At 76.1% G+C, this 55,472-nt stretch carries 56 protein-coding genes and 1 pseudogene (2 of these 57 cut by a window edge); 28 read left to right on the forward strand and 29 right to left on the reverse strand.

The window, feature by feature from the left end; genetic code table 11:
- Positions 1–321, reverse strand: partial view of a LysR family transcriptional regulator ArgP gene (locus ACWIX3_RS18830; protein WP_448608872.1) — the beginning only. 579 nt of this gene lie to the left of the window's left edge; only the first 321 of its 900 coding nucleotides appear in the window; the start codon lies at positions 319–321; its stop codon lies beyond the left edge, outside the window.
- Between the two features lie 72 nt (positions 322–393).
- On the opposite strand from ACWIX3_RS18830, the gene ACWIX3_RS18835 reads away from it, so the two are divergent.
- The 3 genes from ACWIX3_RS18835 (at position 394) to ACWIX3_RS18845 (ending at position 2,596) form a co-directional block, all read left to right on the forward strand.
- On the forward strand, positions 394–1,026 hold the full coding sequence (locus ACWIX3_RS18835; protein WP_448608873.1) for a LysE/ArgO family amino acid transporter: 633 nt from the start codon (positions 394–396) through the stop codon (positions 1,024–1,026).
- Between the two features lie 23 nt (positions 1,027–1,049).
- Positions 1,050–1,952 carry an MOSC domain-containing protein gene (locus ACWIX3_RS18840; RefSeq protein ID WP_448608874.1) on the forward strand — a complete coding sequence of 301 codons (903 nt, stop codon included), beginning with the start codon at positions 1,050–1,052 and terminating at the stop codon, positions 1,950–1,952.
- A 203-nt stretch (positions 1,953–2,155) separates the two neighbouring features.
- On the forward strand, positions 2,156–2,596 hold the full coding sequence (locus ACWIX3_RS18845) for a YciI family protein (protein ID WP_448608875.1): 441 nt from the start codon (positions 2,156–2,158) through the stop codon (positions 2,594–2,596).
- A gap of 79 nt (positions 2,597–2,675) precedes the next feature.
- Here the strand turns inward: ACWIX3_RS18845 and ACWIX3_RS18850 are convergent, their stop codons facing one another.
- Together ACWIX3_RS18850 and ACWIX3_RS18855 are read right to left on the reverse strand one after the other, a co-directional pair.
- Positions 2,676–3,581: an ornithine cyclodeaminase family protein gene (locus ACWIX3_RS18850; RefSeq protein WP_448608876.1), complete on the reverse strand. Its 906-nt coding sequence runs from the start codon at positions 3,579–3,581 to the stop codon at positions 2,676–2,678.
- A complete protein-coding gene (locus tag ACWIX3_RS18855; protein ID WP_448608877.1) occupies positions 3,578–4,594 on the reverse strand; it encodes a proline racemase family protein in 1,017 nt (338 codons plus the stop codon). The genes ACWIX3_RS18850 and ACWIX3_RS18855 overlap by 4 nt, the downstream gene beginning before the upstream one ends.
- Positions 4,595–4,649: 55 nt before the next feature.
- Here ACWIX3_RS18855 and ACWIX3_RS18860 point away from each other — a divergent pair, with 55 nt between their 5' ends.
- Complete coding sequence (locus ACWIX3_RS18860) at positions 4,650–5,291, forward strand: TetR/AcrR family transcriptional regulator (protein WP_448608878.1); 642 nt, start codon at positions 4,650–4,652, stop codon at positions 5,289–5,291.
- Between the two features lie 29 nt (positions 5,292–5,320).
- Entirely contained in the window at positions 5,321–6,268 is a 948-nt protein-coding gene (locus ACWIX3_RS18865; protein ID WP_448608879.1) for a DMT family transporter, read from the forward strand.
- Here the strand turns inward: ACWIX3_RS18865 and ACWIX3_RS18870 are convergent.
- Complete coding sequence (locus tag ACWIX3_RS18870) at positions 6,242–7,165, reverse strand: DMT family transporter (RefSeq protein WP_448608880.1); 924 nt, start codon at positions 7,163–7,165, stop codon at positions 6,242–6,244. The two genes, ACWIX3_RS18865 and ACWIX3_RS18870, sit on opposite strands and share 27 nt — an antisense overlap.
- Before the next feature lie 171 nt (positions 7,166–7,336).
- Between ACWIX3_RS18870 and ACWIX3_RS18875 the strand changes: the two genes are divergently transcribed.
- Positions 7,337–8,524 (forward strand): alpha/beta hydrolase family protein, encoded by a 1,188-nt coding sequence (locus ACWIX3_RS18875; RefSeq protein WP_448608881.1) that lies wholly within the window; start codon positions 7,337–7,339, stop codon positions 8,522–8,524.
- Here ACWIX3_RS18875 and ACWIX3_RS18880 read toward each other — a convergent pair.
- Together ACWIX3_RS18880 and ACWIX3_RS18885 are read right to left on the reverse strand one after the other, a co-directional pair.
- Positions 8,521–10,374, reverse strand: a complete 1,854-nt coding sequence (locus ACWIX3_RS18880; RefSeq protein ID WP_448608882.1) for an SdpI family protein — start codon at positions 10,372–10,374, stop codon at positions 8,521–8,523. The two genes, ACWIX3_RS18875 and ACWIX3_RS18880, sit on opposite strands and share 4 nt — an antisense overlap.
- 102 nt (positions 10,375–10,476) lie before the next feature.
- Positions 10,477–11,163 carry a CPBP family intramembrane glutamic endopeptidase gene (locus ACWIX3_RS18885; RefSeq protein ID WP_448608883.1) on the reverse strand — a complete coding sequence of 229 codons (687 nt, stop codon included), beginning with the start codon at positions 11,161–11,163 and terminating at the stop codon, positions 10,477–10,479.
- 32 nt (positions 11,164–11,195) lie between these two features.
- Here ACWIX3_RS18885 and ACWIX3_RS18890 point away from each other — a divergent pair, with 32 nt between their 5' ends.
- The 5 genes from ACWIX3_RS18890 (at position 11,196) to ACWIX3_RS18910 (ending at position 16,034) form a co-directional block, all read left to right on the forward strand.
- Positions 11,196–11,582, forward strand: a complete 387-nt coding sequence (locus tag ACWIX3_RS18890; RefSeq protein WP_448608884.1) for a hypothetical protein — start codon at positions 11,196–11,198, stop codon at positions 11,580–11,582.
- Positions 11,579–11,764, forward strand: coding sequence for a DUF6186 family protein (locus ACWIX3_RS18895; protein ID WP_448608885.1), 186 nt, complete (start codon positions 11,579–11,581; stop codon positions 11,762–11,764). Before ACWIX3_RS18890 ends, ACWIX3_RS18895 begins: the two co-directional genes overlap by 4 nt.
- Before the next feature lie 83 nt (positions 11,765–11,847).
- Positions 11,848–13,584 (forward strand): pyruvate dehydrogenase, encoded by a 1,737-nt coding sequence (locus tag ACWIX3_RS18900; protein ID WP_448608886.1) that lies wholly within the window; start codon positions 11,848–11,850, stop codon positions 13,582–13,584.
- Positions 13,585–13,657: 73 nt separating this feature from the next.
- A complete protein-coding gene (locus tag ACWIX3_RS18905) occupies positions 13,658–15,205 on the forward strand; it encodes an alpha-amylase family glycosyl hydrolase (RefSeq protein ID WP_448608887.1) in 1,548 nt (515 codons plus the stop codon).
- Positions 15,206–15,278: 73 nt separating this feature from the next.
- The gene (locus ACWIX3_RS18910; RefSeq protein ID WP_448608888.1) at positions 15,279–16,034 is read left to right on the forward strand and encodes a hypothetical protein; all 756 of its coding nucleotides are present in this window, start codon (positions 15,279–15,281) and stop codon (positions 16,032–16,034) included.
- A 1-nt stretch (position 16,035) separates the two neighbouring features.
- On the opposite strand, the gene ACWIX3_RS18915 is transcribed toward ACWIX3_RS18910, so the two are convergent.
- Together ACWIX3_RS18915 and ACWIX3_RS18920 are read right to left on the reverse strand one after the other, a co-directional pair.
- Positions 16,036–16,476: a flavodoxin family protein gene (locus ACWIX3_RS18915; RefSeq protein ID WP_448608889.1), complete on the reverse strand. Its 441-nt coding sequence runs from the start codon at positions 16,474–16,476 to the stop codon at positions 16,036–16,038.
- Between the two features lie 22 nt (positions 16,477–16,498).
- Positions 16,499–17,389: an alpha/beta fold hydrolase gene (locus tag ACWIX3_RS18920; protein WP_448608890.1), complete on the reverse strand. Its 891-nt coding sequence runs from the start codon at positions 17,387–17,389 to the stop codon at positions 16,499–16,501.
- Positions 17,390–17,461: 72 nt separating this feature from the next.
- Between ACWIX3_RS18920 and ACWIX3_RS18925 the strand changes: the two genes are divergently transcribed.
- Entirely contained in the window at positions 17,462–18,064 is a 603-nt protein-coding gene (locus ACWIX3_RS18925) for a TMEM175 family protein (protein WP_448608891.1), read from the forward strand.
- A gap of 16 nt (positions 18,065–18,080) precedes the next feature.
- Here ACWIX3_RS18925 and ACWIX3_RS18930 read toward each other — a convergent pair whose 3' ends face one another.
- The 5 genes from ACWIX3_RS18930 to ACWIX3_RS18950 all read right to left on the reverse strand — a co-directional run bounded on the left by ACWIX3_RS18930 (position 18,081) and on the right by ACWIX3_RS18950 (position 22,869).
- Positions 18,081–19,292 carry a low temperature requirement protein A gene (locus ACWIX3_RS18930; protein ID WP_448608892.1) on the reverse strand — a complete coding sequence of 404 codons (1,212 nt, stop codon included), beginning with the start codon at positions 19,290–19,292 and terminating at the stop codon, positions 18,081–18,083.
- Between the two features lie 70 nt (positions 19,293–19,362).
- Complete coding sequence (locus tag ACWIX3_RS18935) at positions 19,363–19,554, reverse strand: hypothetical protein (RefSeq protein ID WP_448608893.1); 192 nt, start codon at positions 19,552–19,554, stop codon at positions 19,363–19,365.
- A gap of 287 nt (positions 19,555–19,841) precedes the next feature.
- Positions 19,842–20,672: an ABC transporter permease gene (locus ACWIX3_RS18940; protein WP_448608894.1), complete on the reverse strand. Its 831-nt coding sequence runs from the start codon at positions 20,670–20,672 to the stop codon at positions 19,842–19,844.
- The gene (locus tag ACWIX3_RS18945; protein WP_448608895.1) at positions 20,669–21,652 is read right to left on the reverse strand and encodes an ATP-binding cassette domain-containing protein; all 984 of its coding nucleotides are present in this window, start codon (positions 21,650–21,652) and stop codon (positions 20,669–20,671) included. The genes ACWIX3_RS18940 and ACWIX3_RS18945 overlap by 4 nt, the downstream gene beginning before the upstream one ends.
- Positions 21,653–21,885: 233 nt before the next feature.
- Entirely contained in the window at positions 21,886–22,869 is a 984-nt protein-coding gene (locus ACWIX3_RS18950; RefSeq protein WP_448608896.1) for a YihY/virulence factor BrkB family protein, read from the reverse strand.
- Between the two features lie 37 nt (positions 22,870–22,906).
- Between ACWIX3_RS18950 and ACWIX3_RS18955 the strand changes: the two genes are divergently transcribed.
- Positions 22,907–23,377 carry a heme-degrading domain-containing protein gene (locus tag ACWIX3_RS18955; protein WP_448608897.1) on the forward strand — a complete coding sequence of 157 codons (471 nt, stop codon included), beginning with the start codon at positions 22,907–22,909 and terminating at the stop codon, positions 23,375–23,377.
- Positions 23,378–23,419: 42 nt separating this feature from the next.
- Here ACWIX3_RS18955 and ACWIX3_RS18960 read toward each other — a convergent pair whose 3' ends face one another.
- The gene (locus ACWIX3_RS18960; protein ID WP_448608898.1) at positions 23,420–23,989 is read right to left on the reverse strand and encodes a TIGR03086 family metal-binding protein; all 570 of its coding nucleotides are present in this window, start codon (positions 23,987–23,989) and stop codon (positions 23,420–23,422) included.
- A gap of 37 nt (positions 23,990–24,026) precedes the next feature.
- On the opposite strand from ACWIX3_RS18960, the gene ACWIX3_RS18965 reads away from it, so the two are divergent.
- On the forward strand, positions 24,027–24,863 hold the full coding sequence (locus ACWIX3_RS18965; RefSeq protein WP_448612486.1) for a helix-turn-helix domain-containing protein: 837 nt from the start codon (positions 24,027–24,029) through the stop codon (positions 24,861–24,863).
- On the opposite strand, the gene ACWIX3_RS18970 is transcribed toward ACWIX3_RS18965, so the two are convergent.
- The 4 genes from ACWIX3_RS18970 to ACWIX3_RS18985 form a co-directional block, all read right to left on the reverse strand.
- Positions 24,851–29,392 carry an HAD-IC family P-type ATPase gene (locus ACWIX3_RS18970; protein WP_448608899.1) on the reverse strand — a complete coding sequence of 1,514 codons (4,542 nt, stop codon included), beginning with the start codon at positions 29,390–29,392 and terminating at the stop codon, positions 24,851–24,853. The genes ACWIX3_RS18965 and ACWIX3_RS18970 overlap by 13 nt on opposite strands.
- 86 nt (positions 29,393–29,478) lie before the next feature.
- Complete coding sequence (locus tag ACWIX3_RS18975; RefSeq protein WP_448608900.1) at positions 29,479–30,267, reverse strand: alpha/beta hydrolase; 789 nt, start codon at positions 30,265–30,267, stop codon at positions 29,479–29,481.
- 2 nt (positions 30,268–30,269) lie between these two features.
- Positions 30,270–30,986, reverse strand: coding sequence for an SGNH/GDSL hydrolase family protein (locus ACWIX3_RS18980; RefSeq protein ID WP_448608901.1), 717 nt, complete (start codon positions 30,984–30,986; stop codon positions 30,270–30,272).
- Positions 30,987–31,011: 25 nt separating this feature from the next.
- Entirely contained in the window at positions 31,012–32,664 is a 1,653-nt protein-coding gene (locus ACWIX3_RS18985; RefSeq protein WP_448608902.1) for a helicase-related protein, read from the reverse strand.
- Between the two features lie 274 nt (positions 32,665–32,938).
- On the opposite strand from ACWIX3_RS18985, the gene ACWIX3_RS18990 reads away from it, so the two are divergent.
- Together ACWIX3_RS18990 and ACWIX3_RS18995 are read left to right on the forward strand one after the other, a co-directional pair.
- Positions 32,939–33,910 (forward strand): anti-sigma factor RsbA family regulatory protein, encoded by a 972-nt coding sequence (locus ACWIX3_RS18990; RefSeq protein WP_448608903.1) that lies wholly within the window; start codon positions 32,939–32,941, stop codon positions 33,908–33,910.
- Positions 33,911–33,933: 23 nt separating this feature from the next.
- Positions 33,934–34,218, forward strand: coding sequence for a YciI-like protein (locus ACWIX3_RS18995; protein WP_448608904.1), 285 nt, complete (start codon positions 33,934–33,936; stop codon positions 34,216–34,218).
- A gap of 74 nt (positions 34,219–34,292) precedes the next feature.
- Here the strand turns inward: ACWIX3_RS18995 and ACWIX3_RS19000 are convergent, their stop codons facing one another.
- Both ACWIX3_RS19000 and ACWIX3_RS19005 read right to left on the reverse strand, forming a co-directional pair.
- The gene (locus tag ACWIX3_RS19000; RefSeq protein WP_448608905.1) at positions 34,293–35,351 is read right to left on the reverse strand and encodes a 2,3-butanediol dehydrogenase; all 1,059 of its coding nucleotides are present in this window, start codon (positions 35,349–35,351) and stop codon (positions 34,293–34,295) included.
- Positions 35,352–35,546: 195 nt separating this feature from the next.
- A complete protein-coding gene (locus tag ACWIX3_RS19005) occupies positions 35,547–36,134 on the reverse strand; it encodes a hypothetical protein (RefSeq protein WP_448608906.1) in 588 nt (195 codons plus the stop codon).
- Positions 36,135–36,335: 201 nt separating this feature from the next.
- Here ACWIX3_RS19005 and ACWIX3_RS19010 point away from each other — a divergent pair, with 201 nt between their 5' ends.
- Together ACWIX3_RS19010 and ACWIX3_RS19015 are read left to right on the forward strand one after the other, a co-directional pair.
- The gene (locus ACWIX3_RS19010) at positions 36,336–36,551 is read left to right on the forward strand and encodes a hypothetical protein (RefSeq protein ID WP_448608907.1); all 216 of its coding nucleotides are present in this window, start codon (positions 36,336–36,338) and stop codon (positions 36,549–36,551) included.
- Between the two features lie 145 nt (positions 36,552–36,696).
- The gene (locus ACWIX3_RS19015) at positions 36,697–37,605 is read left to right on the forward strand and encodes a cold shock domain-containing protein (protein WP_448608908.1); all 909 of its coding nucleotides are present in this window, start codon (positions 36,697–36,699) and stop codon (positions 37,603–37,605) included.
- Between the two features lie 171 nt (positions 37,606–37,776).
- On the opposite strand, the gene ACWIX3_RS19020 is transcribed toward ACWIX3_RS19015, so the two are convergent.
- Together ACWIX3_RS19020 and ACWIX3_RS19025 are read right to left on the reverse strand one after the other, a co-directional pair.
- Positions 37,777–39,153 carry an FAD-dependent oxidoreductase gene (locus tag ACWIX3_RS19020; protein ID WP_448608909.1) on the reverse strand — a complete coding sequence of 459 codons (1,377 nt, stop codon included), beginning with the start codon at positions 39,151–39,153 and terminating at the stop codon, positions 37,777–37,779.
- 459 nt (positions 39,154–39,612) lie between these two features.
- On the reverse strand, positions 39,613–40,071 hold the full coding sequence (locus ACWIX3_RS19025) for a winged helix-turn-helix transcriptional regulator (protein WP_448608910.1): 459 nt from the start codon (positions 40,069–40,071) through the stop codon (positions 39,613–39,615).
- 83 nt (positions 40,072–40,154) lie between these two features.
- On the opposite strand from ACWIX3_RS19025, the gene ACWIX3_RS19030 reads away from it, so the two are divergent.
- Positions 40,155–40,649 carry an N-acetyltransferase family protein gene (locus tag ACWIX3_RS19030; RefSeq protein ID WP_448608911.1) on the forward strand — a complete coding sequence of 165 codons (495 nt, stop codon included), beginning with the start codon at positions 40,155–40,157 and terminating at the stop codon, positions 40,647–40,649.
- A 16-nt stretch (positions 40,650–40,665) separates the two neighbouring features.
- Positions 40,666–40,809, forward strand: coding sequence for a hypothetical protein (locus ACWIX3_RS19035; RefSeq protein WP_448608912.1), 144 nt, complete (start codon positions 40,666–40,668; stop codon positions 40,807–40,809).
- A 9-nt stretch (positions 40,810–40,818) separates the two neighbouring features.
- Here the strand turns inward: ACWIX3_RS19035 and mug are convergent, their stop codons facing one another.
- The 3 genes and pseudogenes from mug to ACWIX3_RS19050 all read right to left on the reverse strand — a co-directional run bounded on the left by mug (position 40,819) and on the right by ACWIX3_RS19050 (position 43,246).
- Complete coding sequence (mug, locus tag ACWIX3_RS19040) at positions 40,819–41,340, reverse strand: G/U mismatch-specific DNA glycosylase (RefSeq protein ID WP_448608913.1); 522 nt, start codon at positions 41,338–41,340, stop codon at positions 40,819–40,821.
- Positions 41,337–41,855: pseudogene (locus tag ACWIX3_RS19045) on the reverse strand (UGSC family (seleno)protein). The gene mug and the pseudogene ACWIX3_RS19045 overlap by 4 nt, the downstream one beginning before the upstream one ends.
- Positions 41,852–43,246: a thioredoxin family protein gene (locus ACWIX3_RS19050; protein ID WP_448608914.1), complete on the reverse strand. Its 1,395-nt coding sequence runs from the start codon at positions 43,244–43,246 to the stop codon at positions 41,852–41,854. The pseudogene ACWIX3_RS19045 and the gene ACWIX3_RS19050 overlap by 4 nt, the downstream one beginning before the upstream one ends.
- Before the next feature lie 92 nt (positions 43,247–43,338).
- Here ACWIX3_RS19050 and ACWIX3_RS19055 point away from each other — a divergent pair, with 92 nt between their 5' ends.
- On the forward strand, positions 43,339–44,943 hold the full coding sequence (locus ACWIX3_RS19055; protein WP_448608915.1) for a hypothetical protein: 1,605 nt from the start codon (positions 43,339–43,341) through the stop codon (positions 44,941–44,943).
- Here the strand turns inward: ACWIX3_RS19055 and ACWIX3_RS19060 are convergent.
- On the reverse strand, positions 44,940–45,854 hold the full coding sequence (locus tag ACWIX3_RS19060) for a ribonuclease Z (protein WP_448608916.1): 915 nt from the start codon (positions 45,852–45,854) through the stop codon (positions 44,940–44,942). The genes ACWIX3_RS19055 and ACWIX3_RS19060 overlap by 4 nt on opposite strands.
- A 7-nt stretch (positions 45,855–45,861) precedes the next feature.
- Entirely contained in the window at positions 45,862–46,386 is a 525-nt protein-coding gene (locus ACWIX3_RS19065; protein ID WP_448608917.1) for a gamma carbonic anhydrase family protein, read from the reverse strand.
- Positions 46,387–46,478: 92 nt separating this feature from the next.
- On the opposite strand from ACWIX3_RS19065, the gene ACWIX3_RS19070 reads away from it, so the two are divergent.
- Positions 46,479–47,654 (forward strand): LLM class flavin-dependent oxidoreductase, encoded by a 1,176-nt coding sequence (locus ACWIX3_RS19070; RefSeq protein ID WP_448608918.1) that lies wholly within the window; start codon positions 46,479–46,481, stop codon positions 47,652–47,654.
- Positions 47,655–47,697: 43 nt separating this feature from the next.
- Here the strand turns inward: ACWIX3_RS19070 and ACWIX3_RS19075 are convergent, their stop codons facing one another.
- On the reverse strand, positions 47,698–48,105 hold the full coding sequence (locus tag ACWIX3_RS19075) for a YybH family protein (RefSeq protein ID WP_448608919.1): 408 nt from the start codon (positions 48,103–48,105) through the stop codon (positions 47,698–47,700).
- A gap of 159 nt (positions 48,106–48,264) precedes the next feature.
- Here ACWIX3_RS19075 and ACWIX3_RS19080 point away from each other — a divergent pair, with 159 nt between their 5' ends.
- From ACWIX3_RS19080 to ACWIX3_RS19095, 4 genes are all read left to right on the forward strand, one after another.
- Positions 48,265–48,864 (forward strand): TetR/AcrR family transcriptional regulator, encoded by a 600-nt coding sequence (locus ACWIX3_RS19080; protein WP_448608920.1) that lies wholly within the window; start codon positions 48,265–48,267, stop codon positions 48,862–48,864.
- A 26-nt stretch (positions 48,865–48,890) separates the two neighbouring features.
- Positions 48,891–50,555 carry an MDR family MFS transporter gene (locus ACWIX3_RS19085; RefSeq protein ID WP_448608921.1) on the forward strand — a complete coding sequence of 555 codons (1,665 nt, stop codon included), beginning with the start codon at positions 48,891–48,893 and terminating at the stop codon, positions 50,553–50,555.
- 89 nt (positions 50,556–50,644) lie between these two features.
- Entirely contained in the window at positions 50,645–51,196 is a 552-nt protein-coding gene (locus ACWIX3_RS19090) for a quercetin 2,3-dioxygenase (protein ID WP_448608922.1), read from the forward strand.
- A 16-nt stretch (positions 51,197–51,212) separates the two neighbouring features.
- On the forward strand, positions 51,213–52,106 hold the full coding sequence (locus tag ACWIX3_RS19095) for an alpha/beta hydrolase fold domain-containing protein (protein WP_448608923.1): 894 nt from the start codon (positions 51,213–51,215) through the stop codon (positions 52,104–52,106).
- Here ACWIX3_RS19095 and ACWIX3_RS19100 read toward each other — a convergent pair.
- Positions 52,095–52,913: an IclR family transcriptional regulator gene (locus ACWIX3_RS19100; protein ID WP_448608924.1), complete on the reverse strand. Its 819-nt coding sequence runs from the start codon at positions 52,911–52,913 to the stop codon at positions 52,095–52,097. The two genes, ACWIX3_RS19095 and ACWIX3_RS19100, sit on opposite strands and share 12 nt — an antisense overlap.
- Positions 52,914–53,034: 121 nt before the next feature.
- On the opposite strand from ACWIX3_RS19100, the gene ACWIX3_RS19105 reads away from it, so the two are divergent.
- Complete coding sequence (locus tag ACWIX3_RS19105; RefSeq protein ID WP_448608925.1) at positions 53,035–54,363, forward strand: MFS transporter; 1,329 nt, start codon at positions 53,035–53,037, stop codon at positions 54,361–54,363.
- Positions 54,360–55,472, forward strand: partial view of an FAD-dependent monooxygenase gene (locus ACWIX3_RS19110; protein ID WP_448608926.1) — the 5' portion only. 531 nt of this gene lie beyond the right edge of the window; only the first 1,113 of its 1,644 coding nucleotides appear in the window; its start codon is at positions 54,360–54,362; its stop codon lies beyond the right edge, outside the window. Before ACWIX3_RS19105 ends, ACWIX3_RS19110 begins: the two co-directional genes overlap by 4 nt.

A 55,472-nucleotide genomic window follows, 5' to 3' on the forward strand; every position in this document is an offset into this window, starting at 1 on the left:
CCAGGTGGCCATAGAGTCGGCGTTGACCGCGATCGGCAGCGTGGGCACGCGCTCGGGTGAGTGGTCGCCACCGAGCTCGCGGACGACGTCGGCCGTGAGCAGGTCGACCTGCCGGGCCAGGCGCAGCACCGCCTCCCCGGACTCCGTGACCTGCACCGGCCTGGTCCGCACCAGCAGGATCCGGCCGGTCGCGACCTCCAGCGCGCGCAACCGCTGGCTGATCGCCGACGGGGTCACGTGCAGCGCCCGCGCGGCGGCCTCCAGCGTGCCGCCGCGGACGGTGGCGTCCAGCGCCCGCAGCTGGGCCAGGTCCAGGTCCATGGACAGTCAGGCTAACGATGCTTCAGCATGATTAGCTGGACCGTACGGAACTGGCTTCCTAACGTCCACGGTGTGCTGACCACCCCGGCGCTGCTCGCCGTCGCGTCCGGGCTCGCCCTCGGCCTCGGGCTGATCGTCGCCATCGGCGCCCAGAACGCCTTCGTCCTGCGGCAGGGACTCCGCCTCGAGCACGTGGCCGCGGTGGTGGCGGTGTGCGCCCTCTCCGACCTCGCGCTCATCGGCGCTGGGGTGCTGGGGGCCGGCGCGGCCCTGTCGCGGGTGCCGTGGCTCGTCCCGGTGGTGTGCTTCGCCGGGGCGGCGTTCCTGATCTGCTACGGCGTGCTCGCCGCACGCCGGGCGCTGCGCCCCGGGGTCCTGCTGCCGGACGCCGACGGCGCCCGCACCGGTCTCGCGGTGACCGTCGGCACCTGCCTGGCGCTGACCTGGCTCAACCCGCACGTGTACCTGGACACGGTGGTGCTGCTCGGCTCGATGGCCTCGACGTACGGCGAGCACCGGTGGCAGTTCGCCGCCGGTGCCGGTCTCGGCAGCACGATCTGGTTCGTCGGTCTCGGCTACGGCGCCCGCCTGCTCCGGCCGGTGTTCGCCCGCCCGGCGGCCTGGCGCGTCCTCGACGCCGTCATCGCCGTCGTCATGGCCGCCCTGGCAGTCTCGTTGGCCGTGCGCGGCGTCGTCGGCACCTGACCGGCAGTGCCTCTGGAGGAACCGTGATCGACGTCGAACTGCCGCCCGGACCCGTCGCGGGCGCGCTCGCCCGGGGGTTCGCCGCCTGCCTGGCGTCGGTCACCGAGGTGCCGGTGACCGACCTGCCGCGGCCCGGCGAGGACCTGGCGCAGGCCCTCGGTGCGTGGCGGACCTGGCTCGCGGAGCACGGGTCGGGGCTGGTGCCCATCGCCGACCCCGTGCGCTTCCAGTGGGCCGGCTGGTGGATCGCCGTCGTCGAGGACCCGCCCGGGCCGGCAGCCGACCGGCAGGCCGACGGGGCGGAGGTGGCCGTGCTGGCGTTCGGCACGCCGCCGGGCGTCGTGCTCAGCCCGCAGGCGCCCGCCCTGCTGGGTCGGGCCACCGCGGACCTGCGCATCCGCGCGGCCTACGCCGTCGCCTCCCTCGACCCGGTGCTGCACCGGCAGCCGGCCGGGACGGACCTGCGCGGCACCGTCGAGGGCCTCGCCGTGGCGCCCGCGGCGGAGGCGCCGATGCAGCTGCTCGAGGTCGCGCGGGCCCGTGCCGGGCGTGGCCTCGAGGGGGACCGATACGCCGCGGGGGCCGGCACGTTCACCCCCCGGGCCGGACGGCGCCCCGGCTACGACCTGACCCTGATCGCCGCGGAGGTGCTCGACGAGCTGGCCGCGGCGGGGCCGGCACTCGACTTCGCCGGCACCCGGCGCAACGTCCTCACCCGCGGCATCGACGTCAACGCCCTGCTCGGACGGCGGTTCCGCATCGGGGACGTGCTCTGCGAGGGACGCCGGCTCTGCGAGCCCTGCGTGCACCTCGACCGGCTGAGCGGACCGGGGCTCCTGCGGCCGTTGATCCACCGCGGCGGGTTGCGCGCCGACGTCCTCACCGACGGGGAGATCCGCCTGGGGGCCCCGGTCGTCTCCGTCTGACCGGACAGGACGCCCGGGGCCCGCTGGCACCGGTGGCGTGGGGCGCGCTGACGGGTGTCCCCGAGCGGCCCGCTCAGGGACGCCGCCAGCACGGCGAACGCGTGTCGCCGATCGGGCCTCGACCGATGAGATCCGGCGGCGTAGGGGGTCATTCGCTCGTGAGCGCGGCCGGACGGGCGCCGCGACGACCTCGGAGGACCACCGTGACGCAGTACCTGCTGTCCATGCCGCACGATTCGGCCGAGGAGCCCACGATGGCGTCGATGGATCCCGCTGAGCTGGAGGCCACGCTGGCAGTGGCCGGTGCTTTCCTCGAGGAGTTGGCGGCGTCCGGCGCTCTGGTCTTCGCGGGTGGATTGCACCCGCCCTCGACGGCGGTCACCGTCGACCACACAGGCGACGACCTCGCCCTCGCCGACGGGCCGTACACGCAGGCGCCGGAGTACCTCGGGGGCTTCTGGGTGGTCGAGGCGCCGGACCGGGAGGCTGCCGTCGCCTGGGCCGCGAAGGCATCCAAGGCGCTCGGAGCCCGGATCGAGGTCCGCGCCTTCCAGGAGGTTCCGGTTCAGGACGTCGGGACCGGCGAAGAGCATCCGGCCGGCCGCGCGGTAGGGCACATCGCCCAGGCCGCGACCGCGGGATGAGGTCGGAGGTGTGCGGTCACCTCGGATGACACGTAGGCCGCCGTCAGGATGAGCCGGCCAGTGTCCCTGAGCGGCCCACCTACGGACGGTCAGCCGCCGCCGTGCGCACGACGGCTTCTGCGACGACGAGGTCCTGCCAGGACATGCCGACGCTCTTGACGACCAGCGGCCGGTCGGCGGGCAGGGGCACCGCGCCGGTCACGACGTCGCGCAGGGGTACGAGGTCGTCGGCGGTCAGTGCGCCCTCGGCGATGGCCAGGACCACGTCCCCGGCCTCGCGCAGCGCGGTGGCGACGTCCTCGACCACCACGGTGGCCCGGCCCAGCAACGCCGCGTCCAGTTCGCGGGCGTCGGGCTCGTGCGAGCCGACCGCGACCACCACGGCGTCGTCGCGCAGCAGGGTCGAGTCGAACAGCGGCGCGCGGGCCGAGGTCGCGCAGACGACGACGTCCGCGGCCCGCAGTGCCGCGTCGGCGTCCGCGGAGCCGAGCCGGACCGCCGCCAGCGGGGTCCGGGACGGGTCGCGGACCAGGTGGACGGCGCCGGCCAGCGGGCGGACGGCGGCCAGCGTGGCGACGTGCCCGACCGCCTGCGGCCCGGCGCCGACCACCGCCACCCGCAGCGGCCGGTCGGGCAGGGCGGGCAGGACGGCGGCGACCGAGACCGCCGGGGTGCGCAGCGTGGTCAGCGCCGTGCCGTCGAGCACCGCGCGCAGCGCCAGGGTCTCCGCGTCGAGGAGCAGGTAGGTGGCCTGGATGCGGGGCAGGCCGCGGGCCGGGTTGCCCGGGGCGACGGCGACCACCTTCACCCCGGCCGCGGCCGGGGTCTCCGAGGGCATGAGCAGGAACTGGCCGTGCGCGAGGCCCACCGCGGTGCGGGGTGGGTCGCCGGCGGGGTCCAGGCCGCCGCGCAGCGCATCGGTGATCGCCCGGACCGCGCCGGCCGGGCCGAGCGCGGCGACGGCGTCCGCGTCGAGGAACCTCACCGCAGCACGAACCCGGGAACCAGCGCGTCGTGCGGATCGACGACGAACCGGTGCTCGCCGGTGCGGTAGGCCATCCCGGTGACCTGCGGGAGCACCGCGCGACGCCCGGCGACGTCCACGGTCCCGAGCACCGTCCCGGCGAAGGTGCTGCCCACGATCGAGTCGTGCCGCAGCACTGTGCCGGACGGAAGCCGGCCCTCGTCGGCCAGCACCGCCAGTCGCGCGCAGGTGCCCGAGCCGCAGGGTGAGCGGTCGACCTCACCGTCGGCGAAGACGGCCACGTTGCGCTGGTGGACCTGTCCGTCGGTGACTCCGAGCTCGTCGTACCAGATGGTCCCGTAGATGCCGTTGAGCCGTGGGTCGGCCGGGTGCACGGCGTGCTCGCTGCCGTTGAGTGCCCACTTGATCTCCCGGCCCAGCGAGATCAGCTCGCCGAGACGTTCGGGGGTGACAGTCAGGCCCAGCTGATCGGCGGGCAGGGTCGCGTAGATGGCGCCGCCGTAGGCAACGGTGACGGTCACCTCGCCTCGAGAGGTCGTCACCGGGACCTGGCGGGCGACCACCCAGCTGGGCACGTTGACGAAGTCGACCGCCACCGTCCGGCCGGCCTCGCGGTGCACCCGCGCGGTCACCCGCCCCGACGGCACGTCGATGCCCACGTCCACGCTGCCGTTCTCCGGTGCGGCGACCAGCCCGGTCTCGACGGCCCAGACGCCGAGTGCGATCGTGCCGTGCCCGCAGGCGGTGGAGAAGCCGTCCTTGTGCCAGAACAGCACGCCCAGGTCAGCACCGTCGTCGTCCGGCGGCACGACGAACCCGCCGTACATGTCCGCGTGGCCGCGCGGCTCGGAGCACAGCACCGCCCGCAGCGCCTGGACGTCGGGCTCTTCGATGGCCCGTGCGCGGCGCTCGGCCACGGTGGCGCCCGGGATCGGCACCGGGGGCTCGACGACGATCCGGAAGGGCTCCCCGCCGGTGTGGTAGTCGACTGTCTCGATCCTCGAAGGCACCATGTCGGCACTTTACTAGCTATACTGGTCTACCTAGTAAGCGCATGAGGAGCTGCCCATGTCCGACCGTGGACACCAGGAGACCCCAGGGACCGAGCCGGCGGTGCGGCCGCGCCGCCATTCGGCCCGCGCCCGGCTGCTCGCCGCGGCAGCGCAGTGCTTCTACGACCACGGGGTGAACGGCACGGGGATCGACACCATCACCGCCGCGGCGGGCGTGGCGAAGATGAGCCTGTACAACAACTTCGCCTCGAAGGAAGACCTGGTCGTGGCCTACCTGGAGGCGCGGCACGAGGAGTGGCTGGACCTCTACCGCCGCCGGCTGGCCAGCGCGACCCACGCCCGACAGCGGGTCGCCGCGGTGTTCGACGCCTACGTCGACCACGCCGAGATGGCTTACCGGCACGGGTTCCGCGGCTGCGGGCTGCTCAACGCGGCGGCCGAGCTGCCCGCCGGTGCACCCGGCCGGCAGCTGGTGCGCCGGCACAAGGAGGCGGTCGAGGCACTGCTGGCCGAGCACCTCGCTGAGCTGGACGAGGTGCCGGCCGAGCGGGTCGCCGACCTGGCCGAGGAGCTGTCGTTCCTGCTGGAGGGCGCGATGGCCCGGGCCGGGCTGGAGGGCGACTCCCGCCGGTTGCACCGCGTCCGCGAGCTGGCCCTACGGTGCGTGGACTCCGCCGGCGGCCGGGCCGCGCGGTGAGGCACGGTACGACGTACGGCACCGTGTGCGTGTTGACCGCAGCCGTGCTGTGGGGCACGACCGGTACCGCGGCGGCGCTGGCCCCCGGCGTCGGGTCGCTGGCGGTCGGTGCTGCGGCAATGGGCGTCGGCGGCCTGCTGCAGGCCGCGGCCGCGCACCGTTTGATGCGCGCGCACCGCGCCGGCCTGGCCGCGCAGTGGCGGCCGCTGGCGGCGGCCGCCATCGCAGTGGCGGTGTACCCGCTGGCCTTCTACACCTCGATGCGCCTCGCCGGGGTCGCGATCGGCACCGTGGTGTCCATCGGCTCAGCGCCGATGACGGCCGCTCTCATCGAACGCGTCATCGACCGCCAGCCGCTGTCCCGCCGTTGGGCCCTCGGCGCCACCGCCGGCGTGCTCGGCGTGCTGGCGCTCACCCTTGCGCACCCAGGCGGGGAGGCTGCGACCGGCGGTTCCGGTGCGCAGCCGGTGCTCGGCATCGCCTTGGGGCTGCTGGCCGGGGTCACCTACGCGCTGTACTCGTGGAGTGCGGCGCGAGTGATGCGCCGGGGACTGCCCTCCTGCCCGGTCATGGGCGCCATCTTCGGGGCCGGCGGTGTCCTGCTGCTACCGGTCCTGCTGCTCACCGGCGCTCCGATCGTCGCCTCGTGGTCCAACTTGGCGGCCGTGGCCTACCTGGCCCTCGTGCCGATGTTCCTCGGCTACGTGTTGTTCGGCCGGGGCCTTGCTGCCGTCCCCGCGAGCACCGCAACCACGCTTTCCCTGCTCGAGCCCGCCGTTGCCGCCCTCATCGCCGTCCTCGTCCTGCACGAGCAGCTGCCACCCCTGGGCTGGGTGGGCATGGGGATCCTGCTCGCCAGGCTGGTGCCGCTGACCGCGGACTCCCGTCGGCTGGGAACGGACACGGCGAGCAGTCCGTCGACGAAACCATCACGCCCGGTCGAAGTCGTCTCACAGGCCGCCGTCAGAGCGAGATGACCCCGCGGTGGTGCCGGACCCGAGCCCTCGTCCGCCGTCCTCAGGCGGGGACGGGTTCGGCGTCCCGGCCGCGGCCCGAGCCAGCGCCGCGGTGGCGACGGCCATGACGACGACGAGGACGGCGACCAGCGCCCACTCCGCACCGTCGGCGCGCAGCCGCTCGCCCAGCACCCCAACCCCCAGCGCGACGGCGACCACCGGCTCCCCCACCGTCACCGCCGGCAGCGACGCCTCGAGGGCCCCGGCCTGGTAGGCGGACTGCTGCAGGTACGTGCCCCCGACCATCGCGACGACCAGCAGCCAGGTCTCCCAGCTGGTCAGCAGCACGGGCAGACCGTCGTCGAGCAGGCTCACCACGCCCTTGGTCAGCGCCGCACCGACCCCGTAGGCCGCGCCCGCGGCGACGGCGAGCAGGACCGCCCGCGCCGTCCCCCGGCGGATCGCCGCGGCGGCCAGGCAACCGCCGACGAGCAGGCCCAGCACGACCCACGCAGGCAGCCACGGGCGCCAGCCGGCCCGGTCGACGCCGGCCGTCGGCTCCCCCACCACGGCGAAGACGGCCAGCGCGAGCACCAGCAGCGCCGCCCAGACCCGGTCCGACCGGCGCAGCCGACGGCCGCCCCATCGGGCGCCCAGGGGCAGCGCGACCAGCAGCGTGGTGACCAGCAGCGGCTGCACCAGCAGCAGCGAGCCCAGGCCGAGGGCGGCCGCCTGGGCGGCGAACCCGGCGGTGTCGCAGAGCGTCCCGGCCCACCACCGCGGACTGCGCGCCAGCGCGAGCAGCAGCCGGCCGCCGCGGGCGTCGGGGACGTCGGCGGCCGAGCGCTGCTGCACCGCCGATGCCACGGCGAACAGGACGGCGGCGAGCAGCGCGAGCACCGCGGCCAGTCCGTCCACCGCGCCATGCTGCCGGGCAGCGCCGGGCCCGGGAACCCCGTTGCGCGGCCTCACGGAACCGGTCGGTCCCCTCGCCGCCCGGAACGACCCGCGAGGCCCCACGGACCGGGCGGCGCCGGCCGGTGCGGCCGACCGCGAAACCACGGGATCGTCGTCGCACCCACCCGGGAGGTGACCGCCGTGCGCCGGCTGTTCCACGACGAGGACTTCGACTTCGCCACCCGCAACCTGCTCGGCGGGGTCTTCGCCGGCGCCGCGGACGTCGGCGAGGTGCTCACCACCGTCGACCGGATCCACGACGGCCGGGGCCGGTCCTGGGTGGACGAGTGGACCGCCACCGCGGAGCGGCTGCTGGCCGAGGACGGGAGCGCCGCCTCGGTGGCGGCCCGGTCCCTGCGCGCCGCCAACTACCTCGCCACCGCGACGGAGGCGGCCGACCGCACGGACGAGGAGGGCCTGTTCGCCGCGGTCTGGGAGCGGCACCGCCGGGCCTGGGACGCCTTCGTCGACGCCACCGACCTCGCCGTCGAGCGCCTGGAGATCCCGTACGAGGGCACCACCCTGCCCGGCTACCTGTTCCGCTCCGGCGCGGCGGACGAGCCCCGCCCCACGCTAGTCTACAACAACGGCAGCGACGGGTCGGTCGTCGGCGCCTGGGTGCGTGGCATCTCCGGCGCCCTCGCCCGCGGGTGGAACGCGATGACCTTCGACGGCCCCGGTCAGAACGCCGCCCTCGTCCGCCAGGGGCTGCCCTTCCGGCCCGACTGGGAGCACGTCGTCACTCCCGTGGTCGACGCCCTGCTCGACCGTCTCGACGTCGACCCGCGCCGGCTGGCCCTGGTCGGCGTCAGCCAGGGCGGCTACTGGGTGCCCCGTGCCGTGGCCTTCGAGCACCGCATCGCCGCCGCCGTCGCCGACCCGGGCGTGGTCGACGTGTCCGCGGCGATGCTCGCCCACCTGCCGCACCACCTCGTGCGGCTGCTCGACACCGGGGACCGGGAGGTCTTCGACAAGGAGATGGCGTTGGGGCTGCGGCTGGCCCCGCGCGTCCAGGCGATGATGACGTGGCGGATGCGGCCCTACGGCACCGCCTCGCCGTTCGACTTCTTCACCGCCGCCCGCGCCTACACGCTGACCGAGGACGTCGTCCGGCGGATCACCTGCCCGGTCCTGGTCACCGACCCGGAGCACGAGCAGTTCTGGCCGGGGCAGTCCCGTCGGCTGCACGAGGTGCTGCCCGGCGAGAAGGAGCTCGTGCGGTTCACCGCCGAGGAGGGCGCGGACGGCCACTGCGAGCCGCTCGCGGTCGGCCTTCGCGGTGAGCGGGTCCTCGACTGGCTGGAGCGGCAGCTCGCCTAGCCCAGCTCCTCGACCGGGCTGCCGGAGGCGTCGGGCACCCAGCGACCCCCGTCGGTGCGCGCCCAGGCCTGGCCCGGACGCAGCAGCTCCACCCGCGCCCCGCCGTCCACGGTGCGGTGCGCGATCCGCCGCTCCCAGCGGTCGCCGATGCCGTCGTCCCCGGGCGACCGGGCGGCCAGGCCGACGGCGAGCACGCCGTCCTCCTCGAGCGCGACCGCCCCCGGGTCGGCCGCCGCGTCGGGTGCGGCCACGGTCCAGCTCACCTCGCCGGTGGGGTCCAGCGGCTCCTCGTACGTGCGGTCGCCGACCCGCAGGTAGGCGACGGCGCCGGGACGGGGGGTCGACCTCACCCTGAGGGTCAGGTGCGGCCCGGCGTCCACCCGGAGGGGCTCCACCACCGGCGGCCCGTCCTCGTCCTGCGACAGGCGGTACGGGGAGCGGTCCGGGAACCGCGCGGCCAGCGCGAGGTCGGCCGCGCCGCGCTGCTCGGCGTAGAGGACCGGCTGCTGCAGCGACGGGTCGTTCTGCAGGAACGGCGTGTCGCTCTCGAAGCCCAGGTCGCCGCGCTCCGGCAGGAACAGCAGCGCGTCGTCGAGGCCCGTCTCCTCGACCACCCGCTGCACCGCCCGGTACTCCGCGGTCACCTCCCGGTTGCCGGTCACCGGGCCGGGCACGGCGAGCGCGGTCAGCCCGACCATCGCCGCGACGACCACGGCGGCCGTCGATTGCCCGCGACGCGCCACCCCGGCCAGGCCGGCGGCGCCGAACACGACCAGCGGGACGACGACCGGGAGCCAGTAGAAGGGGCCGAACAGCTCCAGGCCCTCCCACTGCGCGCTGATCGCCCACGGCCCCCAGAACGGCAGGTAGCCCAGGGGCACCACCACGGCCAGCGCCAGGACCGCCCAGCGTGCTGCCCCGCGCGTCCGCACCAGGCCGAGGACGGCGAGCGCCACGAGCACGACTCCACCGGCCACCCACCCCGGCGTCGCGAGGAGGTTGGCCAGCATCCCGGTGACGCCGTCGACCGCCGTGAAGTGCACCGTGTACTGCGGGAAGACCCCTCGGTCGCCGAAGCCGAAGGTGTCCTGCGGGCCGGTGACGGTGAACGGCAGCCGGAACGGGCCGCCGACCACGACGGCGTTGTAGACCAGCGTCAGCGCCAGCACCGGCACGGCCCCGGCGGCGACCCGGAGTACGAGGCCGGGGCGGGACAGGCCGCCGCGATCCCGGGACAGCAGGACGGCGAGGGCGAACGGCGCGACGGTCAGCAGCGCGTCGAAGGGCCGGGCGAAGGCCGCGACCGCGGCCACCAAGCCCGCGGCCACCAGCCGGGGGGTCGAGCCCAGCCGCGCTCCCGAGAGCAGCAGGACGGCGGCGCCGAGGCCCAGCGCCAGCGCGGGCAGGTAGGGCAGGAAGGTGCCGCTCTGCACCACGACCACCGGCGAGAGCGCGAACAGCGCACCGGCGGTGAGGGCGACGGCCCGGTCGCGCAGCACCTCGGCGGCCAGCAGCGCGACGAGCACCGCGGCCGCCGCGGCGCTGACCGCCAGGGCCGCGCGCGGTGAGCCGGTGAGCAGGTCCCCGGCGGCGATCACGGCCGGCCAGGGCGGCGTGTACTTCAGCACGACCCGGTCGCCGACCACCGCCGAGGCCCAGGGGCGGAACGCGTCGTGGTCCGCGGGGAGGGTGACCGCGCCGGTCTCGAGCAGCCGGGCCATGGCGACGTAGACCGAGTCGTCGCGGTTGAGCGAGTAGAGCGGGAAGAGCGTCAGGTTGGTCAGCACGGCCAGCGCCCCGGCGACCACCGCGAGGACGGCGAGCGCCGCTCGCCACCTCCCCGTCGTCATCGGGCGCGAGTCTAGAAGGACCCCGTCCTCCTCACCGCTCGCAGGCTCGCGGCGAGCCTCTGGACGAGGCCGGCGGCGGGCCCGTGCGAGGGGCCGGGGACGTCAGCCGAGCCTGTGCACGGCGGCCGCGGCGAGCACGCCGAGCGAGTTCGTCGCCAGGTGCAGCAGGGCGGGCGCCAGCAGGCTGCCGCTGCGCAGCCGCAGCTCCGCGAAGAGGAGACCGGCGGCCGCGGTGCCCAGGCACGCCACCAGCACCGCACCGGTGCGCGCCAGCGGTCCCCCGGCCAGGTCGTTGGCGGCCAGCGCCCCGAGCGTGGGCCGCACGTGCCAGAGGCCGAACAGGGCGGCGGAGACCCCGGTCGCGCCGCGCCGGGAGAGGAGCCGGCCCATCGTGGCCAGCAGCACCCCCCGGAAGGCGACCTCCTCCCACAGCACGGTCCCGAGCGGGATGCGGACCAGCGCCTGCCCGGCGAGCTCCCCGCCGTCGAGGCCGGCCACCCGGGCGTCACCGAGCAGGGGCCGGAGGACGGGGACCGACAGCGCCGTCCCGTAGCCGGCCGCGACGACCGCCGCGCACGCCCCGCCCCACCGCGCTCCCGCCGCGAGGCGTCGGCGGTCGAGCCCGAGCTCGGCCCACGACAGCCCGCCGGCGCGGGCGGCGGTGAGCAGCACGGCCGCCGCCGCGACGTTGACCACGACGTAGGAGCCCGGGCGGCCCGGCAGCCGGTGCACGACCAGGTTGTTCCAGGCGCCGAGCACCGGTACCAGCGTCGCGGCGAGGACCAGCACCCTCCTGCGGTCGGCTGCGTCAGCATGCACGGATGCGGTGTTCCCGCTCCGCGCGCCGGCTCACCTGCGCGGCGGCGGCCGTCGCCTGCGCCGCCGCGGTGGCCGTCTCCGGCGAGCTGTCCCCGGGGGCCCTGCTCGCCGTGACCGCCGCCGGGGCCGTCGTCACCGCGGCGGGCCTGGCCCGGCGCGCGGGCGCGGAGGCGCAGCCGGTCGGCCGGCGTGGGCTCCCCTGGGTCGGCTGGCTGGCCGCGGCCCTCACCTGGGAGCTGGTCACCCTGGCCGACGACGACCTCCCCACGCTCAGCGACCTGGCCGACCCGGTCCTCGCCGCCCCGGTGCTCCGCGGCGTCGCGGCCCTCGGCTGGCTGGCGGCCGGCGCCTGGCTGGTCACCCGCGCGGGCCCCCGGCGGCCGCGGTGACCGGGGCCGCCGGGTTCGCCGTCCTGCTGGTCACCGCCCTCGCGCTGGAGGCGGCCGCCCGCCGCGGCGCCGGGCCGGCCACCGTCGGCGAGGCGCTCGGCGCCGCCATGCGCACGACACCGGGGCGGGTCGCGGTGCTGCTCGCCTGGGTGTGGCTCGGCGTGCACTTCCTGGCCCGCTGACCGCGTCCGCGCGACTCGACGGCCGGTCGGCCGGGTACCGCGACCCCGACCCGGCCGCCCTCGTCCCGTCCCCGGAGGTCGCCATGGCCCACCCGACCGTCGCCACCCAGCTCGTCCGGATGCTGCGGGACGCCGGCGCCCGGCGCATCTACGGGGTGGTCGGCGACAGCCTCAACCCCGTCGTCGACGCCGTCCGGCACACCGACGGCATCGAGTGGGTGCACGTCAGCAACGAGGAGGGCGGCGCGTTCGCGGCCGCCGCCGAGGCCCAGGTCACCGGCGAGCTGGCGGTCTGCGCCGGCTCCTGCGGGCCCGGGAACACCCACCTGCTGCAGGGCCTCTACGACGCCCACCGCAGCGGCGCCCCGGTGGTCGCGATCGCCTCGCACATCCAGTCGCAGGAGATCGGGATGGCGTTCTTCCAGGAGACCCACCCCGAGCGCACGTTCCAGGACTGCTCGCACTGGTGCGAGGTCGTCACCCCGAAGCAGATGCCGCACACCCTCCGCGTGGCGATCCAGACCGCACTCGGCAAGCGCGGGGTCTCGGTGGTGGTGCTGCCGGGCGACCTGGCCGCCGAGGAGTCCGGCGGGCCCGCCGTGCCCACCGCGATGGTCGCCGGGCCCTCACCGGTGCGACCGGCGCCCGAACAGGTGCACGCGCTGGCCGACGCGGTCAACGCCGCGCGGACGGTGACGCTGTTCTGCGGTGCCGGCTGCGCCGGCGCGCACGACGAGGTGATGGAGCTGGCCGGGACGGTGCTCTCCCCCGTCGGGCACGCGCTCGGCGGCAAGGAGGTCATCCAGTACGACAACCCGTACGACGTCGGGATGAACGGGCTGCTCGGCTACGGCGCGGCGCACAAGGCCACCCACGAGGCCGACCTGCTCGTGCTGCTGGGCACCGACTTCCCCTACACGAACTTCCTGCCGCAGCGGAGGACGGCGCAGGTCGACGCGGAGGCGGGACACCTGGGGCGGCGCACGCCGCTGGAGGTCGCCGTCCACGGGGACGTCGGGGAGACGATCCGCGCGCTGCTGCCGCTGCTGGAGCGCAAGTCCGACCGGCGCTTCCTGGACTCGATGCTGCGCCAGCACGCCGAGGCGCTGGAGAAGGTGGTCGACGCCTACACGCACCGGGTCGAGCAGATGCGGCCGATCCACCCCGAGTACGTGGCCGCGCAGCTCGACGAGCTGGCCGCCGACGACGCCGTCTTCACCGTCGACACCGGCATGTGCAACGTGTGGGCCGCGCGCTACCTGACGCCGAACGGACGGCGCCGGGTGATCGGGTCGTTCCGGCACGGGTCGATGGCGAACGCCCTCCCCCACGCGGTGGGCGCGTCGTTCGCCGGCCGCGGCCGGCAGGTGGTGTCGATGAGCGGGGACGGCGGGCTGGCGATGCTGCTCGGCGAGCTCATCACCGTCCGGCTGCACCGGCTGCCGGTGAAGATCGTGCTGTTCAACAACGCGTCGCTCGGCATGGTGAAGCTGGAGATGATGGTCGACGGCATCCCGGACTTCGAGACCGACCACGAGCCCACGGACTTCGCCGCGATCGCCGAGGGCGTGGGCATCCGGGCGATGCGGGTGGAGGACCCCCGCGACGTCCGGGACACGCTGGCCAAGGGCCTCGCCGACCCCGGGCCGGTGCTCATGGAGTTCGTCACCGACCCGAACGCCCTGTCCATCCCGCCGGCCATCACCGGGGAGCAGATCCGCGGGTTCGCCACGTCGGCGACCAAGATGGTGCTCGGCGGCGGCGTCGGGAAGATGATCGACCTGGCCCGCAGCAACCTGCGCAACATCCCGCGCCCGTGACCGGGCCCGCGGGGTTCCGCTCGGGCGCAGCACGGTCCGTTCCGACGCCGACGAGCGCCGGCCAGGAGGGCTCGTGACCGAGTGGTGGCGGCGCGGCGCGGTCTACCAGGTCTACCCGCGGTCGTTCGCCGACTCCGACGGCGACGGCGTCGGTGACCTGCGCGGCCTGCGGGCGCACCTGGACCACCTCGCCGGACTCTCGGTCGCCGCGGTCTGGCTCTCGCCGGTGTTCCCCTCCCCCATGGCCGACTTCGGCTACGACGTCTCCGACCCCTGCGACGTAGACCCGCTGTTCGGCACGCTGGCCGACCTCGACGACCTCGTCGCCGACTGCCACGACCGGGGCATCCGCGTGGTCCTGGACTGGGTGCCCAACCACACCTCCGACCAGCACCCGTGGTTCCTCGCCGCCCGCTCCTCCAGGGAGGACCCCAAGCGGAACTGGTACGTCTGGCGGGACGGTGCGCCCGACGGCGGGCCGCCCAACGACTGGCGCTCGGAGTTCGCCGCCGTCGGCCCGGCCTGGACCCTCGACGAGCGCACGGGGCAGTGGTACCTGCACTCCTACACCCCGCAGCAGCCCGACCTGGACTGGGAGAACCCCGAGGTCGAGGCCGCCATGCACGACGTCGTCAGGTTCTGGCTCGGCCGCGGGGTGGACGGGCTGCGCATCGACGCCCTGCAGCGGCTCGCCAAGGACCCCCTGCTGGGCAGCAACGCCGGCTCCGACCGCAGGCACGACCAGGACTGGGAGACCGCGCACGAACGACTGCGGGGCATCCGCCGGGTCGTCGACGAGTTCCCCGACCGGATGATCGTCGGCGAGGTGTACCTGCTCGACCTGCGCCGGGTGCTGGCCTACCTCGCCGGGGGCGACCAGCTGCACCTGGTCCACAACTTCGTCTTCGTCCACCTGCCGTGGGACGCCGACGCCTTCCGCACCGCGATCGAGGAGTTCGCGGCGCAGGCCGAGCCGGAGGCGTGGCCGGCCTGGTTCCTCGGCAACCACGACCACTCGCGCATCGCCACCCGCTACGACGACGGCGGACACGGCGAGGCTCGGGCCAGGGCGGTCGCGCTGCTGCTGACCGCCCTGCGCGGGACGCCGTTCCTCTGCCAGGGCGACGAGCTGGGACTGCCCGACGCCGTGGTCCCGCCGGACCGGGTGGTCGACGTCGACGGCCGCGACCCCGAGCGCGCCCCGATCCCCTGGCGGCCGCCGTCGGCCGCCGGCCCCGGAGCCGGCTTCACCGCCGGGGAGCCGTGGCTGCCCATCGTCGCGGGTGCCGAGCGGCTCTGCGTCGAGCGCCAGGCCGCCGACCCGTCGTCCACCCTGTCGCTGGTGCGCCGGCTGGGCGCGCTGCGGGCCGCCTCCCCCGCCCTGCAGACGGGCCGGCAGCAGATGGTCGACGCCGGTCCCGGCGTCCTGGCCTGGCTCCGGGAGGACGACGACCAGCGGCTGCTGGCCGCTGTCAACTTCACCGCCGGGACACGCGCGATCCCGGTCGACGGCGAGGCCGCCCTGCTGGTCTCCACCGACCCCGGCCGGCCGCCGGGGCCGGTGCGGGACCTGGAGCTGGGGCCGGACGAGGCCGTCCTGCTGCGCCTGACCGGCGGCTGACCCGCTTGTCGCCCACCACCCCGCGGCACCACCATCGGCGGCGACCGGGAGGCCGCGGGCGCGGAGGTGGCGGGTGGACGTCGGTCCCGAGCTCCTCCCCGACCTGGCCGGGCGCCGGGCCGTCGTCGGCTGGATGGTCCTGGCCTTCCTGCTGACCTTCCTGGTCACCCGGTTCGTCACCCGGGCCATCCGCACCGGCCGTGGCCCGTTCCGCGACGCCAGCGTGGGCGGCGTGCACGTGCACCACGAGGTCTACGGCATCTTCCTGCTGCTCGGCACCGGCACCCTGGAGTTCACCTACCGGCCCGGGCCGCCGTGGGTGCAGCTGCTGGCCGTCCTGTTCGGCGCCGGTGCCGCCCTCACCCTCGACGAGTTCGCGCTGTGGTTGCACCTGGAGGACGTCTACTGGAGCCGGCAGGGCCGCAGCTCGATCGACGCCGTCCTCGTCGCGCTGGTCGTCGGTGGGCTGCTCCTCCTCGGCGCCAACCCCTTCGACGCGGACGACGCCGGCGGTGAGCTGTTGTTGTGGATAACGGTGGTAGCGAACCTGCTCTTCGCCCTCGCCGCCATCCTCAAGGGCCGGGTGGTGCTGGGCGTCGTCGGCGTCTTCGTCCCGCTGGTCGCGCTGGTCGGCGCGGTGCGGCTGGCCCGGCCCGGCTCGTTCTGGGCCCACCGCTGGTACCGGCCGGGTTCCTCCCGGCGGGCCCGTGCCGAGGCCCGCTTCCCCGCCGGCCGCCGCACCCGCTGGGACGCGCTCGTCGACCTCTTCGTCGAGGTGCCCCCGCGGCACGCCCCCACGGCCGCCGCGACCCCTCCGCGGCCCGGGTGAGCTACAGCTGGACGGCGACGGTGGCGGCCAGCTCGCGGGCGGCCTCGAGGTCGGCCGGGCCGGGGGCGCCGGTGAGGCTCAGGGGCGCGGCGACCTGCGTCCACCGCAGCGCGCCGGTCACCGTGTCGATGCTGCGCAGCGCGCCCGCGGTGTCGTCGTTGCCGTGCACGTACACGCCGTAGGGCAGACCGACGGTGGCGTCCAGGCACGGGTAGTAGACGGTGTCGAAGAAGTGCTTGAGCGCCCCCGACATGTAGCCGATGTTGGCCGGCGTCCCGAGCAGGACGCCGTCGGCGGCGAGCAGGTCGGCGGCACCGGCCGACAGGGCCGGCCGCACGTCGAGCTCGACCTCCTCGACCAGCGCCGCGCCCTCGCGCACCGCCTCCAGCACGGCCTGCAGGGACGGCGAGGGCGTGTGGTGGACGACGAGCAGCCGGGGCACGCCGGCATCCTCCCCCGACCGGTCAGGGGCGCAGGGCCCCGTAGACGTCCGCGGCGTGGTCGAAGACGGCGAAGTGGCCCTCGCCGGCCAGCCAGTGCGCCGTGCACCGGGGCAGCATCGCGGCCAGCACCCGGCCGAGCCCCACGGGCACCTGCCAGTCCTGCGTGCCGTGCCAGACGTGCACGTGCTGGTGCACCGACGACAGCGGGAACCCCCACGGCCGGAACAGCAGCGCGCGGTCCTCGGCCAGCGCGGCCGGACCGTTGCGCAGCCCCTCGGCGAAGGTGTCGGCCAGGATGCGCCGGACCTCCGGACGCCCGATCACCCGGCGGTCGGCGGGGTTGAGCCGCGCCTGCAGGTAGCGCGGGATCGCCGCCGGGCGCAGCGTCAGCGGGGCGAACAGCGGCCGCAGCAGCGCCGCCGCCGGCGACGGCCGGTGCGCGGCCGCCCGCAGCCGCTGCGGCACCCACGGCGGCCACGGCCACGGGACGTCGGGCGGCGGCGCACCCCCGAGCACGCCGACGGCCCGCACCCGCGAGCCGAACGCCGCGGCGCAGGCCAGCGCGTAGGCCGCGCCACCGGAGAGGCTGAGGACGGAGAACTCGTCGATCCCGAGGGCGTCGAGCAGGTGCGCGACGTCGTCGGGCCAGTCGACCACCCGCCGTCCGGGCTGCGGGTCGGAACCGCCGAAGCCCGGCCGGTCGGGGACGACGAACCGCACACCCCAGCGCCGGTAGTCCTCGGGGTCCTCGACGTGGCGCTCCAGCCGCGAGCTCGGCGAGCCGTGGCAGCCGAGCACCGGCCGACCGGCCGGGTCACCGTGCTCGGCGTAGGCCAGCGTCCGCCCGTCGGGCAGCCGGATGCGCCCCTCCCGGGGGCCGGGTCGTCCACCATGGCCGGGTCGCTCGCGCATCCCGGGCCCCTACCCCGCCGACGGGCGCGACGACCGCCCCGCCCGCGGGCGGGCGCCCCTAGCCTGCGGCGGGTGCGCACCGACCGGGGCCTGGACCGGCTGATCACCTTCCTCGACGCGGTCGTGGCGATCGCGATCACGCTGCTGGTGCTGCCGCTGGTCGACGTCATCCCGGACGAGGGGCGCGACGTCGACCTCGGCGACCTGCTCGCCGACGAGGCCGGCCGGTTCGCCGCCTTCACGCTGAGCTTCGCGGTCATCGCCCGGCTGTGGCTCGTCCACCACCGGATCGTCGAGCGGGTCGGCTCCTACGACATGCCGTTCGTGCTGGTGAACCTGGCCTGGACGCTGACGATCGTGCTGCTGCCCTTCGCCACCGAGGTGGCGGCGGTCTACGGGGACCAGCGTCTGGCGATCGGCGTCTACATCGGCACGATGGCCGTGAGCTCGGCCTGCCTGACCCTGCTCACCCTCGCCCTCGTCCGCCGCCCGTACCTGCGCCGCTCCGGTGCCGACCCGGCGGAGGACGACCTGCCGGGCGCGCTCCTGACCACGGGCACCTTCGTGCTGGCCCTCGTCGTCGGCGTCGCCGTCCCCGCGATCGGGTACCTCGCGCTGCTGCTGCTCTTCCTCCCCGACCCGGTGCGCCGGCTGCTCGCCCGCCGGGCGCGCTGAGCCCGGCGGGCGCAGGTCAGACCTCCTCGACCCCCATCCGTCCGGTGGCCCGCTCGACCAACCCCACGATCACCACGGCGACGACGACCGCGGCCAGCGCGCCGACCACGACGGCTGCCGGCAGCTCGAGCGCGACGTCCACGGCGGCGACGGCGGCCGCCACGGCCGGCCACCACCACCCGCGTCGTGCCCCCTTCTTGGACATCCCGACCTCGGTGACGGTCACCGACAGCAGGTAGACGACCACCCCGCCGGCCAGGACCAGCCGGGTGCCGGTGGGAACCTCGCCCTCGCCGCTCTGCACGACGGCCAGCTCCAGGCCGGCGCCGACGGTCGCCAGCGCCAGGGTCAGCGGCAGCTGCCCGAAGACGTACACGTCGTGCGAGTGGTCGCTGCGCTCCCCGCCCACCTCGCTGAGCAACTGCTTGGCGCGGGCCCCCGCCAGGTCGAAGTAGCTCCACCACAGCGCCGCGGCCAGGACGAAGCCGAGCGCCGCGACCAGCAGTCCGGAGCCGGTCCAGTGGGCGGTGTGCAGCCCGTGGGCGATGCCGGCCACCGACTCGCCGAGCACCAGGATCACGAAGAGCCCGAACCGCTCGGGCAGGTGCTCGACGTGCAGCGGGACGTCGGCCGACGACCGGGTGGCCAGGAGCGGCACCAGCACCTCGACCAGGACGGCGGCGGCCCACAGGGCGAACCCGATCGGCCGCGGCACCGCGAGCGACACCGCCCACAGCAGCGCCCCGACGGCGGTGCCGATCAGGTACAGGCGGGCGATCGGCCGGGCACCGGGCAGGTGCCGGTACGCGCGGAGGTACTGCAGCAGCAGCATGGCCCGCAGCACCAGGTTGCAGCAGGCGAAGACGCCGAAGTAGGTGCCGGTCGCCTCGGTTGCGGTGGCGGCCATCCCGACGACCGCGGCCATGCTGCCGAGCTTGAGCAGCCGGTAGACGACGTCGTCGTGGTCGAACCGGTTGGCGTAGAGGGTCGAGCTGACCCACGACCACCAGACGATGGTGAACAGCCCGGCGAACACCAGCTCCCCGCGCCAGGTGACGTCGGCGCGGAAGTCGATGGCCAGCTCCGCGACGACGAGGACGAAGGCCAGGTCGAAGAAGAGCTCCAGGCGGGAGGCCGAGCGATCGTCGTCGGTGCGCAGCTCCGGCGCGCGGACCAGACCGCCGGTCAGCGCGCCGAGGACGGATCGGGGTGAGCTGCGGTCGGCCACGACGCTCCCGGGGTCGAGGGGGTGCCCGCTCCCCTACCCCGGGCGCAGCACCGCCACGCGGGGCCGGCGGTCACCGCCGGAAGTCGTGCGCCTCGTCGTAGGCGTAGTCCCCCGTGGCGTCGTCGCGGCCGTCGTCCGCCGGGGCGCGCTGCGGGGCCTCGCCCCGGGAGCGGGGCCGGCCGCCGCTCACCTCGGGGGCCATGTCGTCGTGCGCCATGTCGTAGCCGAGGTCTCCGGTCGGTTCACGCGGATCGGGCTCCATGTCGGCTCCTCCTCGCCGGGTGCGCCAGGGGGCCCATGCTCGACCTCCTGGCGGGAGGGCCACAAGGACACCGGTCCTGCCTGGTCGTGCGGTCATGCCGCTTCCTCTCCTCGGTGAGTGGGCACCCTGCTCCCCCCTACTGACGGAAACGGTGCCCGGGGCGTGACGGACGGCGCCATCGATCTCCGCCGGCCCGTCCGTGCGAGGTCGGTGCGGATCGAGTCCCCAGCGGCCGCACCGATCCCGACGGGTCCGGTCCGACGGCACCACGGCCGTTCCCGTGGCCCTCAGCGGCTGCGGTAGAGGCGGGTCGTGACCGGGAGGAACACCGCCGCCAGTGCCGCGGCCACGGCCAGGGAGACGACGATGGCGGTGCCGTCGGGTGCGCCCGCCATGAGCGACCGGGAGGCGGTGGCCAGCACCGAGATGGGGTTGACCTCGACGAAGGCCTGCAGCGGGCCGGGCAGCGTGGCCGGGTCGACGAAGACGTTGGACAGGAACGTCAGCGGGAAGAGCACCGTGAACCCCCCGTTCAGCACTGCGCTCGGCGAGCGCAGCACCAGGCCGAGGGCGGAGTACACCCACGAGAGCCCGAACGAGAAGACGACGACCAACCCCAGCGCCAGCAGGACCCCGACCACCCCACCCTGCGGCCGGTACCCGAGGGCGACGCCCAGCACGAGGATGACCGTGCCGGCGACGACGTAGCGGACGCTGTCGCCGAGCAGAGCTCCCAGCAGCGGCGCCGGCCGCCAGATCGGGAGGGACCGGAACCGGTCGACGACGCCCTTGGTGAGGTCGGTGTTGAGCGCCACGCCGGAGTAGACGGTCGTGAAGACCACCGACATGACGAGGATGCCGGGCAGCACGTACTGCAGGTATGCGCTGGTCGAGCCGGCGAGGGCACCACCGAACAGGTAGGTGAACATCAGCACGAACAGCACCGGCGTGATGGTGACGTCCATCAACTGCTCGGGGACGTGCTTGATCTTGAGCATCCCGCGCCAGCCGAAGGTCAGCGCGGTCGACAGCGGTCCCGGCCGGGGCGGCCGCGCCGTGGAGGCGATGGCCCGGCGGACGGCGGCGGTGTCGGCAGTGCCCGGGGTGGTGGCGGTCATGACGCCTGGCCCTCCAGGTTCTCCGTGGGGTGCTCCTCGGCGAGGTGGCCGGTGAGGGCCAGGAACACCTCGTCCAGGCTGGGCTGGCCGAGGGCGAACTCGGCGATGCCGAGGCCGGCGCGGCCCAGCTCACCCACGCCGAGCGCGGCGAGTCCGGGGTCGGGGCAGGCGGCCGACAGTGCGGCCGGGTCCGGCTCCAGCACCACGCTGCCGACCGCGGCCCCGAGGATGCGGGCGGCCTCGGCACGCTGGGCCGGGTCGAGCAGCCGCACGTGCAGCGCGCCGGTGCCCACCGATGCCTTGAGCTGGCCCGGCGTCCCCTCGGCGATGACCCGGCCGTGGTCGATGACCACGATCCCGTCGGCCAGCTGGTCGGCCTCCTCCAGGTACTGGGTGCAGAGGAGGACGGTCGTCCCCTCGGCCACCAGCGCCCGCACGATCTCCCACACCTGACCGCGCGAGCGGGGGTCGAGTCCGGTCGTGGGTTCGTCGAGGAAGGCCAGCTGCGGGGTGACGACGATGCTCGCGGCGATGTCCAGCCGCCGGCGCATGCCGCCCGAGTAGTGCTTGACCAGCTTCCCGGCGGCACCGGCGATGCCGAAGGCCTCGAGGAGCTCGTCGGCCCGGGCGCGGGCGGCAGCCCGGCGGTGGCCGAGCAGGCGCCCGATGAGGACGAGGTTCTCGCGACCGGTGAGCTCCTCGTCGACGGAGGCCAGCTGGCCGGTGAGGCTGACCAGGCCGCGCACGGCGTCGGCCTCGGTGACCACGTCGTGGCCGAGGACCCGGGCACTGCCGGCGTCGGGCGGGACGATGGTGGCCAGCATCCGGATCGTCGTGGTCTTGCCGGCGCCGTTGGGTCCGAGGACCCCGTAGATGGCACCGGCGGGGACGGCCAGGTCGACGCCGGCCACCGCCCGGGTGTCCCCGAAGGACTTCTCGAGGCCGGTCGCCTCGATGGCGAGTGTGCTCCCTGCGGTCATCCCGACTCCCTCGAGCGGTGTGTGCGGCGCAGCGCCCCGTCGTCCCTACGACGGAATGTGCGCGGCCGGGTCATCGGCCCGCCACCGGTTTTCCGGCTGCGCGCCGCGGCACCGATCGTCGGAGCTCGAGCGCACTCGAGGTCAAGCCCCGCCGGCCTGCGGCTCGACCGCAGGTCGGCGGGATCGGCGATCTCGCACGGGGAAGGGGGCCGGCGACGGCCGCCCGCCGCCGGTCAGCCCCCGTCGTCCCCCGACTCGAAGCGGACGTCGACCTCCTGGTGCCGCACCGCCCGCTGGGCGCGGGCGGCGTCCGAGTACACCCGCTCGTCGCCCTCGGTCAGGTCCTGGTGGTCGACGAAGGGCGTGAGCAGCGCCCGCGGGTACAGGTGGTCGACCCGGACCACGTCGATCTCCACGCACAGCATCAGGGCGACCGCCGCGACGTAGATGAACGCGAACAGGCCGAGGACGAGCGCGAAGACCGCGTCGACGGCGCTGGCGTTCGCCACCACCCGGGCGACGTAGACGCCCCCGAAGGACTGCAGCAGCTGCCACAGCACCGCGGCGGTCACGGCACCGGGCAGCACCTGCCGGGTGGTGAGCCGGCGGGCGGTGGTGACCCGGAACCCGAGCACGAAGACGGCGGCGTTCGCGATCACCGAGGCGACGGTGAGCAGCACGTGGAACCCGCCGCTGAAGCCGCCGCCGTAGGCCGCGGCACCGCTGCCCAGCGCGGAGAGGACGGTGCTGGCCAGCAGCAGCAGGCCCAGGGTGAACAGCAGGAGCAGACTCCGCCCCCGGGAGGTGATCGGGTCCGGCCGGCTGTGCCGCGGCACCGCCCACACCGTGTTCATCGCGTGCTGGAGCGCCTGGCCCATGCCCAGGGCTCCGTAGAGGGCGACCAGCCCGCCGACCACGATGCCGGTGACCCCGCCGCCGAGTCCCTCCGGCCGGGCCAGCTGCGGCCCGATCACCGGGAACTCGGCCAGCGCGGAGTCCAGCAGCCGCTGCTGCAGCGCCGGGTCACCGGCCAGCACGAGCCCCAGCACGGTGGCCAGCAGGAGCAGGGTCGGGAACAGCGACAGGAAGCCGTAGTACGTGATCAGCGCGGCGAGGAAGACGGCGTCGTCGTCCATGAACTTGTAGAGCACCGCGATCGGGAACCCGGCCGCCGGGTGCCGGCGCTGGAACCGGTCGACCCGCTCGGTCCACCTCATGGGCACAGCCTCCCGCGTCAGGCGGTAGGAAGGCGACATGGCCGACTCCTTCCCCGCCCTCGCCCAGCTCGCCGCCGAGGAGGAGGAGCTGCGCTTCGACGGCTTCACCAACGACGACGCCTGGGACCTCGGCGCGGCGCTGGTGGCGAGCGCCCGGCGGGACGGCGCCCCGGTGGCCGTCGACATCAGCCGGCACGGCCACCAGCTCTTCCACGCCTCGCTGCCCGGGACCAGCCCGGACAACGACTCCTGGATCCAGCGGAAGACCCGCGTCGTCCACCGGTTCGGGCACAGCAGCCTGTTCGTGCGGCAGGCCTCGGTCGAGCGGGGGACGACGTTCGAGGAGGAGTTCGCCCTCGACCCCGCCCTGTACGCCGCGCACGGCGGCGCGTTCCCCGTCCTCGTCCGCTCGGTCGGACCGGTCGGCGCGGTCGTCGTCTCCGGGTTGCCGCAGCTCGAGGACCACCGCATGGTCGTGGCCGCCATCCGGGCGCACCTGGGCCGGTGACCGCGTGACGCGCCGGCCGGGCGCCCGCCGGATGAGCGCGGGTCAGCCGCGGCCCAGCCGGGCGAGCACGCGCGTCGTGCGGTCGGCGTCCGCGGGGGCCTCGACCGCGGGCCGGCAGATGCCCTCCACGTAGAGCGCGTCGCCGAACGCGTTCGCCCCGGCCTCGACGCGGTCCAGCTCGGCCTCGGTGAGCGTGGTGTCGGCACCGACCGACCGGGCGACGTCCCAGCGGTGCACGACCATGTCCCACACGTAGAACTGCTCGAGGGTCGCGCCGACCGTCGTCGGGCCGAAGAAGCCGTCGTACGCCTGCTCCGCGACGTCCTCGTCGGCGACCGCCGCCGCCACCCGCGCCGCGTGCGAACGCCACGCCGTCGCCGGGTCCGCGTCGACGTCCGGCTCCGCGCCGAGGTCGACCCCGCGCCCGGTGAGGAACTCCCGCTGGGTCTGCACGAGGTGCCGGACGACCTCGCGCACGGTCCACCCCTCGCAGGTCGAGGGCCGGTCCCAGGCGTCGGCCGGGACGGCGTCGAGGACGGCGGCGAGCGGGCGGTCGGCCGCGGCGTAGGCGGCGGCGATCGAGGTGTCGGGTGAGGTCGTCGGTGAGGTCATGGCCGGACGCTAGGGAGCCGGGCAGGGTGTGGTCTTGATGGAACCCGACACCGCTCCGCGCCCCCTCGACCACGTCGAGCGCGCGCACCTGCGCTCCCCCGGCGACGCCTCGCACGTCATGTACCGCTACGACGCGGCGCCGGAGTTCGCCGGCCTGCTCGAGCGCTTCTGGATCCCGGTCTGGTCGGTGCCGCCCGGCCAGGAGGCGCCGCAGCAGGTGCTGCAGTACCCGGTCACGCTGCTCGTCGTCTCCGGCGACTACGCCCGCTTCTACGGCGTCGTGTCCGGGCTGTCGACGACCACGCTGACCGGCGACGGCTGGGCGGTCGGGGTCATGTGCGCCCCGGCCGCCGGCGCGCTCGTCGCCCGGGGGTCGGTCGCCCTTCTCACCGACCGGCACGTGCCCCTGCCCGAGGTGCTCGGCGCCGAGGGCGAGCGGCTCACGGCCCTGGTGCGGTCGGCCATGGCCGGCGACCCCGCGTCGCCGACCGCCCACCGGACGGCGATGGACGCGTTCGGCGACGTGCTGCGGCCGCTGCTGCCCGTCGATGCCGAGGGGGAGCTGGTCAACCGGGTGGTGGCCTTCGTGGAGCGCGACCGCGAGGTCGTCCGGGTGGCCCAGGTCTGCGCGGAGTTCGGCTTGTCCGAGCGGGCGCTGCAGCGGCTGGTGCGGCGCCGGCTCGGACTCACGCCGAAGTGGCTCATCCAGCGCCGCCGGCTGCAGGAGGCCGCCGAGCGCCTCCGTAGTCGCGGCACGACCCTCGCCGAGGTCTCGGCACTGCTCGGGTACGCCGACCAGCCGCACTTCAGCCGCGACTTCTCCCGGGTCACCGGCATGACGCCGGGCACGTTCGCGACCCGCTACGCAGGCTGAGGCGCCGGCAGCTGAGCCGGCCGAGGCGCCGGTTCCCGGCGCACCCGCGCCACCAGCGCCGGCACGACCTCGGCACCGGCCGTGCCGGCCGCCGCGCAGCCCAGCACGACCAACCAGGCCAGCGGGTCCAGCGGCGTGCAGCCGAAGAAGCGGCTCAGCCCCGGGGTCTGGACGACGGCGGCGAGGACCGCGAGCGAGACCGCGGCGGTGACCAGCACCAGCGGGCTGCGCCGGCCGGCCCACGCGGTCTGCCCGAGCTGGGTGGTGATGAGCGCGGCCAGGCCCATCGTCCCGGCCCGCCCGCGGAACCCGGTGAGCCGCCCGGCGGTCCAGGCCGCGGTCGCCCCGGCGGTGGTGGCCGCCCCACGGACCAGCACCATCCGCCGCACCTCCCGGGCGAAGCCGCGCCGCGGTCCGGCCTCGAGGACCGCGGCCAGCGGGTGCCCGGCCAGCGGGCCGTCGTCCCCCTCGGGTGCGGTGCCGCGGGGCGCGGCCACGGCGACGGCGAGCGCCGGGAACATGTCGGTGAGCAGGTTGACCAGCAGCAGCTGCCGGGTGTTCAGCGGCGCCCGCCCGCCGAAGGCGGTGCCGAGCACGGTGAACGCCACCTCGCCGGCGTTGCCGCCGACCAGGACCGAGACGGCGTCCTGCACGCGCGACCACATCGCCCGGCCCTCGGCGATGGCGTCGACCAGCCGGGTCAGGTCCAGGTCGGTGAGCACCAGGTCGGCGGCGGCGCGGGCGGCCGGGGACTCGGCGCCGGACACGCCCACCCCCACGTCGGCCAGCCGGATCGCCGCGGCGTCGTTCACCCCGTCGCCGGTCATCGCCAGGGTCGCGCCGGCCCGGCGCAGCGCGGCGACCAGTGACACCTTCTGCTCCGGCGACAGCCGCGCGAACACCGCGGTCTCGCGCACCATGCGGGCCCGCTCGGCCTCCGGAGCGCGGGCCAACTCCGCGCCGGTCACCACCCGGTCGGCACCCGGGACGCCGGCCTGCGCGGCGATCGCCCGGGCGGTCCCCGGGTGGTCGCCGGTGGCCACGACCACCCGGACGCCGGCGGCCCGCAGCTGCTCGACGGCCGCGACCGAGGACCCCCGCACCGTGTCGGCCAGCCCGACCAGCCCGCGCAGCGTGAGGTCGGAGGCCGCCTCCTCGAGGTCGTCGGCGCCGTCGTGCGCGCGGTCGGCGACGGCCAGCACCCGCAGCCCCTCGGCGGCGAGCTCCTGCACCCGCCCGGTGAGGTCCCCGGCGTCCCGGCACCGGGCGGCGACCACCTCGGGCGCGCCCTTGACGACCAGCCGGCCGTCGCGCACCGCGGCGGAGAACCCCCGCCCGGCGGCGAACGGCAGGCTCTCCCCCGCGTCACCGTCGGGGCACACGCCGCGCTCCTCGGCCGCCTCCACGACCGCCCGGTCGGTCTCGTGCGCCCGGTCGTCGCCGTTGCCGACACCGGCCGCGACCAGCTCCAGCAACCCCTCCTCGTCGAGCTCCCCGTCCAGCGGGAGGAGGCGGGCGACCCGCAACCGGTTCTCCGTCAGCGTCCCCGTCTTGTCGAAGCAGACGGTGTCCACCCGGCCGAGCGCCTCGAGCACCCGCGCGCTGCGGACGACGGCGCCGCGGCGCGACAGCCGTCGCGCCGCGGCCTGCTGCGCCACGGTCGCGACCAGCGGCAGCCCCTCGGGCACCGCGGCGACGGCGACCGCCACGCCGTCCCGCACCGCGTCGCGCAGCGGGCGGCGCCACAGCACGCCGAGGCCGGCGACCGTCGCGCCGCCGGCCAGGGTCAGCGGCAGCACCGTGCGGGTCAGCTCGCCCAGCCGCGCCTGCACGCCGGCCGGGGGCGCCGCGCCACCGGCCGCCCGCGCCGCGCGCCCGGCCTGGGTCGCCTCCCCCACCGCGACGACCACGGCGCGCCCGCGCCCCGCGACCACCGTGGTGCCGTCGAAGAGCACGCAGGTGCGGTCGGCGACCTCGGCCCCCGGCGTCGCCGGCACCGACTTGCCCACCGACAGCGACTCCCCGGTCAGGTTCGACTCGTCGACCTCCAGGTCGACCGCCTCCAGCAGCCGGGCGTCGCAGGCCAGCACGTCACCGGGCTCGACCTGCACGACGTCACCGACGCGCAGCGCGCTGCCGGGCACGTCCTCCCGGCCGCCCTCGGTCTCCCGGTGGACGACGACGTCCTGCTCCAGCAGCAGCGACTCCAGTGCCGTCTCCGCCCGCAGCCGTTGCAGGCCGCTGACCAGCGAGTTCGCGACGGTCACGCTACCGACGAGGACGGCGTCGGTGGCCTCGCCGAGCATCGCCGTCGCCGCGGCGCCGGTGCCGAGGACCGGGGTGAGCGGGTCGGCCAGCTCGGCGGCGACGGTGCGGGCGAACCGGGACGGCCCGCGCACCAGCGGGTGCGCCCGGACCCGGCGGAAGCGGACCGGCCGCACGTCCTCCGCGGCCGGCAGTTCGGCCACGCGGCGCAGCACCTCGTCGGGGTCCAGCGCGTGCCAGGGGGTGTGCACCGCCGGAGGCGGGACGGGGCGGCCGGCGGCCCGGACGGCGGCCCAGGTGCCGCCCAGCATGGCGACGGTCGTGGCGGTCTTGCCGGGAGAGGTCGCCTTCTGCTGCCCGTACCGCTCGCTGCCGACGGCGGCCAGCAGCGCGCCGAGGACGTTGCCGGTCAGGGCCGCCTGCACCGAGCGCCGGCTGACCGTGCGGGCCGCGGCCGTCGCCGCGACCACCCGGCAGGCGTCGGCCAGGCCCGGCCGGGTCACCAGGTCGGCGCCCCACGCCGGCGCGCGGCCGGGCCGGACGGGGGCGACGGCGACGTCGGCGGCCAGCAGGGCGGGGCCGTCGGTGTGGCTGACCAGGAGGACGCCGCGTCCGTCGTCCTGCAGCCGGCGGACCGTCTCGACCAGCTGCTCGTCCGCCGGGGCCACCTCGTCGGCGGCCGCGGCCACCTCGCGCGTGCCGGCGTGCGCGGTGAGCACCAGCCGGTTGCCGGCCGCGGCCGCGACGGTGAGCAGCGCCTCGGCGTGCGGGTCGAGCTCGCGGGCGACGGTCACCGTGCCGACCCGGCGGCGCCCCTGGTGCACCGCGCGGACCTCGGCCCCGGGCGCGTCCTCGGCGGTCCGGGACGGCCCGAGCCGCACGCCGTCGTCCGGCTCGTCGCCGTCCAGGGCGCCGACCAGCCGTGCGGCGACCGACCAGACGCGGGCGTCGTCCCAGCCGTCGGCCTCCGCGGTGGCCTCGAGCACCACCGGCTGGCCGGTGCACAGCGCGTCCCCGTCGACCACGACGGCGTCCACCCGGTCCAGCCGCCGGTAGGCCGAGCCGTCCATCGGCAGCACGTCCCGGCGGCACAGCAGCAGGTCCAGCGTCGTGGCGAACGCCGCCCGCCCGTGGAAGGCGGCCTTCGGGTTCAGCGCCTTGAGCAGGTCGGCCGAGCGGCCGGGACGGCCGGTGAGCGCCAGCAGGCCGAGCGCGGCGGCCAGCTCGGTGGGGCCCAGCCGCTGGGTGTAGGTCTCGACCGGGCCGGGCGGCAGGGGGCGCGGCCGGGGCCCCGGTGGCGTCAGCGGCTCGCGCTCGTCGTCGTCCGGCTCCGGGCGGCACAGCTCCCACTCCCGCCGCCGCCACACCTGCCGGTGGGCGCGCATCTCCAGGACCTCCTGGAGCGCGGCGGCGGCGTTGAGTGCGGGGACCGTCGGGCTCTGGGTGAGCGCGTGCAGCAGGGCACTGACGCCGGAGAAGACCAGTTCGGTGCCGTGCGGGCCCACGGTCCGGTACAGCTCCCGCCGGAGCCAGGTCTGGGACTCCAGCAGCGCGACGGCGAGGGTGGCGTGCCGGGTGAGCGGCGGGACGGGCAGCAGCCGCGCCGCGTACGCCACGCCGACGGCGGCGAGGTCGACGGCCGCGGCCGCCGCGGCCGCCAGCAGCGGTTCGAGGTCGGCGGGGTGGTCGGGCTGCTCCGGCGACAGCGCCGTCCCGCCGCGGGCCCGCTCGATCGCGGTCACCGTGCCGACGACGTCCTCCGCGGTGACCCGCCGCTCGTCGAAGGCGACCAGCACCCGGCCGACGACGTCGTTGACCGTGGCCCACTCCACGCCCTCGAGTCGCTCGAGGGAGCGGCGCAGCGCGCGGCGGACCTCCGGCGTCTCCTCCGCGGCCGGCACGCACAGCTCTACCTGGACCCGGCCCCGGTCGGCCCAGACCCGTCGGGTGTGCCGCCCGGGCGGTGGCTCGACCATGCCGCGGGCGGCGTCGATCAGGTCGTGCAGCCGCCCGTCGGGCAGCGGGTCGGCGCCGGTGACCACGGTGCCGACGGCCCGGGTGCCCGTGACCGCGGCCGCGTGCGCCAGGGACAGCGAGGCCCGGGCGCCCCGGCGGGCGACGGACGCGGTCTCCCCCAGCAGCCCGGCGGTGCCGCCCACCAGCCCGGCGGTGACGCCGGCACCGGCCACCAGACCGGCACCGGCCAGCCCGGCGGCCGCGTCGAGCACGCCGCGGGCCGCACCGATCCGGCGCAGCAGGGACATCGGCTCCCCCGGAACTCGTTCCTCCGGAACAGGTGGGTGCGGACGCTACGCCGGTTCGGGCGTGCGCGCGCCCGGGAGCGGCGCCGTCACTGCGCGAGCCACTCCACGGCCTCCCGCGCCACCTCCGGTGGGACGGCGTGCCCGCCGGAGAACTCGCGGTAGGTGACGTCGTAGCCGTCGTCGCGCAGCGCGGGCACGATGCGCCGGCTGGTCTGCTCCACCGGCAGGACCTCGTCGGCGTCGCCGTGCGACACGAACACCGCCGGCCGCCCCTCCCGCGACCCCCCGGGGACGAACCCCGGGGAGAAGGCGACCACCCGCCCGAACAGGTCCCCGTTGGCCAGGCCCAGGCCCAGCCCGTAGGAGGCGCCGTCGGAGAACCCGGCCACCGTGACGTGCCCCGGGTCGACCGGGACGCCCGCGAACACCTGCGACAGGGCCTGGTCGAGCAGGGCGGCGTCCTCGCCGTGGCGGCCGGTGATCGCGTCCCACGTCGACCCGCGGGAGGCCGGCGCCAGGACGAGCAGGCCCCGCTCGTCGGCCAAGCCGCCGACGACCCCGAGCCCCGCCTCGGCGTCCCCTCCAGCGCCGTGCAGGGCGACCACGAGCGGCGCCGCGCTGCCCGCCGCGAGGCCGGGTGGCACGTGCAGCAGCGCCGGCCGCTCGACCCCCAGGTCCAGCGGCCGGGTCCCCGGCGCGAGCGGCGCGGCGCCGGGCTGCGGCTGCGGGCGGGCGGTCAGCCGGGCGGCCGCCTCCGTGCTCCGGGGGGACCCCGGCAGCTGCGCACCGCACCCGGCCAGGACGCCCGCGCCGGCGAGCGCCCCAGCGGCGGCCAGCAGTCGCCGGCGCGTCCACGTCCGGCCCGGAGCGTCCACGGTCAGCCGCCGTGCAGAGCCGCCCAGAAGGCCGACCGGACGCCGTCGGCCCCCCAGGCGTTGGGCTCGATGAGGGAGCAGAACCACAGGTCCCGCTGCGCCGGCCGGGCCTCGGGCCGCCGGGGGTCCCCGACCGCCAGCCCGTGACCGCGGAAGCGGTCGGCGATCTCGGCCACCGCGGCCCCGTGCCGGGCCGCGCCCCGGCGCAGGGCGTCGTTGAGCTCCCCGATCAGCGCGACGGCGTCCGGCCAGGGCGGCAGGCCGAGCCGCTCCGCGTCGCCGGTGCCGTCGCTGGGGTCGTACACCGTGCCCACGACGACCCGGCCATCCGGGGCCAGGACCTCGCCGATGGCGGCCAGTGCCCGGTCGAGCGCGGCCGCGACCCCGGCGACGACCGCACGCGCCGCCGCGGTGTCCCCGTAGGCGCCGAGCAGGTCGTTCCCGCCGATGGTGAGCGTGACCAGCGCGGGCCGCGCCGGGAGTGCCGCCAGCCGGGGCAACTGCCGGTCCAGCAGCGTGCCGGTGGTCGCGCCGTCGGTCGCCAGCAGCGCGAACGTCGACCCCGGCGCGGTGGTCCGCAGGTCCCGCCCGCGCCACTCCGGGAAGTCGTCGTCGCGGTTGGCGTACAGCAGGCTGGCCCCGCCGCGGCCCGGGCCGCCGGAGTAGTCGTCGATCGAGATCGAGTCGCCGAGCGCGACGTACCCTCCTGCGCCGCCCATCCCGTCATGGTGCGCCCGGAGGTGGTCAGCCGCGCCCCGGCCGGCGGGCGGTCGCGCGACGCGGCCCACCCGTGCGCCCGGACCGGCGGCTCCCGGCGTCCTCGCGGCGGCGGGCCGGGGCCGTACCCCGCACGGCCATCCCGCGCCGGAAGCCGCGCGCCGCACAGGCCCGGCAGGTGGGGAACCGCGGGGCGACCGGCACGCCGCAGTCGGCGCACCGGCCGGGCCCCGCCGCGGCGATCGCGCCGGGGAGCAGCTCGGTGATGCGGGCAGCACACCGCTGCTCCAGCCGGGCCGCGTCCTCGGCGCCGAGCCCGGCGACGCCCGGGAAGGACCGCAGCAGCGTCGAGGCGTCGCGCGCAGCGGCGGCCGCCTGCTCGAAGTCCTCCACCGGTCCCCGCCGCGGCAGCGCCGGCAGCACCGTCTGCGGCGGGACGCGGTACCCGGCCCCGTGCAGCAGCGCGGCGCGGGCCAGCGTGAGCCAGCGGGTGCGGCGCGGCGGCTCGAAGTCGATGGGCAGGGTGATCAACCGCCAGACGGTCCCCAGGTCGGTGCTCGCCCCGACCGGCCCCTCCAGCAGCGGCAGCAGCGCTTCGGCGCGCTCGACCAACCCGCTGACGTCGTCCCCCGTCACCGCCTCGTCCCGCGTCGCCGTCCGGGCCCAGCGCGCCCACCGGGCCAGGGCACCGGGCAGGTCGGCCGCCGTGAGCGCGCCCAGGTCGTCGAGCTCCGGGCGCAGCCGGGGCGTGCGCCGGGGCAGGTCGCTGGTCACCGTCCCGCGTGCCACCGCGGCGCCGGCCGCGACCAGGGCTGCGTCCGGCCGCAGGCCCGGCACGCCGGTGAGCACGCCGACCGTGCCGTGGCCGGTGAGCAGGTAGCGGCCGGCGCGGCCGGCGATCTGCGCGGCCTCCCAGGTGCGCAGCGGACGGCGTTCGACCCCGTCGAACTTGGTCGTCTCGGCGAACAGCACGGTCGCCGCCGGCACGTTGATGCCGTGCCCGATGACGTCGGTGGTGACCAGGACGTCGAGCTCGCCGCGGGTGAATCGGTCGATCACCTGGCGCCGGGTGGCCGGTGGCAGGGCGCCGTAGAGGACGCCCGTGCGCCCCGGCCGGACTGCCGCGAGCACCGCCGCGGTGGCGTAGACGGCCTTGCGGGAGAAGGCGACGACCAGCGTCCGCGGCCGCACGCCCGAGGGCCGCACCGGCGCCCTCAGGACGTCGAGCCGCGACAGCCGCTCGTGGTGGACGACCTCGACGTCGGCGACGTCGGCCACCAACGGCTCGAGCACCGGCAACGCCTCGGCGGCCGAGATGACGCGCACCTCGCGGTACTCCCCGGTGAGCAGCAGTCGAGCCCAGGTGTGCCCACGGTCGGGGTCGGTGACCCAGTGCGCCTCGTCGAGGACGAGCAGCCCGCCGCGCGGCGGGGCCTTCTCGACGGTGCAGCAGAGGACCGGCGCGGTCGGGTCGACCTCCTCCTCACCGGTGCACAGACCGACGGTGCCGGGGGGCAGCTGCGCCGACAGCCGGGCGTGGGCCTCGTGCGCCAGCTGCCGCAGCGGAGCCGCGTAGGTCCCGGAGCCGGCGTCGGCGAGGGCGGCCAGGGCGTCGTGGGTCTTGCCGGAGTTCGTGGGACCGAGGTGGAACACGACCCGCTGCGGCGGGGTGCCGCGCACCGGCAGCGCCGGGCCCGTGCCGGCGGGGAGCTCGTCCCCGGAGACGGGTCGGGGGTACGGGGAGGCAGGCAGGACGTCGTCCTTCGTCGGGTACGGGAGGGGCCGCGGGCATATCGCCCGCCAGGGGCCCGTCCGGGCCCGGTGGGGACAACAGCCGGGACGCCGCGGGCATGCCGCGGGGTGGGCTACATCGCCCCGTGTCCTCAGGCGGCCACCCCGCCCACCTGGCTACCGTGGTGAGGCAACGGCGGGCCGGACGCGAAGGGACGCACAGGTGGACACAGCGCTACCGCACGGGGTCGCCGCCGCGCCCGGACCGCGCTACGTCCACGACGCGCTGTTCTTCTCCTCCACCGACGAACTGGCCGCCGCCACGGTTCCCTTCGTGCAGGAGGGCCTGGCCACCGGGGACGCCGTCGTCGTCACCGCCTCCCCTGCCACCGTCGACGTCGTCCGCGCGGCCGTGGACGACGACCGGGTCCGCGTGCTCGAGTGGGAGTCGGCCTACGCGCGGCGCCCGCCCGCGGCGGTCACCGCGTTCCGCCGGCTGGCCGACGAGCTCACCGCCACCGGGGCGCGTCGCGTCCGGGTGGTCGGCGAGACCGACTTCGGGCGCACCGAGCGCCAGCAGCTGGAGTGGCAGCGCTACGAGGCCGTGGTCAACGACGCCCTCGCCGACTGGCCGCTGTGGGGGCTGTGCGTCTTCGACACCACGCGGCTGCCCGGGCCGGTGCTCGAGTCGGTCGCCCGGACCCACCCGACCGTCGTGACCGGTTCCGCACGCACGCCGAACCCCCGCTTCGTCGACCCCGCCGGGTACCTGCGCGAGCTCCCCGTGCCGGTGGAACCGCTGCAGGCGACGGCCCCCCGGCTGGCCGTGGACGACGTCGCCGACCCCATCGCGCTGCGGCACGCCGTCGCCGCCGAGCTCTCCGCCCTCCGCGGTCCGCGCGAGGTGGTCGAGGACTTCCTGCTCGCCGTCGACGAGACGACCTCCAACGCCGTCCGGCACGGTGGGCCGCCGGTGGGCCTGCGGCTGTGGACGTCGGCCGAGCGGATCGTGTGCACGGTGACCGACCACGGTCCGGGCCTGGACGACCCGTTCGCCGGCTACGGGCCGGCGCACGGCGACGACCTGTCCCGCGGCGGCATGGGCGTGTGGCTGGCCCGCCAGATGTGCGACCACGTCGACATCAGCTCCGGGCCGGACGGCGTCACGGTCCGGCTGACGACCACCCTGCGCTGAGCGCCCTCTGCCACAGTGGCGGCGTGCACCCTGCATCCCGGTACAGCGTCCTGGAGTACACGCTGGCCGACGACTACCTGGAGCGCCGGGCGGCCCTGCGAGCCGAGCACCTCGCACTGGCCCGGGCCGCCCACGAGCGCGGCGAGCTGCTGATGGCCGGCGCGCTCCCCGACCCCTACGACCGCGCGCTGCTGGTGTGGACCGCACCCCGCGAGGTCGTGGAGCGCTTCGCCGAGACCGACCCCTACGTCGTCAACGGCCTGGTGACCGCCTGGACGGTCCGGACGTGGGACGTCGTCGTCGGCTGACGTGTCCGGGAGCACCGCAGCGAGCTCCGGCGGGCGGGAGCGGACCGGTCGCGGAGGACGACCCGGTCAGGTCGTCATCGGGGCTGCACCAGGATCTTGACGTTCTCCTCCTTGTTGTCGATCAGCTCGCGGAAACCCTCCTCGACGATGCCGTCGAGGCCGATCCGTCCGGTGATGAACTGGAACGGGTCGACCCGCCCGGAGGCGACCATCTCGATCGTCGCCGGGTGGTCGTCCGCGTAGGCGAGGCTGCCGAGCACGCTGACCTCGCGGAACACCAGGTCGTTCATGGCGACCCGGGCCTCGTGTCCCCAGATCGCGACGTTGACGCACGTGCCGCCGACCCGGGTGGAGCGGATGGCCGTCGCGAGCACCTGGTCGACGCCGGCGCACTCGAAGGTGACGTCGGCGCCGCGACCCTCCGTCAGCTCGTCCACGGCCTCGACGACGTCGACCGACCGCGGGTCGAGCACGGTGGCCGCACCGGCACCCCCCGCCTTCTGCTTGCGGGCCTCGGCCGGCTCGACCACGACGACCTGCTCCACGCCGGCCGCGGTCAGCGCGGCGGTGGTCACCAGCCCGATGGGGCCGGCCCCGAAGACCACCGCCGACTGACCCGGCCGGGCGCCGGAGAGCCGGACGGCGTGGTGGGCGACGGCGAGCGGCTCGATGAGCGCGCCGACGTCCGTGCCGAGGTCCCCGAGCGGGTGGATCCAGCGCCGTTCGGCCACGACGTACCGGGAGAAGCCCCCGCCGCCGCCGGAGAGCCCCACGAAGCCGAGGGTGCGGCAGACGTTGTAGCGGCCCTGTCGGCAGGCGTCGCAACGACCGCAGACCACGTAGGGCTCCACGACCACCCGGTCGCCCACCCGCACGTCGTCCACCCCCGGGCCGACCTCTGCCACCACGCCGGCGAACTCGTGGCCGAGCGTCACCGGCAGGCCCTCGCCGGTCAGCGGGTGCGGCGCCTCCGGGGTCGGCACGAAGATCGGGCCCTCGAGGAACTCGTGCAGGTCGGTGCCGCAGATGCCGCACCACTCGACCTCGACGGCCACGGTGCCGGGGCGCACCTGGGGGTCGGGCACCTCCTCGACCCGGATGTCGCCGCGACCGTGGAACCGGGCTGCCTTCATGGCGTCGTCTCCGTCCGTCGGTGGACCCCCGCGCGGGAGGCTGCCGACAGGACACCGTGAGGCGCCCGGTCCACGCGAGCGTTGCAGCCGGTTGCAGCCGGGGCCCCGTCCCGAGCCCCGCCGGTGGGGAGGACGAGGCCACCCTCCAGGGTCCCGCGCCGAGCTCGCGAGGCGTGGGGGGAGGGTGGTCCTTCCTCAGTCGGGCAGCAGCCGGCGCAGGACGCCCTTGGCCGTCGCCCCGGCGCGGTAGGACTGCACGAGCCACGAGTTGCACACGATGTTCGCGCCGGCCAGCGCGGGCACGAGGAACTGCGTCACCCGCTGCCGGCTCTGCCACTTCGCGACCTCCGGCGGCGTGCCGGCGGTCGGCAGGGTCGCGTCCTTGACCTCGACCTGCTCGCCGCGGCGCGCGGCCTCCTCGGCGGCCTTGCCGATGCGGCTGCCGGTGTAGGCGGCGTAGGCGGTGGCGCCCGCGCCGGCCACGGCCAGGCCGGCCTTGAGCGCGCCCACGCTGCCGAAGCCCTGCTGCAGGGCGATGCGCCGGCCGCCGACCTGGGTGAGCCGCAGGCCCGCGAGCAGCGTGGCCGCGATGCCGCCGAACTGCGCGGGCTGGAAGCGGCTCCACGCCGAGCTGGCCACCCGGATGCGGTCGAGGCCCTGGGACAGGTCCTGGCCGGACTTGTTCACGCCGGCGATGCCCATCACCGCTCCGCCGAACCACAGGGCCGAGCCCAGGTCGTGTACCGCCTGCGCCACGACGTGGTTGTCGCTGCTGGACGTCATCGTTCCTCCTCCGGTCGGTCCCCGTGCGAGTGGCCGCCCCTACCCGGACCCGCGTCCGGGTAACGGGACACGCCCGGCGACCTCGGGGACACGCCGAGGAAGTGCCCGGGCGCGGGGGTGGGAGTGACGGCCGGTGGGTATGCGTGCCGTGCGACCGGAGTTCGGACAGTCGGACCGGTCGGAGTCCCCGGGGAGCGTCCCATGCCATCCGCCGTCGTCCCCGTGTCCGAGATCGACAGGCTCATCGTGGAGGCCCACGACGCCCTCGGCGCGGCCCGGTCGGTGTTCGCGCGGTCCCCGAGCGGTGCGGCGATCAGCGCCTGCCAGGCCGCCGAGGCGCGGCTCGACGAGCTGCTCGACGTGCGCTTCGACCGCATGACGGCCTCCCACCGGACGCAGGCCGCGGACGGGACGTGACCGGTCTCCCGCCGGGTGCCCGTCCGGGCGCTCGACGGGTGAGGGAGGCTGGAGGTCGCGGCCGCGCCTCCCGCCCGGGACGGTGCGGCCGGTGGACGGCCGGCGGGACGGGCTCGCCGGCCACGAGCAGTGCAGGAGCACGTGGATGCCGCAGGGCACGGTGAAGTGGTTCAACGCCGAGAAGGGTTTCGGGTTCATCGCACCCGACGACGGAGGGCGTGACGTGTTCGTCCACTTCTCCGCGATCTCGGACGAGGGCGGGTTCCGCACCCTCGACGAGGGCCAGCAGGTGGAGTTCGAGGCCAGCGAGGGCCAGCGCGGTCCGCAGGCCGACTCGGTGCGGCCGGTCGGCGGCGCCCCGCGACGCCCGGAGCGAGGGCGCGACGACCGGGGTCGCGGACGGGACGACGACCGGGACCGGGGCCGCGGTGGCGACCGCGGCCGGCCGTCGCGGGGCGGGCGGGCCACGGGCACGGTCTCGTGGTTCGACGCCGACAAGGGCTTCGGGTTCATCCAGCCCGACGACGGCGGGCCGGACGTGTTCGTGCACTTCTCGGCGATCGCCGACCGCGGCGGGTTCCGCAGCCTCGACGAGGGCCAGCGGGTCGAGTTCGACGTCACCCAGGGCCAGCGCGGTCCCCAGGCCGAGGACGTGCGGTCGGCCGAGCGCGACGGCGGCGGGTACTCCGATCGGGACCGTGGTGGCTACCAGGACCGCGACCGCGGCGGGTACCGCGACCGCGACTCCGGCGGGTACCGCGACCGCGACTCCGGCGGCTACCGCGACGGCGGCCGGGACGCCGGGCGGAGCGGCTCCGGAGCGGCCCGCCGTCCCTCGGGCGGCGGCCGGGCCAACGGCACGGTGAAGTGGTTCAACGCGGAGAAGGGCTTCGGGTTCATCGAGCCCGACGACGGCGGGCCGGACGTGTTCGTGCACTTCTCGGCGATCGCCGACCGCGGCGGCTACCGCAGCCTCGACGAGGGCCAGCGGGTCGAGTTCGAGGCCAGCGAGGGCCAGCGCGGCCTGCAGGCCGACCGGGTCGACCCGGCCTGAGGGAGGACGGGGTCCTCCTACGCCTCGGAGGAGGACCCCGTCCTCCCCCCCTTGGCGGGCTCAGGGTGGGACCCCGGGCAGGGCCGCGGCGAGCCCCTGGACGGGCCGGCGTTCGGCGGGCCCTCGCCGCCGGCGCCGCACCCCGCGGGGTGCGGCGCCGGCGGGGTCCCGTCACAGCAGCCGGACGTCGGCCTCCACGGCCTCGAAGGCCTTGCGCGCGGCGATCAACACCGGGTCCCAGACGGGCGAGAACGGCGGGGCGTAGGACAGGTCGAGCGAGAGGATCTCGTCCACGCCCATCTCGTTCCAGATGCAGATCGCCAGCGCGTCGACGCGCTTGGCCGCCGCCTCGCGGCCGGCGACCTGGGCGCCGAGCAGCCGACCGCTGCGCCGCTCGGCGATCATCTTGAGCCGGATGGGCTGCGCGCCCGGGAAGTAGCCGGCCTTGGTGGTCGAGTCGACGACGGCCGTGACGAACTCGTACCCGGCCGCCTCGGCCTCGGCGGTGGACAGCCCGGTGCGGGCCGCCTCCAGCTCGCAGATGCGGGTGATCGCGGTGCCGATGACGCCCGGGAAGGTCGCGTAACCGCCGCCGATGTTGATGCCCGCCACCCGGCCCTGCTTGTTGGCGTGCGTGCCCAGGGCGACCACCATCCGCTGGCCGGAGAGCCGGTGCACCGACTCGACGCAGTCGCCGGCGGCCCAGACGCCCTCGGCCTGGGTGCGCATCCGCGCGTCGACCGCGATGCCGCCCGAGGTCCCCAGCGGGATGCCGGCTTCCTCGGCCAGCCGGACGGCCGGGCGCACGCCGAGGCCGAGCACCACCACGTCGGCGGGCAGCTCCCGGCCGCTGGCGGTCACCACCGCGCGGGCCCGGCCGCCGGCGTCGGTCTCGATGGCCGCGACGGCGTCGGAGAGGACCAGCTCGATGTCCTCCTTGCGCACGGCCTCGGCGATGAACGCGCCGACGTCGGGGTCGAAGGTGCCGACCGGCGTCGCCGACATGTCGACGACGGTCACGTGGAGCCCGCGGATCCGGCAGGCCTCGGCGATCTCCAGACCGATGTAGCCGCCACCGACGACGACCACGTGCCGCACGTCCTCGTTGTCGAGCGCGGCCCGCAGCGCCGCGCCGTCGTCCAGCGTCTGGACGCCGTGGACCCCGCTCGCGTCGATGCCCGGCACCGGCGGCCGCATGGGGACGCTGCCCGTGGCGTACACCAGGTCGTCGAACGGCTCGGCGCCGCTGCCGCCGTCCTCCAGACCGCGCCAGTGGACGACGCGCCGGTCGAGGTCGATGCCGGTGACCTCGGTCCGCATCCGGACGTCGATGCCCATCGCGCGGTGCTGCTCCGGCGTCCGGGCGACCAGGTCGGCCTCGGAGTCGACGGCGCCGCTGATCCAGTAGGGGATGCCGCACGCCGAGTACGACGTCGCCCGGCCCCGCTCGAACATCACCACCTCGAGGTCGGGACGTCGCTTCTTCGCCTGCGACGCCGCACTGCCACCCGCGGCGTCCCCACCGATCACGACCACACGTCTGCCCACGTCTCCGGACGCTAGGGGACCCGGTGCGCGTCCGCCGGTCCACGACGGGGTCTCCCGAAGCGGCCGTCGCCTCGTCCTCGGGCTGCCGGCGGACCGCTGTCGGGGGACTAGCGTCGGTCCATGACCGTCCCGCCACCTCCCGGTCCCCAGCCACCGTCGCCCACGCCGTCACCCGTGGACCCCGTGCCGCCGCCCGAGCCCGCGCCCTTCCCCGTGCCCGGTCCCACCGACCCGTCGGCTCCGCCGCCGTCCGGACCGCAGCCCGTCTGACACCCGGCTGCCGCCGCCCGCTCGTCGCCGGCCCTCCCGTTGATCATGGGCTCGTGGCCGGCCGGCGCGGCGTGTCCGCGCGTGTCGCCGGTGACAGCCCCATGATCAACTCGCGGATGGGGTCGTGCGGGCCCCGTCAGGCGGGCTGCGGACCCCACCCGGGGAGGCACGCGCCCGCCGCCGGATCGGTCACCCCGCGGAGACCCGGGGCACCGGCCGGACGTCTCGGGCCCCGGAGAGCTCGTGGCCGGCGTCGCAGACCAGGGCCAGGTGCACCGGCTCCCCGCAGTCCCGGTGCCGCAACTCGAGGGGGGCCTCGCCGCCCCCGGCCAGGTACTTGTCCCCCCAGGCCATGAGGGCGACCAGCGCCGGGTGCAGGTCGATGCCCTTCTGCGTCAGCCGGTACTCGTGCCGCTGCCGCTCCCCCTCGGCCTGGTACGGGACCCGCCGCAGGATGCCCTCGTCGACGAGCGTGGCGAGCCGGTCGGCGAGGACAGCCCTCGGCGCCCCGAGCACCCGCTGGAAGTCGGCGAACCGGCGCACCCCGAGGAACGCCTCGCGCAGGACCAGCAGGCTCCACTTCTCGCCGACGACGGCCAGCGTGCCCGCGACCGAGCACCTCGACCGGTCCCACGCGGCTTCGCCCACGGGACCAGCATAGCGGGCTGAGTTCACTTGACGAACTTACCCGCGAGGGGCAGGGTTCGTATCACGAACTCAGGGAGGCCGAGATGGATCTGCCCGTGACGACCAGGCCGGTGCGGCCGGACGACGCCCCGCTGTTCTGCCGGCTGTGGGACCGGCTCTCCCCCGAGACGGTCTACCGGCGCTTCCACGCGCCGCTGCGCCATCCGCCGGCCGACGCGCGCCGGCTCGTCGAGGTCGACCACGACCTGCGCGAGGCGGTGGTCGCGGTCGTCGGCGGGGAGGTGGTCGGGGTGGCCCGCTACGACCGCTCCCCCGCCGACCCTGCGACCGCCGAGGTCGCCGTGGTCGTCGAGGACGCCTGGCAGGGCGTCGGCGTCGGTCGGCAGCTGCTCGCCGAGCTCACCGCGCTGGCCGGACGCCGCGGTGTCCGGACCCTGCACGCGGACGTGCAGTCCGACAACGACCGCGTCGTCGCACTGGTCAGGCGGCTGCTCCCCGGCGCCGTCCTCACCCCCGAGCACGGCGTCTACGCCGTGCAGAGCCCCCTGCCCGGCGCGGCGACGCCCGCCGCCGCCTGACCCGAGAGGAACCGCCATGTCCCGCCTGCGCACCATCGTCGCCGAACGCCGCCGCACCCGCGCCCGCCTCCGCGAGGACCGCGCCTTCGAGCGGCTGCTCGCCCGGGCCCCGACCGTCGAGTCCGCGCACGAGCTGCGCGCCATCTCGACCCGTCGCTGACGGCCGCGGTCAGCCGGCCGGCGGCGTCCCGCCGGCCGGTGGCCGCAGCCGGCCGTAGATGCGCGCGAGGTCGGGCAGCTGGTGGTGGGCGTTCAGGCCGCTCGGGTTGGGGACGACCCAGGTCACCGCGCCGCCGACCCGCTCGGGCTGGAGCCCGATCGCCGCGCGCCTCCGGTCGAAACCGAGCCGGTAGGCCGTGATGCCGAGGACGGCGAGCACCCGCGGCCGGTACCGCGCCACCAACCGCTCCAGCGCCGCGGCGCCCGCTCGCAGCTCCTCGCGGGAGAGCTCCGCGGCGGTGCGGGTCGGGCGGTCCACCACGTTGGTCACCCCGAGGCCGTAGCCCGGCAGCTCGGCGTCCTCCTCGGGCCGCAGCTGCCGCGGCGTGAGGCCGGCGAGGTGGATCGCCGGCCAGAACCGGTTGCCCGGCCGCGCGAAGTGGTGCCCGCGCTCGGCCGAGAGCAGCGACGGGTTGATCCCGCAGAACAGGACGTCGAGGCCGGGGGCGACGACGTCGCGCAGCGGCTTCACCCGCCGGCGGTGACCGCGGCGACGACCGCGGGGTAGGCCGCGTCCGCGGCGGCACGCAGTTCGTCGTCGGTGCGGTCCTGCACCGGGTGTGGCACGAGGACCGCCGGAGCCGGGAACCCGAGGGCCCGGCCCTGGGCGAGCGCGGCCTCGGCGAAGGCCTCGCTGGCGAGGAACACCCCCACCACACCGCGGCGCTCGAGGTCGGCGATGTCGTGCACACTGCACGACGTGCAGGAGCCCTAGTCGGCGAGCGCCTCGATGACCACCTCGCAGTGCTCGGCGATCTCGTGCCGCAGGTCCACGGGGGCGGGCCGGGCGAAGGTCGGCTTGCGGTACCGGAGCACCCGCACCCCGTCGGCACGCAGCAGCTCCTCCAGCCGGTCCAGGACGACGTCCCCGCGGGCCTTGCTGATGTCCAGCAGGCCGACGGTCCGGCCGCGCAGCGTGCCGGGCCGGGGCAGCAGCTCCCGTGTCGCCGGCCTGCGCTCGCCGGTCGGGTCCAGGACGGTCCTCACCCGCGCACCTCCCTCGTCACGGGGACGCTCCCCGTCTCGCCGGACACCCACCCGCCGATGATCGCGCTGAACAGACCGGCGTCGCCGCCGGCGTGCGCCACGAGCAGACCGCCCGGACGGAACTTCGGCAGCTGCTCGGCCTCGACCCCGGGTGGCAGCCCCTCGGCCATGCCCCCCGCCCCCCGCACCAGCTCGCCGGCCGGCAGCCGCAGCAGCCCGTCGAGCTCGGCGAGCAGCCGCGCCCGGTTCCAGCCCGCCTCCCGGAACACCCGGCCGTGCTCCGGGGAGACGACCAGCAGAGCGTCGAAGGCCATCGGCAGCTTGGGGTGGGCGTTCACCCGCAGGCAGGCGGCGAGGCTGCGGGCCAGCGACTCCGGGTCGCGGCTGAGCTGGTCGACCACCGGCTGCACCCCGGCGCCGGCGAACACGGTGACCGCGTCCCCGGGCACACCGCGGTCGGCGGCCAGCGGCGCGAAGGGGCTGCCCTCCTCCCGCTCGGCGAAGCAGGAGGTGTACTTGCCGGGGTTGCCGAGCGTGGCCCGGTCCACCTCTCCGGGCCGCCCACCGCCGACGTTGCGGACGACGAGCTGCAGCGCCCGGCCGATCGTGGCGTTGGCCCGGTTGCCCTGGCCGAGCGCGTTGACCCCGCTGTTCATGCCCACCCGCCGGGCGACCGGGCCGTTGACCACCACGAGCGGCCCGGAGAAGTACGTCGTGGCCAGCAGGCCGTGCAGCGCGAACTCCTCGGCGCACGCCGCTTCCACGGCGGCCAGCACCACCGGCAGGTGCTCGGGGAGGCACCCGGCCAGCACCGCGTTGACCGCGACCTTCTCCACGGTGCACCCGACGAGGTCCGGCGGGACGACGGCGACCACCTCGCGCGGATCCCGCGACGTCCCCCGCAGCATCCGCAGGACCCGCTCCGGCGTCGGCGGGACCACGGGCAGCCCGTCGGTCCAGCCGCGGTCGAACAGCGCCTCGTGCTCGTCCTCGAGGTCGGCCAGCTCCACCCGCCGGCTGGCCAGCCCGTCGCCGTAACGGGCCTCCAGCTCGTCCACCCGGGAGGGGTCCACCGACAGGGACCCGCAGCCGGGACGGTGCTCGGGCAGACCGGGGCCGAGCCCGGCGACGCCGGCCAGCGCCTCCCACTGCTCCCGGCTCCAGCCCACGACCCGGCCGGTCTCCCGACCGTCCTCGACGCGCAGCATCGTCGGCACGGTCTCGATCCCCAGCCGGTAGGACAGCTCCAGGCCGGTGTCGTCACCGTCGAACCAGTCCGGGTCGTCCTGGCACCACACCGCGGCGCGCAGCCCGCGCAGCACCGGCTCCACGAGCGTGCACGTCGGGCAGTCCCGCTTGACGACGGCGACCAGTCCGTCGGGCAGCTGCACGCCTGCCGACGCTAGCCCCACCGGCGCCCCCGAACGACCCCGGAGCGGGAGACTGAGTGTCCCGGCAGCAGCGCACCCCAGAGAGGACCCGCATGAGAGAGGACGGCGACGCGGCGTTCCGCCGCTTCGTCGCCGCCGAGCGCGACGGGCTCCTCGCCGAGGCGCTCCGGCTGACCGGCGACCCCGACCGCGCGGAGGACGCCGTCCAGCGCGCGCTGGCCCGCACCCGCCGGACCTGGGGACGGCGCGGCACCGACCCCGCCGCCACCGCCGCCGACGCGCTGCACGCCGCCGCGGCGGGGCGCGGGAACGGGCAGGTCCTCGAGTCGCTCGACGATCGAGCCGCACCCCCGCCGGCCCCGCCCGCGCGCTGGCGGCTCGACGCCGACGCGGCCGCCACCGACGCCCTCGCGCGCGCCCGCCGGCAGCGCCGGGTCCGCACCGCCGTGATCGCCGCCGCGTCCGCCGCCACCGTGGCCGCGACCGCCGTCCTGGTCCCGCAGCCGGGGAGCGGACCGCCCGGCCGGCCGAGCGCCCCCCAGCCGACGGCCGACGTCCCCGTGCTCACCGAGCCCACCCGTGGCTCGCTCGCCGGCGACGCCGCCTTCGTCGAGGCCGCCCGCAGCACCGACTGGGGTCCGCTCACCGCGCCGCCGGCCGAGGAGCGCCGCGTCGTCCTCGCCACCGACACCCCCGACGGCCGGGTGGTGCTGGTCGCCGGCACGGTGGACGAGGACGTCCGCGGCGTCTGGCTGACCGGCCCGGTGGGCGCTCCACCCGACCGGCTCACCCCGTACGTCCCGCAGGACCTCGGCCCGTACCGGCCGGCGTCCCTGCTGGTCGGCGGCCCCGGCCCGGCGACCCTCGTCGTCGTGACCGCCCCCGGCGACGAGGTCGAGGTCTCCCCGCGGCTGCAGGTCGGCCCCCGCGGCACCGTCGGGCGCACCTACGAGCCGGTCCCGGTGGACGCCGGCCTCGCGGTCACCTCCGTGCCGACGACGACCGGCGGCGCCGGCACCAGCGTCCGGGTGCTGCGCGACGGGCAGCCGGTGCACCGCGCCGGCGTGGCCGCACCCGACCTGCCCGCGGGCCCCGCCGACGTCCCGCCGCTGGACCCGCTGCGCCCGGCGTCCGCCCCGCCCGCGAGCCGCCTGGTCACGGAGGCACTCACCGGGATCGCCGTCCCGCTGGGCGCCGAGCCGGCCGAGCTGCAGCCGCAGCTGCTCTGGTCGGGCACCCTCCCGATGCCCGAGGTGCCGGGCAGCGCCGCCGTCGTCGTGGGCCGCAGCCCCGGCGGCGGGCTCGTCGTCACCACGCGGGCCGGCCAGCTCGGCAGCACCGGCACCGGGCGCACCGTGCCGTGCGGCGTGCACACCCCGCCGGGCACGACCGACGTCGCCGGGCTGGTCGTGGCGCGGGTGTGCGACCTCTCCTCCCCCGAGACCGAGCCGTCGGACGCCGGCCGCTGGCTGGTCGTCACCGCGCCGGCCCCGTCCACCAGCGCCGCCGTCCTCGACGAGCGCGGCGGCGTGCTCGCCACCGTGCCGCTGGCCGACGGCGGCGGTGTCGCCCTCCTCCCGGCCGGGGCCCGCGACGTGCGCACGCTCGACGCGGCCGGCCGGGCGCTGGCCGAGGTGGCGATCAGCGCCGTCGCCACCGAGCCGTTCGGCGACTACGGCACCGGGGAGGTGCGCTAGGCCCGGCGCGGCACCGGCACCGTCTGCAGGTCCGCCGCCACCACCAGGTCGCCGGCGAAGACCGTGCCAGCCTCCTCCGCGAACCGCGCGGGGTCCGGGTAGCGCTGCGAGAAGTGGGTGAGCACCAGCCGGCGCACCCCGCACTCGGCGGCCACCGTCGCCGCCTGCCGCGCGGTGAGGTGCCCGTACTCCGTGGCCAGCGCGGCGTCCTCCTCGAGGAACGTCGACTCGACGACCAGCAGGTCCGCACCGTCGGCCAGCGCGTACACCGCGTCGCACAGCCGGGTGTCCATGACGAACGCGACCCGCTGCCCCGGCCGCGGCGCGCTCACCTCCGACAGCCGCACCGTGCGGCCGCCGACGGCGAGCGAGCCGGCCCGCTGCAGCCGGCCGACGTCGGGACCGGACACCCCGGCGCGGGCCAGCTCCTCCGGCAGCATCCGGCGCCCGTCGGGCTCGACCAGCCGGTAGCCGAACGCCTCGACGAGGTGGTCGAGCCGGCGGGCCTCCAGCGTCCACGACGGTCCGGACGCCACCGGCCCGTCGGCGGTCAGCGGCTCCTCGCGCAGGTCGAGGACGTCGTGGAACACCGATGCGGCGCGCAGCCGGCCGAAGTACTCCCGCCCGGACGCCGGGAAGTGCGCGGTGACCGGGTGCGCGACCCGGTCCAGCGACATCCGCTGCACCACCCCGGGCACGCCCAGGCAGTGGTCGCCGTGGAAGTGGGTCAGGCAGATCCGGGTGACGGCACTGCTGGGCACGCCGGCCAGCAGCAGCTGCCGCTGCGTCCCCTCGCCGGGGTCGAACAGCAGCCCCTCGCCGTCCCAGCGCAGCAGGTAGCCGTTGTGGTTGCGGGTCCGGGTGGGCGCCTGGCTGGCGGTGCCGAGGACGACGAGCTCGCGGACCGACACCGCCTGCTCAACCGACCTGCTCGACGCCGGCCGCGTGCCGCCGGGCCAGCTCCCGGTAGACCGACGGATTGCCGTCGACCCAGACCGCGGCCCCCTCGCTGAGCGGCCCCCGCACCCTCACCGGGGCGCCGAGCGCCAGCACCCCGTCGGGGATCACCACCCGCGGCGGCACCAGGCTGTGCGCGCCGACGAGCACCCGGGCACCGATGCGGGCACCGTCCTGCACGGTGCTGCCGTTGCCGATCAGCGCCTCGGCGCCCACCACCGCGCCGTGGACGACGCACTGGTGGCCGATGGTCGCGCCCGGCCCGATCTCGGTCTCCGGGTCCGCACCACCGTGCAGCACCGAGTTGTCCTGCACGTTGGCGCCGGCCCGGACCAGGATGCGGCCGAAGTCCGCGCGCAGGACCGCGCCGTACCAGACCGACGCCCCGGCCTCGACGACGACGTCCCCCACGAGCGTGGCGGTCGGTGCGATCCAGGCCTCCGGGGAGACGGAGGGGGCACGGCCTTCGAAGGAGAACAGCGGCACGGGCGGAGCGTAGGGGCCGGTGCTACCCCTCCCTCACCGGGTGTGATCCGCGTTACGTTCGGCGTCCGTCGCCCGACCCCCCTGGAGGACCCATGGACCGGCTCCGCTTCGGCACGTTCCTCGCCCCGTTCCACCCCGCCGGGGAGAACCCCACGCTGGCCCTGCAGCGGGACCTGGAGCTGGTCGAGCACCTGGACCGGCTCGGGTACGAGGAGGCCTGGATCGGCGAGCACCACTCCGCGGGCACCGAGATCATCGCCTCCCCGGAGATCTTCATCGCCGCCGCGGCGGAGCGCACCAAGCACATCAAGCTCGGTACCGGCGTCACGTCGATCGCCTACCACAACCCCCTGTGGGTGGCCGAGCGCATGGTGCTGCTCGACCACCTCACGCGGGGCCGGGCGATGCTCGGCTGCGGCCCCGGCTCGCTGCCCACCGACTCGATGATGCTGGGGCTCAACCCCACCGACACCCGCGAGCTGCTCGAGGTCGACCTCGACATCATCATGCGGCTGCTGCGCGGCGAGACGGTGACGCAGAAGACCCGCACCCACGAGCTGGTGAACGCGCGCCTGCACCTGCGGCCCTACACGCAGCCGCGCTTCGAGGTCGCCGTCGCGGCGGTCGCCTCGCCCACCGGACCGCGGATGGCCGGGCGGCACGGCATCGGGCTGCTCTCCATCGGCGCCACGCTCTCCAAGGAGGGCTTCGACGCCCTCGCCCACCACTGGAACGTCGTCCAGGAGCGCGCCGAGCACTTCGGCCAGACGGTGTCCCGCCGCGACTGGCGGCTGGTCGGGCTCATGCACGTCGCCGAGACCCGCGAGCAGGCCTACGCCGACGTGCAGTACGGCATCGAGACCTGGTTCCGCTACTTCCAGAAGACGGCCGCCTTCCCGCAGATGGCCGTCGAGGGCGGCGACGCCAAGGAGATGATCGACTTCATCAACGAGGCCGGGGTCGGGGCCATCGGCACGGTGGCGGACGCCCGCGCCCAGGTGCAGCGGCTGTGGGACCAGTCCGGCGGCTTCGGCTGCATGCTGCTGCTCGGCCACGAGTGGGCCAACCCCCAGGCCACCAAGCGCTCATGGGAGCTCATCGCCCAGCACGTCGCGCCGCACTTCCAGGGCGGCGAGGTCTCCCACGCCCAGCAGACGCTGGACGCCAAGGAGTACGCGATGGGCAAGCGCGAGGACTACGCCGCCCAGCAGATGCAGGCCGTCGCCACGATGACCGAGCGGTACGAGCAGGAGAAGGCCGGCGGCTGACCTCCGCGCCCGGCTGCCGCCCCGGGGCGGCAGCCGGGCGCCGTCACCGGAGCGGGAACGAGTGGTGCTCGTGCGCGACCCGCCACCGGCCGCCTTCCCGGCGCAGGCCGAGGGTGAGCCGCAGCCGGTACCCGGGGTGCTCGGCCAGCTCGGCCTCGGTGCCGCAGCGCAGCAGGGCGTACGCCCAGGCGACGTCCGCGCCGGCGGTCACGGACAGCTCGACGATCCCGAACGCCGCACCGGAACGCTGCCACTCGAAGAAGGCCGGCCAGGTCTCCCGGTAGGCGTCCAGGCCGCGGACGCCGTCCTCCGGCGGCGGCACGTCGAACATGACGACGTCCTCGGTGCGGTCGGCCAGCACGCCGTCCAGGTCGCCGGCGTGCACCGCCCGCGCCCAGCGGTGGACCAGGTCCCGGATGGCGGAGTCGTCCCTCGGATCTGTCTCGCTCATGACCGATGAGACCGGCGCGGGCACGCCGACTCACCGCCGCCCGCGACGGGTCGTGGCGGCTGCCGCCGTGCGCGCCGACGCCGGCTGCCCGGTCCACCGTGACGGACGCGACAGTATCTGCAGAGTCCGCAAGTTTGCAGAGAGTGCAACCATGGTCGGGTGACTGCCGGACTCCGTGAGCGCAAGAAGGCCGCCACCCGGTCCGCGCTGCACGAGGCCGCGCTGCGGCTGGTCGCCGAGCGCGGCCTGGACGGCGTCTCGGTCGACGACATCGCCGCCCGGGCCGACGTCTCGCCGCGCACCTTCTTCAACTACTTCGCCACCAAGGACGACGCGGTCCTCGGCGTGGACCCGGCCGCGCTGCGGCGCTCGGCGCAGGCCCTCGCCGAGCGGCCCGCGGACGAGTCCGCGGTCGCGGCGCTCCGCGCCGTGCAGCGCGAGCAGGCCGCCGAGATGGCCGCCGAGACCGAGCTGTGGCCGCTGCGCCTGCAGGTCATCGAGGCAAACCCCGGTCTCGTCGGCCGGCTGGTCACCCACTTCGGCGAGGCCGACCGCGCGCTGGCGGTCGCCGTCGCCGTGCGCACCGGGACCGACGCCGACACCGACACGCTGCCCACGCTGCTGGCGCTGACCAGCGGTGCGGTGCTGCGCACCGCGATGCACCGCTGGCTGACCGGCGGTTTCACCGACTCCCTCCCCCGCCTCGTCGACGAGGCGTGGGACCTGGTCGGCGCGGGCCTGCCCGACCCCGCCCGCTGACCGGCACCGACCCCCGAGGAGCACCCGTGCACGCCCCCACCCCGACCGCGACGGACGACGCCCCGCTGTTCGTCCTCACCCGGCGCCGGATCAACCTGATCTTCTCGGCGCTGATCGCCGGGATGCTGGTCTCCAGCCTCGACCAGACGATCGTCTCGACGGCGATGCCGACCATCGTCGGCGACCTCGGCGGCGTCTCGCACATGGCCTGGGTGACCACGGCCTACCTGCTGGCCAGCACGCTGGTCATGCCGATCTACGGCAAGTTCGGCGACCTGTGGGGACGCCGGAACCTCTTCCTCGTCGCGATCGCGCTGTTCACCGTCGCCAGCGTCGGCGCGGCCCTGTCGACGGACTTCACCTGGTTCGTCATCTGGCGCGGGGTGCAGGGCCTCGGCGGCGGCGGGCTGATGATCCTGTCGCAGGCCATCATCGCCGACGTCGTCCCCGCGCGGGAGCGCGGCAAGTACCTCGGCCCGCTGGGGGCGATCTTCGGCCTGGCCGCCGTGGGCGGCCCGCTCGTCGGCGGCTTCTTCACCGACCACGCCGGCCTGGGCTGGCGCTGGTGCTTCTGGATCAACGTCCCGGTCGGCGTCGCCGCCCTGGTCATCGGCTGGTTCGCGCTGACCCTGCCGCGGAAGCGGAACACCGAGCCGGTCGACTACGCCGGCATCGCCACCCTCTCGGCCGCGACCACGTCCCTGGTGTTCTTCACCGACTTCGGCGGCGATCGCGGGTGGACCGACGCCTGGACGGTCGCCCTCATGGCCGCCTTCGCCGTCTCGGTCCTCGCCTTCGTCCTGGTCGAGCAGCGCGCCGTCCAGCCGATCATCCCGCTGGCACTGTTCCGCAACCCGACCTTCGTCGTGGCCACGGGGCTCGGCGCCGCCATCGGCCTGGGCATGTTCTCGGCGATCGCCTTCATGCCCACGTTCCTGCAGATGGCCTCGGGCACGTCGGCGGCCAACTCCGGCCTGCTGATGCTGCCCATGATGGCCGGCCTGTTCGTCACCGCCATCGGCTCGGGCATCGCGATGACGAGGACCGGCCGGTACAAGGCCTTCCCCGTGGTCGGCGTCCTCGTGATCGCCGCGGCGATGCTCTGGATGACCACGCTGTCCGGCGACACCTCGCTGGTCACCGTCTGCGCGATGCTGTTCGGGATGGGCCTGGGTCTGGGCCTGGTCATGCAGGTCGTCGTCCTCGTGGCGCAGAACGCCGTCTCCGCGCGGGACCTGGGCACCGCCACCTCGACGAACAACTACTTCCGCGAGGTCGGGGCCACCCTGGGTGTCGCCGTCTTCGGCACGATCTTCACCAACCGGCTGGCCGAGAACCTCACCGGCGCGCTGACCGGCAACGCCGAGCAGGCCGTCGCGGCCGGCATCACCTCGCCGGACAGCCTGGTGCCGCAGGCGGTCGAGGCCGCCGGCGAGCCGCTCCGGACGGCCATCGTCGACGCCTACGCCGACGCGCTGGCCCCGGTGTTCGGCTACCTGCTGCCCGCCTTCGCCGTCGCGCTGCTGCTGGCGCTGTTCCTCAAGGAGATCCCGCTGTCCGACGTCGCCGGCCTGGTCGCCCGGGGCGAGGCGGTGGCCGGGGACGACACCGACCGCAGGGGCGACACCGACCGCAGGGACGAGGTCGACCGCAGGGGCGACGACGCGCGCGAGGCCACCCCGGCGGGCTGACCCTGCCGCTCAACGGCAAGCCCCTGGCCGGGCGTGACCGGCGTCACCGACGCTGCCGGGGACGTCGTCCGCCCGGCCCGGGAGCAGCCATGAGCTTCGAGTACCTCACCGACCCGGAGGAGGGCCCGCGGTGGCGGGGCCTGCTCCCCGGCGCGCCCGAGCCCTTCTTCCTGCAGCGGGGCGAGGGCGAGCACGCGCGGCTCTTCGGCGACCTGTTCACCGTCCTGCTCAGCGGCGACGAGACCGAGGGCCAGTTCGGGGTCATCACCGCCGACTGCCCGGCCGGCGACGTCATCCCGACCCACGCGCACGACGCCACCCACGAGGTCTTCTACGTCCTCGACGGCGCGGTCCGCGTGTTCGTGCAGGACCGGCAGGGCGAGAAGACGTCGCGGCTGCTGGAGCGGGGTGACTTCGGGTTCGTGCCGGCCGGCCTCGCGCACGCCTACCGCGTTGAGCGGCCCAGCCGCATGCTCGGCGTCGTCTCCGGCGGGTTCGAGCGCTTCTTCCAGGAGATGGGCGCGCCCACCGACGTCCCCGGCGAGCAGCCCCCGTTCGTCCCCGACCCGCCCCGCATGCAGGCCGCCGCGCAGTCGCACCGGATGCAGTTCCTGCGCGACGTCGACTGGCCCGACTCCTGACCCGAGGGGACGACGCGTGCCCGACCTGCCCCTGCCCCCGCCCGCGCACGCCGCGCCCCTGCCGCTGCCGCGGGGGGCCGGCGAGGGCGTCTCCGTGCTCGCCGGCGTCCCGTACGCGGCGCTGCCCGGCGCCCGCCCGCTCGAGCTGGACCTGTACCTGCCCGCCACGCGACCGGCGCCGGTCGTCGTCTTCGTGCACGGCGGCGGCTGGCGGCTGGGCAGCCGGCACTCCGCGGGACCCGCCTACGCCGGGCGGCGGCCGTCGGCGTTCGAGGCGGTCGCCCGGGCGGGGATCGCCGTCGCCTCGGTCGACCACCGGCTCTCCGGCGAGGCGGTCTGGCCGGCGCAGCTGCACGACGTCAAGGCGGCGGTCCGCTGGCTGCGCGCCCGGGCCGGCGAGCTGGGCGTCGACCCCGGGCGGGTGTTCGCGTGGGGCGAGTCGGCCGGCGGCCACCTCGCCGCGCTGCTGGGCCTGACCGCGGGCGACCCGGAGCTGGAGGGGGACGTCGGCGTGACCGGCCCGTCGAGCGGGGTGGCCGCGGTCGCCGCCTGGTACCCGCCCACCGACCTGACCGCGCTGCCCGGGGACCTCGGCGCCGACCCGACCGCCGCCGACTCCCGGGAGGCGCAGCTGCTCGGCGCACCCGTCGCCGCCGTGCCCGTCCGCGCGGCGCAGGCCAGCCCGGTCGCCTCCGTCTCCCCCGGCGCGCCGCCGTTCCTGCTGCTGCACGGGCGGGCCGACCGCTTCGTCCCCTGCGTGCAGAGCGAGCGGCTGCGCGACGCGCTGCAGGACGCCGGTGTGCCGGTCGAGCTCAATACCTACGACGGCGCCGACCACATGTGGCTGGGCAGTCCGGCCGCGGCGGACGACGCGCTGGCCCGGACCATCGCCTTCCTCTCAACCCGCTGACGGCCCCGGCCGCCCCGCGGCCGGAGCACCCAGCCCGCGCGACACCGCCCGGGCGGCGGCCCGCACCGCCGGCTCGATCGTGCGGGGGCTCGCGCCACCAGCCGGCACCACGATCGACAGCGCCGCCGCCACGCGTCCCGCGGCGTCCCACACCGGGGCGGCCACCGACACCACCGGCGCCGGGCGGCGCCGGTTGACGACCCCGACCCCGCTGCGGCGGATCTCGGCCAGCTCCCGGCGCAGCGCGGCCGGCTGCGGCGGCGGGTCGTCGGACCGGCCGCCGACCTCTCCGCGCAGTACCCGCTCCTGCAGGTCGGCCGGCGCGTGCGCCAGCAGCAGCCGGCCGACCCCGGTCATGTGGAGCGGCAGCCGGTCGCCGACGCGGTACTGCACCGGGACGGCGGCCCGGGACGACCGCCGCTCGACGAGCAGCGCGGCGTCCCCGTCCAGGACGGCGAGCAGCACGTGCTGGCGGGTGGCCTCGTAGAGGTCGTCCATGTAGGGCATCGCGACCTCCCGCAGGCCCAGCGCGCGCGGCGCGAGCGACCCGACCTCCCACAGCCGCACCCCGACGACGTAGCCGCCCTCGGCGGCCCGCTCCAGCGCACCCCACGCCACGAGTCGCTCGGCCAGCCGGCGGGCGGTGCTCAGCGGCATGCCGGCCCGCCGGGCGAGGTCCGACAGCGTCAACCGCCGGTGCCCGTCGTCGAACGCGGCCAGCAGGGCCAGGCCCCGGTCGAGCACGGGGTCCCCGTGCGGCGGCCGCTTCCCCCGACCGGCAGGCGCGGGCGCCGGGTCCTCCTCCACGGCGTCGATCCTGACACCTCTGTCTGCCATTGAGCGGCAACGCCGTCGGGGCGGGTGACCGGCGTCACCCACTCTGGGCGCAACGGCCGCCCGTCCCCTCCCCCGACCCCCGGAGACCCGCGTGGACACCCCTTCCGCCTCGCGCACCCCGTCCCGATCCGCAGCCCTCGTACCCGTGCTCTGCTGGCTGGCCCTCGTCGCCGACGGGTACGACCTGTTCGCCTACGGCGCCACCATCCCCGGTCTGCTGGCCGAGCCGAGCTGGGGGGTGACCCCGGCGTCGGCCGGCGCGGTCGGCAGCCTCGGCCTGGTCGGCATGCTCTGCGGCTCGCTGGTCGCCGGGACGCTGACGGACCTGCTGGGTCGCCGTCGGCTGTTCACCGCCTCGGTCGCCCTCTTCTCCGTGGCGATGCTCGGCTGCGGGCTGGCGTCCTCGTTCGGCGTCTTCGCCGTGTTCCGCTTCGTCGCCGGCTTCGGCATCGGCGGCCTGCTCCCCACCGCGATCGCGCTGACCAGCGAGTTCGCCGCGCCCCGGCACCGGTCGCGCATCCTCGGCGCGGTGCTGACCGGCCCGCCGGTCGGCGGCCTGCTCGCCTCGCTCGCGTCGGTCGCCCTGCTGGCCGAGCACGGCTTCCAGCTCGTCTACGGCCTGGGGGTCGTCCCGCTGCTGCTGGTCCCGGTCGCGCTGCGCCTGCTGCCCGAGTCGCCGGCGTACCTGCGCGCCCGGGGCCGCACCGCGGAGGCCGACGGCATCGCCGCCGCCTTCGGTCTCCCGGCCCCTGCCGCCGCGGCGCCGCAGCCGGCCGGCCGGCGGTCGCCGGTGCGGACCCTGTTCGCCGACGGCATGGGCCGGGCGACCATCGGCATCTGGATCGTCACCATCTGCAGCCTGCTGACCCTGTTCGGGCTGAGCACCTGGCTGCCGCAGATCATGCGCACGGCCGGCTACGGGCTCAGCTCCTCCGTGGCCTTCCTGCTCGTCTACAGCGCCGGCGGGATCGTGGGCACGCTCGTCGCCGCCAACCTGGCCCAGCGCCTCGGCGCCAAGACGATGGTGCTCACCGGCTTCGGCGCGGCCACCATCGCCCTCGCCGTCCTGGCCGTCCAGCCGCCCACCGGCGTGGTGCTCGTCCTGGTGGCCGTCGCCGGGTTCGGCGGCCTGGGCACGCAGAACCTGCTCAACGACCACATCGCCGGCTTCTACCCTGCGAACGCCCGCGCCACCGGGCTCGGCTGGGCGCTGGGCGTCGGCCGGGTCGGCGCCATCGTCGGGCCGACCTACGGCGCCCTGTTCGTCGGCGGCGGCAGCGCGGTGGTCGCCAGCGCCGTCGCCTTCGCCGTCCCCGCGCTGCTCGGCGCGCTGGTCATGAGCCGGCTGCCCCGGGGGCGGGCCGAGCTCCCCGTCGCCGCCGCGCCCCGTCCCGCCGCCACCACCGGGGGTGCCGCGTGAGCCGGCACGTGCCCGTCCTGGTCGTGGGCGGTGGCCCCGCCGGCCTGGCCGCCGCGCTGGAACTGGACGCCCACGGCGTTCCCAGCCTGGTCGTCGAGCCCCGCGTCACCGTGGACCCGCTGCGCCCCCGGGCCAAGACGACCAACGCCCGCACGATGACCCACCTGCGCCGCTGGGGGCTCGCCGACCGGCTGCGCGCCGCGGCGCCCCTGCCGGTCGACCTGGCGCAGGACGTCGTCTTCTGCTCCAGCCTGCTGGGGCACGAGGTGCGCCGCTTCGAGCACGCCTTCCAGCTCCACAGCGACCGCCGCGAGGAGTTCCCCGAGGCCGGCCAGCAGGTCCCGCAGCCGGTCATCGAGGAGGTCCTGCGCGCGGCCGTCGAGAGCTCGACGCACGCCCGGCTGGAGACCGGCGCCCGCGTCACCCGCCTCCACCAGGACCACCACGGCGTGGACGTCACCGTCACCGACGCCGACGGCGGCACGTCGCTGGTCCGCGCCGACCTGGTGCTCGGCGCCGACGGCGGCGGCAGTGTCGTGCGGGAGGCGGTCGGCGCCCGCTACGAGGGGGGCTCCGGCGAGAAGCCCAACCTGAGCATCCTGTTCCGCGCTCCCGGCCTGGCCGAGCGCGCGCCCCACCGCAACGCCGTCCACTCCTGGGTGATGGCCCCGGGAGCGGCCGGCATCGTCGGCCGCCTGGACCTGGCCGACACCTGGTGGGCGATCGTCCAGGGGGTCGACGTGCGCGCCGGCGACGTCGACCCGGCCGCACTCGTGCACGCGCTGGTCGGGGAGCCGGTCGACGTGGAGGTGGTCGCCACCGACCCGTGGGTGGCCCGGATGCTGCTCGCGGACTCCTACGGCACCGGCCGGGTGCTGCTCGTCGGCGACGCCGCGCACCTCAACCCGCCGTGGGGCGGTCACGGTTTCAACACCTGCGTCGGCGACGCGGTCAACGCCGGCTGGAAGGCCGCGGCCGTGCTGCAGGGCTGGGGCGGGCCGGCGCTGCTGGCCAGCTACGAGGACGAGCGCCGCCCGGTGGCCGCCCGGACGATCGCCGACGCCGGCGCGAACGACCGGGCCCTCGCCCACCACTTCGCCGACCCGCGC

The organism is Geodermatophilus sp. URMC 60 (assembly GCF_053502585.1).

Bases quoted from the DNA above. Each gene is read 5' to 3' on its own strand.
- ACWIX3_RS18860 (WP_448608878.1), top strand. From the start codon at position 4,650: ATGTCCGACCGTGGACACCAGGAGACCCCAGGGACCGAGCCGGCGGTG.
- ACWIX3_RS18855 (WP_448608877.1), bottom strand. From the start codon at position 4,594: ATGGTGCCTTCGAGGATCGAGACAGTCGACTACCACACCGGCGGGGAG.
- ACWIX3_RS18940 (WP_448608894.1), bottom strand. From the start codon at position 20,672: ATGACCGCCACCACCCCGGGCACTGCCGACACCGCCGCCGTCCGCCGG.
- ACWIX3_RS18880 (WP_448608882.1), bottom strand. From the start codon at position 10,374: ATGACGACGGGGAGGTGGCGAGCGGCGCTCGCCGTCCTCGCGGTGGTC.
- ACWIX3_RS18950 (WP_448608896.1), bottom strand. From the start codon at position 22,869: ATGAGGTGGACCGAGCGGGTCGACCGGTTCCAGCGCCGGCACCCGGCG.
- ACWIX3_RS18945 (WP_448608895.1), bottom strand. From the start codon at position 21,652: ATGACCGCAGGGAGCACACTCGCCATCGAGGCGACCGGCCTCGAGAAG.
- ACWIX3_RS19000 (WP_448608905.1), bottom strand. From the start codon at position 35,351: ATGAAGGCAGCCCGGTTCCACGGTCGCGGCGACATCCGGGTCGAGGAG.
- ACWIX3_RS18970 (WP_448608899.1), bottom strand. From the start codon at position 29,392: ATGTCCCTGCTGCGCCGGATCGGTGCGGCCCGCGGCGTGCTCGACGCG.
- ACWIX3_RS18900 (WP_448608886.1), top strand. From the start codon at position 11,848: ATGGCCCACCCGACCGTCGCCACCCAGCTCGTCCGGATGCTGCGGGAC.
- ACWIX3_RS18980 (WP_448608901.1), bottom strand. From the start codon at position 30,986: ATGGGCGGCGCAGGAGGGTACGTCGCGCTCGGCGACTCGATCTCGATC.
- ACWIX3_RS18935 (WP_448608893.1), bottom strand. From the start codon at position 19,554: ATGGAGCCCGATCCGCGTGAACCGACCGGAGACCTCGGCTACGACATG.
- ACWIX3_RS18965 (WP_448612486.1), top strand. From the start codon at position 24,027: ATGGAACCCGACACCGCTCCGCGCCCCCTCGACCACGTCGAGCGCGCG.
- ACWIX3_RS19010 (WP_448608907.1), top strand. From the start codon at position 36,336: ATGCCATCCGCCGTCGTCCCCGTGTCCGAGATCGACAGGCTCATCGTG.
- ACWIX3_RS19075 (WP_448608919.1), bottom strand. From the start codon at position 48,105: ATGAGCGAGACAGATCCGAGGGACGACTCCGCCATCCGGGACCTGGTC.
- ACWIX3_RS18890 (WP_448608884.1), top strand. From the start codon at position 11,196: ATGCGGTGTTCCCGCTCCGCGCGCCGGCTCACCTGCGCGGCGGCGGCC.
- ACWIX3_RS19090 (WP_448608922.1), top strand. From the start codon at position 50,645: ATGAGCTTCGAGTACCTCACCGACCCGGAGGAGGGCCCGCGGTGGCGG.
- ACWIX3_RS18920 (WP_448608890.1), bottom strand. From the start codon at position 17,389: ATGCGCGAGCGACCCGGCCATGGTGGACGACCCGGCCCCCGGGAGGGG.
- ACWIX3_RS18960 (WP_448608898.1), bottom strand. From the start codon at position 23,989: ATGACCTCACCGACGACCTCACCCGACACCTCGATCGCCGCCGCCTAC.
- ACWIX3_RS19030 (WP_448608911.1), top strand. From the start codon at position 40,155: ATGGATCTGCCCGTGACGACCAGGCCGGTGCGGCCGGACGACGCCCCG.
- ACWIX3_RS18955 (WP_448608897.1), top strand. From the start codon at position 22,907: ATGGCCGACTCCTTCCCCGCCCTCGCCCAGCTCGCCGCCGAGGAGGAG.
- ACWIX3_RS19055 (WP_448608915.1), top strand. From the start codon at position 43,339: ATGAGAGAGGACGGCGACGCGGCGTTCCGCCGCTTCGTCGCCGCCGAG.
- ACWIX3_RS19035 (WP_448608912.1), top strand. From the start codon at position 40,666: ATGTCCCGCCTGCGCACCATCGTCGCCGAACGCCGCCGCACCCGCGCC.
- ACWIX3_RS19005 (WP_448608906.1), bottom strand. From the start codon at position 36,134: ATGACGTCCAGCAGCGACAACCACGTCGTGGCGCAGGCGGTACACGAC.
- ACWIX3_RS19070 (WP_448608918.1), top strand. From the start codon at position 46,479: ATGGACCGGCTCCGCTTCGGCACGTTCCTCGCCCCGTTCCACCCCGCC.
- ACWIX3_RS19015 (WP_448608908.1), top strand. From the start codon at position 36,697: ATGCCGCAGGGCACGGTGAAGTGGTTCAACGCCGAGAAGGGTTTCGGG.